Origin of the sequence: Neobacillus niacini (assembly GCF_023715785.1) — a bacterium.
Lineage (GTDB): Bacteria > Bacillota > Bacilli > Bacillales > Cytobacillaceae > Neobacillus > Neobacillus niacini_E.
Window position 1 is genome coordinate 115,344 of the sequence record NZ_JAMBOX010000005.1, and the last position, 57,671, is coordinate 173,014.

General features: G+C 41.9%; 59 protein-coding genes, 1 tRNA gene and 3 pseudogenes (1 of these 63 only partly in view). 5 read left to right on the forward strand and 58 right to left on the reverse strand.

Annotated features, from left to right (window positions below; genetic code table 11):
- From M3234_RS11625 to yneA, 7 genes are all read right to left on the reverse strand, one after another.
- Nucleotides 1-314: the 5' end (the start) of an ABC transporter transmembrane domain-containing protein gene (locus M3234_RS11625; RefSeq protein WP_262304880.1), read on the reverse strand. The gene continues 1,438 nt to the left of window position 1, outside the view; the window shows 314 of its 1,752 coding nt (coding positions 1-314); its start codon is at nucleotides 312-314; its stop codon lies beyond the left edge, outside the window.
- Nucleotides 315-456: 142 nt separating this feature from the next.
- A complete protein-coding gene (locus M3234_RS11630; protein WP_066320973.1) occupies nucleotides 457-669 on the reverse strand; it encodes a YneF family protein in 213 nt (70 codons plus the stop codon).
- A gap of 77 nt (nucleotides 670-746) precedes the next feature.
- The gene (sirA, locus tag M3234_RS11635; RefSeq protein ID WP_311315643.1) at nucleotides 747-1,190 is read right to left on the reverse strand and encodes a sporulation inhibitor of replication protein SirA; all 444 of its coding nucleotides are present in this window, start codon (nucleotides 1,188-1,190) and stop codon (nucleotides 747-749) included.
- Between the two features lie 217 nt (nucleotides 1,191-1,407).
- The gene (gene tkt / locus M3234_RS11640; protein ID WP_262304882.1) at nucleotides 1,408-3,414 is read right to left on the reverse strand and encodes a transketolase; all 2,007 of its coding nucleotides are present in this window, start codon (nucleotides 3,412-3,414) and stop codon (nucleotides 1,408-1,410) included.
- A gap of 177 nt (nucleotides 3,415-3,591) precedes the next feature.
- Nucleotides 3,592-3,822, reverse strand: a complete 231-nt coding sequence (locus M3234_RS11645) for a DUF896 domain-containing protein (protein ID WP_262304883.1) — start codon at nucleotides 3,820-3,822, stop codon at nucleotides 3,592-3,594.
- A 118-nt stretch (nucleotides 3,823-3,940) separates the two neighbouring features.
- Entirely contained in the window at nucleotides 3,941-4,594 is a 654-nt protein-coding gene (locus M3234_RS11650) for a YneB family resolvase-like protein (RefSeq protein ID WP_262304884.1), read from the reverse strand.
- A 2-nt stretch (nucleotides 4,595-4,596) separates the two neighbouring features.
- Nucleotides 4,597-4,920, reverse strand: coding sequence for a cell division suppressor protein YneA (gene yneA / locus M3234_RS11655; RefSeq protein WP_262304885.1), 324 nt, complete (start codon nucleotides 4,918-4,920; stop codon nucleotides 4,597-4,599).
- 158 nt (nucleotides 4,921-5,078) lie between these two features.
- Between yneA and lexA the strand changes: the two genes are divergently transcribed.
- Nucleotides 5,079-5,702, forward strand: coding sequence for a transcriptional repressor LexA (lexA, locus tag M3234_RS11660; RefSeq protein ID WP_066320957.1), 624 nt, complete (start codon nucleotides 5,079-5,081; stop codon nucleotides 5,700-5,702).
- Nucleotides 5,703-6,275: 573 nt separating this feature from the next.
- Here lexA and glnA read toward each other — a convergent pair.
- From glnA to miaA, 7 genes are all read right to left on the reverse strand, one after another.
- Complete coding sequence (gene glnA / locus M3234_RS11665; RefSeq protein WP_262304886.1) at nucleotides 6,276-7,610, reverse strand: type I glutamate--ammonia ligase; 1,335 nt, start codon at nucleotides 7,608-7,610, stop codon at nucleotides 6,276-6,278.
- Nucleotides 7,611-7,637: 27 nt separating this feature from the next.
- Nucleotides 7,638-8,039, reverse strand: coding sequence for a MerR family transcriptional regulator (locus tag M3234_RS11670; protein ID WP_311315644.1), 402 nt, complete (start codon nucleotides 8,037-8,039; stop codon nucleotides 7,638-7,640).
- Between the two features lie 145 nt (nucleotides 8,040-8,184).
- Complete coding sequence (locus M3234_RS11675) at nucleotides 8,185-9,453, reverse strand: methionine gamma-lyase family protein (protein WP_262304887.1); 1,269 nt, start codon at nucleotides 9,451-9,453, stop codon at nucleotides 8,185-8,187.
- 12 nt (nucleotides 9,454-9,465) lie between these two features.
- On the reverse strand, nucleotides 9,466-10,725 hold the full coding sequence (hflX, locus tag M3234_RS11680) for a GTPase HflX (RefSeq protein ID WP_262304888.1): 1,260 nt from the start codon (nucleotides 10,723-10,725) through the stop codon (nucleotides 9,466-9,468).
- 168 nt (nucleotides 10,726-10,893) lie between these two features.
- Nucleotides 10,894-11,844, reverse strand: coding sequence for a stage V sporulation protein K (gene spoVK, locus M3234_RS11685; RefSeq protein ID WP_262304889.1), 951 nt, complete (start codon nucleotides 11,842-11,844; stop codon nucleotides 10,894-10,896).
- Between the two features lie 170 nt (nucleotides 11,845-12,014).
- A complete protein-coding gene (hfq, locus tag M3234_RS11690; protein WP_066320937.1) occupies nucleotides 12,015-12,245 on the reverse strand; it encodes an RNA chaperone Hfq in 231 nt (76 codons plus the stop codon).
- Nucleotides 12,246-12,272: 27 nt separating this feature from the next.
- Nucleotides 12,273-13,229 carry a tRNA (adenosine(37)-N6)-dimethylallyltransferase MiaA gene (miaA, locus tag M3234_RS11695; RefSeq protein WP_262304890.1) on the reverse strand — a complete coding sequence of 319 codons (957 nt, stop codon included), beginning with the start codon at nucleotides 13,227-13,229 and terminating at the stop codon, nucleotides 12,273-12,275.
- Nucleotides 13,230-13,533: 304 nt separating this feature from the next.
- Between miaA and mreBH the strand changes: the two genes are divergently transcribed.
- Nucleotides 13,534-14,541: a rod-share determining protein MreBH gene (gene mreBH / locus M3234_RS11700; RefSeq protein WP_262304891.1), complete on the forward strand. Its 1,008-nt coding sequence runs from the start codon at nucleotides 13,534-13,536 to the stop codon at nucleotides 14,539-14,541.
- A 131-nt stretch (nucleotides 14,542-14,672) separates the two neighbouring features.
- On the opposite strand, the gene M3234_RS11705 is transcribed toward mreBH, so the two are convergent.
- The 5 genes from M3234_RS11705 to M3234_RS11725 form a co-directional block, all read right to left on the reverse strand.
- On the reverse strand, nucleotides 14,673-14,852 hold the full coding sequence (locus M3234_RS11705; protein WP_262304892.1) for a hypothetical protein: 180 nt from the start codon (nucleotides 14,850-14,852) through the stop codon (nucleotides 14,673-14,675).
- A gap of 196 nt (nucleotides 14,853-15,048) precedes the next feature.
- Nucleotides 15,049-16,920, reverse strand: a complete 1,872-nt coding sequence (gene mutL / locus M3234_RS11710) for a DNA mismatch repair endonuclease MutL (protein WP_262304893.1) — start codon at nucleotides 16,918-16,920, stop codon at nucleotides 15,049-15,051.
- Nucleotides 16,921-16,944: 24 nt separating this feature from the next.
- Entirely contained in the window at nucleotides 16,945-19,557 is a 2,613-nt protein-coding gene (gene mutS / locus M3234_RS11715; protein WP_262304894.1) for a DNA mismatch repair protein MutS, read from the reverse strand.
- Nucleotides 19,558-19,723: 166 nt separating this feature from the next.
- Nucleotides 19,724-20,908 (reverse strand): immune inhibitor A domain-containing protein, encoded by a 1,185-nt coding sequence (locus M3234_RS29285; protein WP_285858410.1) that lies wholly within the window; start codon nucleotides 20,906-20,908, stop codon nucleotides 19,724-19,726.
- A gap of 3 nt (nucleotides 20,909-20,911) precedes the next feature.
- Entirely contained in the window at nucleotides 20,912-21,187 is a 276-nt protein-coding gene (locus M3234_RS11725) for a hypothetical protein (RefSeq protein ID WP_262304895.1), read from the reverse strand.
- Between the two features lie 511 nt (nucleotides 21,188-21,698).
- Between M3234_RS11725 and M3234_RS11730 the strand changes: the two genes are divergently transcribed.
- Nucleotides 21,699-22,427 (forward strand): YwaF family protein, encoded by a 729-nt coding sequence (locus M3234_RS11730; RefSeq protein ID WP_262304896.1) that lies wholly within the window; start codon nucleotides 21,699-21,701, stop codon nucleotides 22,425-22,427.
- Between the two features lie 64 nt (nucleotides 22,428-22,491).
- Nucleotides 22,492-22,565: transfer RNA gene (locus tag M3234_RS11735), tRNA-Arg, on the forward strand.
- Between the two features lie 599 nt (nucleotides 22,566-23,164).
- Here M3234_RS11735 and M3234_RS11740 read toward each other — a convergent pair.
- The 13 genes and pseudogenes from M3234_RS11740 to dcd all read right to left on the reverse strand — a co-directional run bounded on the left by M3234_RS11740 (nucleotide 23,165) and on the right by dcd (nucleotide 33,571).
- Complete coding sequence (locus M3234_RS11740; protein ID WP_262305014.1) at nucleotides 23,165-23,941, reverse strand: ABC transporter ATP-binding protein; 777 nt, start codon at nucleotides 23,939-23,941, stop codon at nucleotides 23,165-23,167.
- Between the two features lie 35 nt (nucleotides 23,942-23,976).
- Nucleotides 23,977-24,789, reverse strand: coding sequence for an ABC transporter ATP-binding protein (locus M3234_RS11745; protein WP_262304897.1), 813 nt, complete (start codon nucleotides 24,787-24,789; stop codon nucleotides 23,977-23,979).
- A gap of 8 nt (nucleotides 24,790-24,797) precedes the next feature.
- A complete protein-coding gene (gene nikC, locus M3234_RS11750; protein ID WP_262304898.1) occupies nucleotides 24,798-25,643 on the reverse strand; it encodes a nickel transporter permease in 846 nt (281 codons plus the stop codon).
- On the reverse strand, nucleotides 25,640-26,581 hold the full coding sequence (gene nikB / locus M3234_RS11755) for a nickel ABC transporter permease (RefSeq protein WP_262304899.1): 942 nt from the start codon (nucleotides 26,579-26,581) through the stop codon (nucleotides 25,640-25,642). Before nikB ends, nikC begins: the two co-directional genes overlap by 4 nt.
- 2 nt (nucleotides 26,582-26,583) lie before the next feature.
- Nucleotides 26,584-28,128 carry a nickel ABC transporter substrate-binding protein gene (gene nikA / locus M3234_RS11760; RefSeq protein WP_262304900.1) on the reverse strand — a complete coding sequence of 515 codons (1,545 nt, stop codon included), beginning with the start codon at nucleotides 28,126-28,128 and terminating at the stop codon, nucleotides 26,584-26,586.
- A gap of 45 nt (nucleotides 28,129-28,173) precedes the next feature.
- On the reverse strand, nucleotides 28,174-29,046 hold the full coding sequence (locus tag M3234_RS11765; protein WP_262304901.1) for a DMT family transporter: 873 nt from the start codon (nucleotides 29,044-29,046) through the stop codon (nucleotides 28,174-28,176).
- Nucleotides 29,047-29,073: 27 nt separating this feature from the next.
- Nucleotides 29,074-29,577, reverse strand: coding sequence for a GNAT family N-acetyltransferase (locus tag M3234_RS11770; protein ID WP_262304902.1), 504 nt, complete (start codon nucleotides 29,575-29,577; stop codon nucleotides 29,074-29,076).
- A 352-nt stretch (nucleotides 29,578-29,929) separates the two neighbouring features.
- On the reverse strand, nucleotides 29,930-30,079 hold the full coding sequence (gene rpmG / locus M3234_RS11775; RefSeq protein WP_262304903.1) for a 50S ribosomal protein L33: 150 nt from the start codon (nucleotides 30,077-30,079) through the stop codon (nucleotides 29,930-29,932).
- 27 nt (nucleotides 30,080-30,106) lie between these two features.
- Nucleotides 30,107-31,294, reverse strand: coding sequence for a GTP-binding protein (locus tag M3234_RS11780; protein WP_262304904.1), 1,188 nt, complete (start codon nucleotides 31,292-31,294; stop codon nucleotides 30,107-30,109).
- Nucleotides 31,295-31,339: 45 nt separating this feature from the next.
- Complete coding sequence (locus M3234_RS29545) at nucleotides 31,340-31,696, reverse strand: hypothetical protein (protein WP_311315645.1); 357 nt, start codon at nucleotides 31,694-31,696, stop codon at nucleotides 31,340-31,342.
- Nucleotides 31,697-31,772: 76 nt separating this feature from the next.
- Nucleotides 31,773-32,507: a Rossmann-fold NAD(P)-binding domain-containing protein gene (locus M3234_RS29550; protein ID WP_311315646.1), complete on the reverse strand. Its 735-nt coding sequence runs from the start codon at nucleotides 32,505-32,507 to the stop codon at nucleotides 31,773-31,775.
- Between the two features lie 88 nt (nucleotides 32,508-32,595).
- Nucleotides 32,596-32,920, reverse strand: a pseudogene (locus tag M3234_RS29675) (MogA/MoaB family molybdenum cofactor biosynthesis protein); the annotation flags it as partial.
- Nucleotides 32,921-32,986: 66 nt separating this feature from the next.
- On the reverse strand, nucleotides 32,987-33,571 hold the full coding sequence (gene dcd, locus M3234_RS11795; protein ID WP_396953949.1) for a dCTP deaminase: 585 nt from the start codon (nucleotides 33,569-33,571) through the stop codon (nucleotides 32,987-32,989).
- On the opposite strand from dcd, the pseudogene M3234_RS11800 reads away from it, so the two are divergent.
- A pseudogene (locus tag M3234_RS11800) lies at nucleotides 33,571-34,284 on the forward strand (DNA/RNA helicase domain-containing protein); the annotation flags it as partial. The gene dcd and the pseudogene M3234_RS11800 sit on opposite strands and share 1 nt — an antisense overlap.
- Here M3234_RS11800 and M3234_RS11805 read toward each other — a convergent pair.
- The 26 genes and pseudogenes from M3234_RS11805 to M3234_RS11930 form a co-directional block, all read right to left on the reverse strand.
- Nucleotides 34,250-35,260, reverse strand: coding sequence for an IS110 family RNA-guided transposase (locus M3234_RS11805; protein ID WP_262304907.1), 1,011 nt, complete (start codon nucleotides 35,258-35,260; stop codon nucleotides 34,250-34,252). The pseudogene M3234_RS11800 and the gene M3234_RS11805 sit on opposite strands and share 35 nt — an antisense overlap.
- A 265-nt stretch (nucleotides 35,261-35,525) precedes the next feature.
- Nucleotides 35,526-36,446: an N-acetylmuramoyl-L-alanine amidase gene (locus tag M3234_RS11810; RefSeq protein ID WP_262304908.1), complete on the reverse strand. Its 921-nt coding sequence runs from the start codon at nucleotides 36,444-36,446 to the stop codon at nucleotides 35,526-35,528.
- Between the two features lie 221 nt (nucleotides 36,447-36,667).
- Nucleotides 36,668-37,660 (reverse strand): LacI family DNA-binding transcriptional regulator, encoded by a 993-nt coding sequence (locus tag M3234_RS11815; RefSeq protein WP_262304909.1) that lies wholly within the window; start codon nucleotides 37,658-37,660, stop codon nucleotides 36,668-36,670.
- A gap of 3 nt (nucleotides 37,661-37,663) precedes the next feature.
- A complete protein-coding gene (locus M3234_RS11820; protein ID WP_262304910.1) occupies nucleotides 37,664-38,719 on the reverse strand; it encodes an aldose epimerase family protein in 1,056 nt (351 codons plus the stop codon).
- A 16-nt stretch (nucleotides 38,720-38,735) separates the two neighbouring features.
- A complete protein-coding gene (galT, locus tag M3234_RS11825; protein ID WP_262304911.1) occupies nucleotides 38,736-40,223 on the reverse strand; it encodes a UDP-glucose--hexose-1-phosphate uridylyltransferase in 1,488 nt (495 codons plus the stop codon).
- Complete coding sequence (locus M3234_RS11830) at nucleotides 40,216-41,403, reverse strand: galactokinase (protein WP_262304912.1); 1,188 nt, start codon at nucleotides 41,401-41,403, stop codon at nucleotides 40,216-40,218. Before M3234_RS11830 ends, galT begins: the two co-directional genes overlap by 8 nt.
- A 186-nt stretch (nucleotides 41,404-41,589) precedes the next feature.
- On the reverse strand, nucleotides 41,590-41,895 hold the full coding sequence (gene eutM, locus M3234_RS11835) for an ethanolamine utilization microcompartment protein EutM (RefSeq protein WP_216638043.1): 306 nt from the start codon (nucleotides 41,893-41,895) through the stop codon (nucleotides 41,590-41,592).
- A 62-nt stretch (nucleotides 41,896-41,957) separates the two neighbouring features.
- Nucleotides 41,958-42,245 (reverse strand): ethanolamine utilization microcompartment protein EutM, encoded by a 288-nt coding sequence (eutM, locus tag M3234_RS11840; protein WP_262304913.1) that lies wholly within the window; start codon nucleotides 42,243-42,245, stop codon nucleotides 41,958-41,960.
- 21 nt (nucleotides 42,246-42,266) lie between these two features.
- Nucleotides 42,267-42,965, reverse strand: a complete 699-nt coding sequence (locus tag M3234_RS11845) for a phosphate propanoyltransferase (protein ID WP_262304914.1) — start codon at nucleotides 42,963-42,965, stop codon at nucleotides 42,267-42,269.
- Nucleotides 42,966-42,971: 6 nt separating this feature from the next.
- On the reverse strand, nucleotides 42,972-44,477 hold the full coding sequence (locus M3234_RS11850) for an acetaldehyde dehydrogenase (acetylating) (RefSeq protein WP_262304915.1): 1,506 nt from the start codon (nucleotides 44,475-44,477) through the stop codon (nucleotides 42,972-42,974).
- A gap of 422 nt (nucleotides 44,478-44,899) precedes the next feature.
- A pseudogene (locus M3234_RS11855) lies at nucleotides 44,900-45,154 on the reverse strand (BMC domain-containing protein); the annotation flags it as partial.
- A 17-nt stretch (nucleotides 45,155-45,171) separates the two neighbouring features.
- Nucleotides 45,172-45,831, reverse strand: a complete 660-nt coding sequence (locus M3234_RS11860) for a cupin domain-containing protein (RefSeq protein ID WP_262304916.1) — start codon at nucleotides 45,829-45,831, stop codon at nucleotides 45,172-45,174.
- Nucleotides 45,832-45,864: 33 nt separating this feature from the next.
- The gene (locus M3234_RS11865) at nucleotides 45,865-46,413 is read right to left on the reverse strand and encodes a BMC domain-containing protein (protein WP_262304917.1); all 549 of its coding nucleotides are present in this window, start codon (nucleotides 46,411-46,413) and stop codon (nucleotides 45,865-45,867) included.
- A gap of 2 nt (nucleotides 46,414-46,415) precedes the next feature.
- Nucleotides 46,416-47,741, reverse strand: a complete 1,326-nt coding sequence (locus tag M3234_RS11870) for a 4Fe-4S dicluster domain-containing protein (RefSeq protein ID WP_262304918.1) — start codon at nucleotides 47,739-47,741, stop codon at nucleotides 46,416-46,418.
- Nucleotides 47,742-47,758: 17 nt separating this feature from the next.
- Nucleotides 47,759-48,022 (reverse strand): EutN/CcmL family microcompartment protein, encoded by a 264-nt coding sequence (locus M3234_RS11875; protein WP_066320868.1) that lies wholly within the window; start codon nucleotides 48,020-48,022, stop codon nucleotides 47,759-47,761.
- Nucleotides 48,023-48,104: 82 nt separating this feature from the next.
- A complete protein-coding gene (gene eutJ, locus M3234_RS11880) occupies nucleotides 48,105-48,941 on the reverse strand; it encodes an ethanolamine utilization protein EutJ (protein ID WP_262304919.1) in 837 nt (278 codons plus the stop codon).
- Entirely contained in the window at nucleotides 48,908-49,612 is a 705-nt protein-coding gene (locus M3234_RS11885; protein WP_262304920.1) for a cobalamin adenosyltransferase, read from the reverse strand. The genes eutJ and M3234_RS11885 overlap by 34 nt, the downstream gene beginning before the upstream one ends.
- Nucleotides 49,612-50,040: a EutP/PduV family microcompartment system protein gene (locus M3234_RS11890; RefSeq protein WP_262304921.1), complete on the reverse strand. Its 429-nt coding sequence runs from the start codon at nucleotides 50,038-50,040 to the stop codon at nucleotides 49,612-49,614. Before M3234_RS11890 ends, M3234_RS11885 begins: the two co-directional genes overlap by 1 nt.
- Nucleotides 50,041-50,054: 14 nt before the next feature.
- Entirely contained in the window at nucleotides 50,055-50,408 is a 354-nt protein-coding gene (locus M3234_RS11895; RefSeq protein WP_262304922.1) for a BMC domain-containing protein, read from the reverse strand.
- Nucleotides 50,409-50,434: 26 nt separating this feature from the next.
- Nucleotides 50,435-51,370 (reverse strand): choline TMA-lyase-activating enzyme, encoded by a 936-nt coding sequence (gene cutD, locus M3234_RS11900; RefSeq protein WP_262304923.1) that lies wholly within the window; start codon nucleotides 51,368-51,370, stop codon nucleotides 50,435-50,437.
- Nucleotides 51,371-51,449: 79 nt separating this feature from the next.
- Nucleotides 51,450-53,984 carry a choline trimethylamine-lyase gene (gene cutC, locus M3234_RS11905; protein WP_262304924.1) on the reverse strand — a complete coding sequence of 845 codons (2,535 nt, stop codon included), beginning with the start codon at nucleotides 53,982-53,984 and terminating at the stop codon, nucleotides 51,450-51,452.
- Nucleotides 53,985-54,044: 60 nt separating this feature from the next.
- On the reverse strand, nucleotides 54,045-55,535 hold the full coding sequence (locus M3234_RS11910) for an aldehyde dehydrogenase family protein (RefSeq protein WP_262304925.1): 1,491 nt from the start codon (nucleotides 55,533-55,535) through the stop codon (nucleotides 54,045-54,047).
- A gap of 30 nt (nucleotides 55,536-55,565) precedes the next feature.
- On the reverse strand, nucleotides 55,566-55,868 hold the full coding sequence (locus tag M3234_RS11915) for a BMC domain-containing protein (RefSeq protein WP_262304926.1): 303 nt from the start codon (nucleotides 55,866-55,868) through the stop codon (nucleotides 55,566-55,568).
- Nucleotides 55,869-55,886: 18 nt separating this feature from the next.
- Complete coding sequence (locus tag M3234_RS11920; protein WP_262304927.1) at nucleotides 55,887-56,183, reverse strand: BMC domain-containing protein; 297 nt, start codon at nucleotides 56,181-56,183, stop codon at nucleotides 55,887-55,889.
- 21 nt (nucleotides 56,184-56,204) lie between these two features.
- Nucleotides 56,205-56,471 (reverse strand): hypothetical protein, encoded by a 267-nt coding sequence (locus M3234_RS11925; RefSeq protein ID WP_066320844.1) that lies wholly within the window; start codon nucleotides 56,469-56,471, stop codon nucleotides 56,205-56,207.
- Nucleotides 56,472-56,501: 30 nt separating this feature from the next.
- A complete protein-coding gene (locus tag M3234_RS11930; RefSeq protein WP_262304928.1) occupies nucleotides 56,502-57,617 on the reverse strand; it encodes a hypothetical protein in 1,116 nt (371 codons plus the stop codon).
- Nucleotides 57,618-57,671: the final 54 nt, after the last annotated feature.

The following is a 57,671-nucleotide window of genomic DNA, read 5'->3' on the forward strand; positions in this document are numbered from 1 at the left end:
GGTGACATATTGGTAAAATGGTGATATAAACGGTTCCTTAAAATTTTGCTAAGCTTCACCGCTGAACCGAAAATCATATTTCTCCAATAATACCTGAGTGCATACATGCCCACCCCGACACCAATAAGCACCAGGATCCACTTAACCAGCAGAGCCATTGTCATCGTTCCATCATTAATATGGTCGGCAATAATACCAATTATTTTCGGCGGCAGCACCTGCAGCAATGCGACTAATAATAGTAAAATAACCCCTGATATATATGCTTTCTTCTCCTGCTTAAAATACCAGCCCAGTTGTAAAAATACCTTCATAATATTCCCCCGAAACATAAGACGTCTCTATATATTTAGCAACCCGAGGTATCTATTTTATCAAAAATTCCTAAAATAAGAAAGATTGAGACAGGCAAAGACAGAAAAAAGCACCCATTATAACATGAGTGCTTGTATCAACTTATTTTGATTGCTTGTTCATTGCGTTCAACATTTGGTTGATTTTCTTCTGCGATGGCTTTTGGCCCATCTGCATCATCATCGTTTTTAGCATTTGCTCATTGATTGGCGGATTTTTCTTTAAATAGCTCATCATATATCTACGAGCGATGAAAAATCCTAGTGCTATACCAGCTGCAAGGGCCAGTATACCAACTAGAATGTAACCCCACATTCAAATTTCCTCCTTCATGTTGTCTACCATACATCAGTTTACTAAATAAAACGAGATAAGACAATATTTCGTTTTATTTAGACAAATTTTCTTTCTTTAATTGGTTTTAACCAGCCAAAACGCTCGTGTTCAAGATCGATGGCCAGAAAGGACGCTTCGGATTTTCGCAGCACCTCAAAAAATGCCGTCTCTGCCTCATAGCTGCCCTCTGCCTCTACTGTAATTAAGTCCTGGTACACTTCTAATTTCGCCATACTTAATTTTCCACTTAATTCAATTGTATATGCACCGTGATCGGCTTTAAATCCCTTTGTTTTTCCAAGCTGTCTTTGAATCAATTGATGGAGTTTTAACACTTCCAATTTTTTCGTAATATAGGCAATTTGCCGTTGGATTATAAATTCAAGTTCCCCATGTGCTTGTTGATAATCCTTAAATAGTTGAAAAAACACGCGCTCTCGTCCGAAGTAATGGCTAGCAAATTCATCTTCTATTAAATAAAGCTGATATTTTCTCAACACGAACCTCTCCTTCGCTGACATTCCTTTTATCTATTATAAAAAAGAAGACAGGAAACATTTGTCTTTCCACGGCAAAAACTTTCACTAATTTTGTCGAAGTGCTATATCCATTACCTATTCGAGAAATCTCATCTTATTTCCTGCCTATTTTTCCAATGTTCAATTTTTTGTAAAAAAAAAGAGAACAGACATAAAGTCCATTCTCTCTTCGTTAGATTTATTTTTGCAGCAGTGCTTTCACACGGGCAACTACGTTATTCACGTTGAAGCCGTATTCGTCCATAACTTTCTCACCAGGAGCCGATGCTCCAAATTTGTCAATCGCCAAAACGTCACCTTCATCGCCGGTATATTTATGCCAGCCAAAGGATGCGCCGACTTCAATTCCCAAGCGTTTTTTCACGTTTTTCGGCAGGACTGAATCCTTGTACTCTTGAGACTGCTGTTCAAAACGATCCCAAGACGGCATGCTGACAACAGATACGTGAATACCTTCGCCGCTAAGTGCCTGTTGTGCTTCTACTGCGAGGCTTACCTCTGAACCTGTAGCCAATAGCAAGGCATCAGCTGTTTCTTTACCAGCAGGCGAAACAACGTAAGCACCCTTTGATACTCCCTCATAGGCATTTTCTGCCGTGCCTTTTAAGGTCGGTAAGTCTTGGCGCGTTAACACAAGCGCCGTCGGTTTATCGGTCGACTCAACTGCCAACTTCCAAGCGGCAGCTGTTTCATTTCCGTCTGCTGGACGAATAATCGAAAGATTTGGCATCGCCCGAAGTGCAGCTAGCTGTTCAATCGGTTCGTGCGTAGGTCCGTCCTCACCTACAGCAATACTGTCATGGGTAAAGACATAAGTGACCGGTAAGCCCATTAACGCAGCAAGGCGGATTGACGGACGCAGGTAATCGGAGAATACAAAAAATGTTCCGCCAAATACCTTTACCCCACCGTGAAGAGCCATCCCGTTCATGGCAGCCCCCATGGCAAATTCGCGGACACCAAACCAGAAATTGCGTCCTTCATATTCTCCAGGCATATAATCCTTTGAGCCCTTAATCATCGTTTTGTTGGAACCGGCAAGGTCAGCAGACCCACCGATAAAGTACGGCAAATTCTTTGCGATTCCATTTAACACTTCACCTGAAGAAGCGCGGGTTGCAAGAGCCTTTCCTTCACTGTAAACAGGTACATCCTGGTCCCAGCCTTCAGGCAGTTCATTATTTAAAGCCAGCTCTAGCTGTTTGGCCAGTTCAGGATATTCATTTTTATATTGGGCGAATAGGTCATCCCATTCCTTTTCCTTTTTCGCACCATTTTCTACGATTAGATTCTTGAAGTTTTCAGAAACTTCCTGCGGCACATGGAAATCTTCCTCGAATGTCCATTTATAAGCTTCTTTTGTAAGCTTCAGCTCATCAGCGCCAAGAGGTGCACCGTGAACACCGGAAGTTCCAGCACGATTTGGGGAACCATAACCGATTGTTGTTCTCACTTCAATCATCGTCGGTCTTTCCAAGTCCGCTCTTGCTTCTTCCAATGCTCTGGCAATTTCCTCAAAATTATTGCCATCCTCGACACGAATGTATTGCCAGCCGTATGAGTCGAAACGCTTTTGGACACTTTCAGAGAATGACTTATCTAAATCTCCATCAAGCGAAATATCATTGGAATCATATAGTACAACCAAGCGTCCCAATTTTAAATGTCCAGCAAGTGATGCAGCCTCTGCAGAAACGCCTTCCATTAAATCTCCGTCGCCACAAATACTATATGTAAAATGATTGACTAGTTCATATTTTTCCTTGTTATAGACGCTTGCAAGATGGCGCTCAGCCATTGCCATTCCTACCGCCATTGCAATCCCCTGGCCAAGCGGTCCTGTTGTCGCCTCGACACCTTCTGTATGTCCATATTCCGGATGTCCAGGTGTCTTGCTTCCCCATTGACGGAATTGTTTTAAGTCATTCATCGATAGATTATAGCCGGATAAATGAAGCATGCTGTATAACAATGCAGATCCGTGCCCTGCTGATAAGACAAAGCGGTCACGGTTAAACCAATGTGGATTTTTCGGATTATGGTTCATGTATCTTGTCCATAATGTATAGGCCATTGGAGCTGCCCCCATCGGCATGCCTGGATGTCCTGAATTTGCTTTCTCAATCATATCGATGGAAAGCGTACGAATCGTCGTTACTGATAATTCATCAATAGAATTAAACATCAATTACATCCTTTCTTGATCTCTAGGATAATAAACACACCATTAATAATATATGTCAATGGTATTTTATTCAACAATTTGCAACAGAATTAGCTATTAAAAGGACTTTGTTACTTATTTTGACACAGTACTTCTTTAATATGTAAAAAGGAATACACTTAACTGTATTCCTGATGATTAATGAAGGTTATGCTTCTTTCTATCTTTAATTTTTTTGGGTGTAACATCATTTCCTGCTGGGTCAATGATTTTCGTGTTGGTTAAGGTATCTAGCATCTGAGAACGAAACACGGCTAGGTACTCGCTTCTTAAACTCGTTTGCTCCTTTGCCTCGGCTTCTGATAATCCTGTTGCTTTTGCTTTTCTAGCCAGTTCATTGATTCTGGCCATTTTTTCTTTGGATAGCATTATGCACATTCCTTTCAAAAAAACTGCCTGCATAAAAACTGATTTTACTAGAAAAATGGCCAACTGGCAAGGCAAAAGGTAAGGTGTAAGGCACAGAACTAGTGACGAAGCGGATGCATTACTCAACTCCCTCTAATGTCTCTATGTATTCCTGATATCTTCTATGGACTGTGGCTTTAGAAATTTTGTACCCAAAGCCTCGCAGGGTTGCTGCGATTTCAGCAAATGTTAAGCCATTTTTTCGTAGTTTATAGATCTCCTCAATTGGTACCTCAATCTTATCTCTGCCGGAATGCTCGCCAAGATTTTTCAGGTTTTTCTCCGGTTTGTAGCCTTGCTGAATAGCCCGCTTCATGCCACGTTTAATTTTTACATTATGGAGCTTGCGCTGGTATTCCTCTACCATGCTGACAATTTTCAAAACCATCGAGTCGGATTCGGAAAGCTGCAATTCTCCATTGTGTGAAATGCTATAGAGTTTGATGCCTTCTTTTAAAATGCAATGCAAAATAGCAATTTTGGCATTGCCTCTTCCTAAGCGAGTTTCGTCCTGGATTAATACTGCTTCGACCTGTTCGTCTTTAATTCGTTCAAGCACCTCAAGGATGCCGTCGCGTTCATAGTCATAGCCGCTGGCTTGTTCTTTTATTATTGAGTCAACTTCGAATTGATAGCGGGCCGCGAGCTGGGTAAGTTCCTCTTCCTGTCGCTTTAAAGAGGTTTCTTGTGTTTCTTTATTCGTACTGACACGGCAATAGATGATTGCTTTCATGCTTATTCACCCGGTGCGCTTGCAAATTGTGTTAAGGATGGCTCGTTTACGCTGACAGGAATGACAATCTCTTCACCAGGAAAAATCTTTTCATCAACATTTTTGTTATGCTTTTTTACCCAATTGACAAATTCTTTGTTCGTTAAAGAGTGCATGGAAGCGTATTCCTTGGAAAGTCCCCAAAGGGAATCCCCTTCCGAAACAGTGACTTTTATGTATTCCTCCTCAACATCAGAGTTTCCTTGGGAGGATATGATGACTGCGGCGGCACAGCTTAAAATTAATAAAATAATAGCATAAGAGTATTGGTTCCATAATTTTCTCATTACTAAACACCTCTTAGTGGAATGTATGTTCGTTTATTTATTTTTATTATAATCCGAACGTTTGTTTGTTGTCAACAATTATTCGAACTTATGTTTGTATAAAAAAAGCGAACATGTTATAATAAAGTCAACATTAACCAGGCGAGGTGCATTTTATCATGGTAAAAATATCAAAGCGGCAGCAGGATATCCTTGATTTTATCAAGGGTGAAGTCAAGACCAAAGGCTATCCGCCGTCTGTACGGGAAATTGGCGAAGCTGTTGGACTAGCATCTAGCTCTACTGTTCACGGCCATCTTGCCAGATTGGAAAGCAAAGGTTTGATTAGACGGGATCCAACCAAACCGCGCGCCATTGAAATTTTGGATGCTGATGAAGCATCAAATATTCCGCGGAATATGGTGGTCAATGTGCCAATTGTCGGAAAGGTAACTGCCGGCTTGCCGATTACGGCAATTGAAAATATCGAGGAATATTTCCCTCTACCTGAGAGGCTTGTACCTTCCGGCGAACATGTTTTTATGCTCGAGATTATGGGTGAGAGTATGATTGAAGCGGGCATTCTTGATGGTGACTATGTCATTGTCAAACAGCAGCCGTCCGCTAATAACGGCGATATCGTTGTCGCAATGACAGAGGAAGATGAGGCTACTTGTAAGAGATTCTTTAAGGAAAAGGATTATATCCGATTGCAGCCGGAGAACTCTGCGATGGAACCGATTATTTTAAAGAATGTTTCTATTTTGGGTAAAGTGATTGGGGTTTATCGGCAGATTCATTAATTACGAGAGTTTGAATAAGGTATTCGCGATGAGTTAAGTCCATTTTCCGTTGGGGGAAATGGGCTTTTTTTACGTATGGTTGGTTTTTTTAGTGGAACAGGTAAAAAGAGGATCTTATTTTTTAATTTTGGCTTGGTTTTTTGAATGCAACGGGTAAATAGACGACCTCATTTTTACCGCTGGCTTGGCTTTTCTGGTGCAACGGGTAAATAGACGACTTCATTTTTACCGCTGACTTCCCTTTTTTGATGCAACGGGAAAATAGATGCCCTCATTTTTACCGCTGGCTTGGTTTTTCGGGTGCACCGGGTAAATAGACGACTTCATTTTTACCGCCGACTTCCCTTTTTTGATGCAACGGGAAAATAGATGCCCTCATTTTTACCGCTGACTTGGTTTTTCGAGTGAAACGGGTAAATAGACGACTTCATTTTTACCGTCTGCTGGTTTACCCAGGAACATCACAAGACCCCTTCCTAAACCGCTACGCATCTACATACACAACCACCCCAAAACAAAAAGCCCCATCCAGCCCCTACTAAAGGGACGGACAAGGCTCCAATTCTCTCTTTATTAATACATGCTCATATACTGCTCGCGCTCCCATGGATGCACGACGGTACGGAACATATCCCACTCAATCTCTTTCGCATCAAGGAAGCGTTCGAAGATGTGTTCACCAAGACCATCAACAATCACTTTGTCGGCCTTTAACAGGTGTAACGCTTGAGCCAAGGTTGCCGGAAGATCGATGATCCCTTCCTCGGCGCGCTCTTCAGTCGACATGACGTAGATGTTACGGTCCACTGGTGCCGGTGGAGTCAATTTGTTCTTGATTCCATCCAAGCCTGCCTTCAATAGAACCGCCATTGCCAAATATGGGTTTGCAGACGGGTCAACACTGCGAACCTCAATCCGTGTGCTCATGCCGCGCGATGCAGGGATCCGGACAAGCGGTGAACGGTTTTGGGCGGACCAAGCTACATAGCATGGGGCCTCGTAACCAGGAACAAGACGCTTATAAGAGTTGACTGTCGGATTTGTTACAGCTGTAAATGACGTTGCGTGTTTCAGGACACCGGCAATAAATTGGCGGGCCGTATCACTTAACTGCAAGTCGCCTGTCGGATCAAAGAAAGTATTTTTTCCTTCGTTAAATAAGGAAAGGTTCATGTGCATTCCAGAACCAGCAACGCCAAACAATGGTTTAGGCATGAACGTTGCGTGCAAGCCATGCTTGCGGGCGATTGTTTTTACGACAAGCTTAAAGGTTTGAATTTGGTCGCAGGCAGTTAGCGCATCTGCATATTTGAAATCAATTTCATGCTGTCCAGGGGCTACCTCATGGTGGGAGGCTTCCACTTCAAAGCCCATTTCCTCCAACTCAAGCACGATGTCGCGGCGGCAGTTCTCGCCCATGTCAGTCGGTGCAAAATCGAAATATCCGCCTTTGTCATTCAACTCAAGGGTTGGCTCGCCTTTTTCATCCAATTTAAATAAGAAGAATTCCGGCTCTGGCCCAAGGTTGAAATCAGTAAACCCAAGCTCTTCCATTTCCCTTAATACCCGTTTTAAATTGCTGCGCGGGTCGCCGGCGAACGGGGTACCGCTGGAATTGTAAATGTCGCAAATCAAGCGGGCAACTTTCCCTTTTTCTGCGGTCCACGGGAAGATTACCCATGTATCCAAATCAGGGTATAAATACATATCGGATTCTTCAATTCGGACGAAGCCTTCAATAGAAGAACCGTCGAACATCATTTTGTTGTCAAGCGCTTTTTCCAATTGGCTGATTGGAATTTCCACGTTTTTGATCGTTCCGAGAATATCCGTAAACTGCAGCCGGATAAATTTAACATTCCCCTCTTTTGCCATCCGTTTAATATCATCTTTTGTAAATCTCGACATTGTAAACCCTCCCGTTTTTTGAAAAAATTAATGGAAAAAGCGCGACAGGTCACCTTGACGCAATGATGACCGATTCATTCTGCCCGAATGCATTAATTCGTTGCGAAGAAGTTTTCTCAACTCCTCATCGGTTAGCTCCCGCTTTACTTTTTCGGTTTGCTGTACTTGTGAAGTGGCATGCTGCTCTTTGACGAAGAAAAGCTGTTTAATGCCAGCCATATTCACCCCTTGATCGATCAAGTCCTTAATTTCCAAAAGCCTGTCGATATCGTTAAGGCTAAATAGACGTCTGTTTCCTTCTGTTCTTGCTGGAGAAATCAATTGGTGCTCTTCATAATATCGGATTTGCCTAGCCGTTAATTTGGTTAACTGCATGACCGTTCCGATCGGAAACAATGGCATGGAACGGCGAATTTCTTTTCCGCTCACCTGAATTTCTCCTCCTTCTGTTAATTCATATTGCTATTATATTTTAATGTTATAAAAGATGTCAATCTCATGTCAGAAAATCTAACATGGTTTTTTCGTATAAAAAAAGAACAGCTTTTTAGCTGCTCTTCGGTAGTCTGCCTAATTAAATTGCGATTAACCCTTTTTCTGCCAGATGGTCCACAGCGAGACAGACCGCCATTTTCACATGAGCATAGGTAAGGCCGCCTTGAACATAAGCCACATACGGCGGGCGAATCGGGCCGTCTGCCGTCAATTCGATGCTCGCCCCTTGAATAAACGTTCCTGCTGCCATTATGACATCATCCTCATAACCAGGCATATAACTTGGATGAGGTGTGACATAAGAATTAATCGGCGAAGCGAACTGGATTGCCTGGCAGAAAGCCACCATTTTATCGCGGTCGTCAAATTGGACCGATTGGATTAAATCCGTTCGTTTGGCATCCCATTTCGGCGAGGAGTTCATTCCTAATTTTTCAAGCAAAGCCGCTGTGAAAACTGCACCCTTCAGCGCCTGTCCAACTACATGCGGTGCCAGGAAGAAGCCTTGATACATTTCCTGGAGACTGTACAATGAAGCTCCTGCTTCCGCACCAATTCCAGGGGAGGTCATCCGGTAGGAACAGGCTTCGACCCATTGTTTCTTGCCGACAATATAACCACCCGTTTTGACGATGCCGCCGCCAGGATTTTTTATTAACGACCCAGCCATTAAATCGGCACCGACATGGCAAGGCTCGATTTCTTCGACAAACTCTCCGTAGCAGTTATCCACAAACACAACGACATCCTGCTTGATTTCTTTGACGAAGCGAATCATCTCGCCAATTTCTCTAACCGTAAAAGATGGCCTTACTGCATATCCTTTGGAGCGCTGAATCCCAATCATTTTGGTGTTTGGTTTGATTTTGGCCGCGACGGCCTCCCAGTCCATTCCGCCTTCGCTCGTCAATGCCACACTATCATAAGAAATGCCAAATTCCTTTAATGAGCCAACACCATTGCCGCGGATTCCGACAATTTCTTCAAGTGTATCATATGGTTTTCCGGTGATATAAAGCAGTTCATCGCCTGGGCGCAGGATGCCGAATAAAGCGATGGATATGGCGTGGGTGCCGGAAATAATTTGCGGACGGACCAGGCCGGCCTCGCCGCCAAACACATCGGCGTATACCGCTTCCAGCGTATCCCGCCCAATATCGTCATAGCCGTAGCCGGTTGACGGGATAAAATGCGAGTCGCTGACCCGATGCTTTTGGTAGCTCTGAAGAACCCGGAACTGATTCTTTTCAATTTTTTCATCGATTCCTTTATGCACTTCCGCGATTTGCTGTTCTACTTCTTTCACAATGTGTTGAAGTTTTTCCCCATTTTTTAGCTGTTGAAACATCTTGCTGTTCTCCTATCTCACATTATATTTCTGTAATTGTCCGGTGATTTGATGGTCCTCCAGTGAATAACCCTTACAACGGTACACTTGAATGTCTTCATCAAATACCAATTCTCGTAGTATTGTGCCATTTTTCAACTGTGACAGCAGTTTTCCTTCAGTCGACGGAACAAGGACTTCATATGGCTTCATCATCCCCATCAAGACTTGTTCAATTTTCAGCTTTAACGCCTGCCGGTCGTTTTCCTCAAATGCACTAATGAAGACAGTCGGGGTATCGGCAGTTGGCACGAAATCAGCATGCTGGATGTCCCGCTTATTATAAACGGTTAACTGCGGAATGTCCTTTACATCAAGGTCCTCCAGCAGTTTATTGACCGTTTTTTCATGCTGAAAGTAATCTGGATTGGACATGTCAACAACGTGCAGCAGCAAATCGGCTTCCTTCACCTCTTCTAGCGTGGAACGAAATGCGGCAATTAACGCTGTTGGCAAATCTTGAATAAACCCGACCGTATCGGTGATTAACGCCAAAAAGCCGCTTGGCAGAATCAATTTACGGGTCATCGGATCGAGTGTTGCAAACAATTGATTTTCTTCATAAGAATCTGCTTCGGACAATCGATTAAACAAGGTTGATTTTCCGGCGTTCGTATAGCCAACGATGGCAACTTGAAACGTTTTGTTTTTCTTGCGACGTTCCCGGTAGCGGTCGCGGTGCTGGACGATGACGGAAAGCTGACTTTTAATATCATCAATCCGGCGACGAATATGGCGCCGATCGGATTCCAGTTTGGTTTCACCCGGACCTCTTGTTCCAATCCCGGCACCCAACCTTGATAGGGCTGTTCCCTGGCCGGCAAGGCGTGGCAATATGTACTGCAACTGGGCCAGTTCAACCTGAAGCTTTCCTTCTTTCGAACGGGCACGTTGGGCAAATATATCCAAAATGAGCTGTGTTCGGTCGATGATTAGCGCATTGATTCCCGAAGAAAGATTCCGTTTCTGACTCGGTGACAATTCATCATTAAAGATGACCAGGTCTGCCTCCAGTTCATCGACGAGCGCCTGCAATTCTTCGACTTTTCCTTTTCCGATATAGGTTGCCGGGTGGATACGCTCACGCTTTTGAACGAGTGAAGCCAGAACTTCCCCTTGAGCTGTTTCCGTTAGCGATTCTAACTCATCCATTGAATATTGGAACCGTAAATCGTCATCATCGGTCTGACAGCCAACTAACACAACTTTTTCCTTTGTTTCTCTTTGTTCCAAAAGACATCCTTCCCTTCCGGAATACTCTATTTCTCATCTTAACAAAAAACATCCTGATACACTATTTTTCCCATAAAAAACTTATTGTAATTTCCTGGTTGCTAACTGCCTTCACGGAGACTCGGGACGCACTAAAAAATCGGCGGTCAATCGCGAACCGCCGATTTTTTAATTATCTTCTTCAAACACCAAGTCATTGCTGCGAATCGTCATTAAATCATGCCGGTCATAATTGTTAAGCATAAGCAGTCGCATCGCTTGGGCGCGAATTGATTTTTCGATGATGTTCCGCACATACCGACCGTTTGAAAAACTGTTCGGGGTTAACGCAGACTTTACCCAAATTAAATGGTCCCTGATCTTCTTCTCAGCCTCATGACTCAAGGTGTACTCTCGCTCTTTCAGCATTCTGGCCCCAATCTCCATTAGTTGATGAATGTCGTAATCTGGAAAATCAATCACCAACGGAAACCGGGAATGCAATCCGGGATTCAATGATAAAAAATAGTCCATTTCCCGAGAATAACCAGCGAGAATCAGGATAAACTCATGCTGCTTATCCTCCATGTGTTTGACAAGCGTGTCGATGGCCTCCTTGCCAAAATCCTTTTCTCCGCCACGGCCGAGTGAATAGGCCTCATCAATAAACAAGATTCCGCCCTGTGCCTTCTTGATTAAATCCCTCGTTTTCTGAGCTGTATGGCCGATATATTCACCGACGAGGTCGGCACGCTCCGCCTCAATCAGGTGGCCTTTGGAAAGGACGTTCATCTTTTGAAAAAGCTTGCCGATCAGCCTTGCAACCGTTGTCTTTCCAGTTCCCGGATTGCCTTTAAACATCATATGGAGCGCTTGCTTTTTCGCCTTAAGTCCCATTTCCTCGCGTTTTTTATTCACATAAATCCAAGCATATATTTCTTTAATGGTTCGCTTCATTTCTTCCATACCAACCAAAGCCCCGAGCTCGTCTTCGATTTCCTTTAGCGCCGAATGCTCAGGGGGAATCACCTTTGGAGCAACTTGGAAGTCGGGTAACTCTTTTGTAACGTTTTTTCTTTTCTGGGAGTTGAGAATAACCCTAATTTGACCGTTGCTTTTCATGCGATTATGTTGGTCCAAAGCTTTCACCTCTCATTTTGCAGCGTCAGGTCATTTGTGGGAATGTACAAATGTTTCAAGAAAAGCATAATGCTTCATTTTATATGTATTCACTGCCTTGGAATTTCATTAAAAAGATTTCCTGAAAATAAAAAAGAGCCCTAAAATCATGGGCTCGAGTTTGTCGCATTTTATTGATTATCAAGATCAAGCTGGACGTATTTTAACGGTGCAAAAGTGGAAATGGCATGCTTATACACTAATTGTTGTTTCCCTTCTGATTCAAATAACACGGTAAAATTATCAAAGCCTTTAATTTGGCCTCTTAATTGGAATCCGTTCAGTAGGAATACGGTTACATGAGTGTTATCTTTCCGGCACTGGTTTAAAAATTGATCCTGAATGTTAATCGACGTTTTCATGATAAATATCCTCCTCTTTTATCTCTACTAATATGTATTCGATTTTACTCCAAGCTTTCCTTCAACATATTGTGAAATTTCCTTTATTTTTTGTGAAAAATTGTTCACATCTGTTACATCAAACCATTTTACCTTCATTTTGTTACGAAACCAAGTTAATTGTCTCTTCGCATAGCGCCTGGAGTTTTGCTTCAAAGTCTCAATCGCCTGTTCAAAGGGAATATCACCATCCAAATATTGATAAATTTCCTTATAGCCAATGGCCTGAATCGATTGGCACTCACGCAACCCCCGGTTGTACAAGAATTTTACTTCATCCAAAAGCCCTTCCTTTACCATTATATCAACCCGGGCATTAATTCGCTCGTACAACAGCTCCCTATCCATGGTTAATCCGATAATGGCGGTATCGTACAACAGGTCTGGCTTCTGCGCATTTTGATACTCCTGACGGGTTTTCCCTGTAAGATAGTAGATTTCAAGGGCACGGATCACCCTGCGGCTATTGTTTGGATGGATTTGTTCGGCGCTTTTTGGATCAATTTCCTGCAGCTCTTTGTACAATGCATCATGGCCGATTTCCTTTAGCCGTTCTTCAAGCTTGTGTCGGAGAGCTTCATCTCCAGACACATCGGAAAATTGATAATCATAAATGACAGATTGAATATAAAGTCCAGTTCCGCCCACAATGATGGGAAGTTTTCCTTTTTTGGAAATCTCCGTTATTTTATCACGAACGAGTGACTGAAATTCAGCCACGGAAAAATTTTCATTAGGTTCCTTGATATCAATTAAATAATGGGGAATCCCTTCCATCTCTTCCTTTTTGATTTTCGCCGTCCCAATGTCCATTCCCCGGTAAATCTGCATCGAATCCCCGCTGATAATTTCACCGTTAAATTTTTTGGCCATTTCAATGCTCAGTTTCGTTTTTCCAACCGCAGTTGGTCCAATGATTACTAATAATTTTTGTTTTGCATCCAATCTTTTCACACTGCCTTGTCGCTTTTTCCTATGAAAATTTTGACTTTCACACCTTTATCGTAACACAAATTTAAAAAGCAGTTGAACATCAAATAAGTATAGTCAAAAAATATCTTTTATATGCGTTTTAAATTTATTTCAAAAGAAAGAAGTTTTTTCCTCATACATTACAAATGGATAACGGTTCATTTACAAAGCGCTTTCCACCCCCAAAATCATGTTAGGCTTATACGTAAAGTATTTTGTAAATACAACTCGCAATTTGTTGTAGTTTGACGAAATTCATGAAACTAGGTGATGAAAAATGTTACAAACATTTGATATGGGAATAGATTTAGGAACAGCCAATACATTGGTTTACAGTAAAAATAAAGGAATTGCTCTGAATGAGCCATCAGTTGTCGCGATTGACACAGTAACGAAAAAGATCGTGGCAGTTGGAACCGAGGCTAAGGAAATGCTCGGGAAAACACCTGAAAAAATAATTGCCATCCGCCCGCTGAAGGATGGGGTCATTGCCGATTTTGACCTTACCACTGAGATGCTGAAGGAAATCATGCGCAAAGCCTCGAAGAAAATTGGGTTTGCGATGCGCAAGCCGAATGTCGCGGTTTGTATTCCTGCCGGGTCGACAAGCGTGGAACGAAGAGCGATTCAGGATGCAGTCAGAAACGCCGGTGCTAAGAAAATAAGCTTGATTGAGGAGCCGGTGGCAGCCGCTATAGGCGCCGGCCTTCCTGTCGATGAACCGGTAGCGAATGTTGTCGTTGACATTGGCGGCGGCAACACCGAAGTGGCGATCATTTCCTTTGGAGGAGTGGTTGCCTATCATTCTATTAAAGTGGGCGGCGACCGGTTGGATGATGATATTATCCAATACGTCCGCAAGGAATACAATGTGTTGATTGGCGAACGGACTGCCGAAAATATTAAAATGGAAATCGGTTATGCCTTGATTGACCACGAGGAACTGTTTATGGATGTCCGCGGACGGGATCTCGTGTCCGGCCTGCCCAAAACGGTGAAACTCTCATCCTATGAAATTCGCAATGCTTTAAAAGAGCCATTATTGCATATCCTGGAGGCCATTCGCGCCACTCTCGAGGACTGCCCTGCCGAGTTGAGCGGTGATATCGTGGACCGCGGCGTCATTTTGACTGGCGGCGGTTCCCTGCTGAAGGGAATGGAAGAATGGTTGAGCAACGAGATTGTGGTTCCAGTCCAGTTGGCGCCAAGCCCGCTCGAATCCGTGGTGGTCGGTACCGGGATGGCCTTGCAGTATTTGAACAAGGTGCATGCTGTGGTGAAGTAATGGGTTGTGTGGATAGTAGTTTAGTTTGGAATGGATGGAACTCAAGGGCGGGATGTTTTGCCCTTGAGTTCAGGAATTCTTGGAGGCGGGGCGTACTATGACACTTTCATAGTACGCGTTCGCTGACCATTTTAGTTGTTTTTTGATTCTTTTAACTTTAATCCGTTAGCAACAATTCCAATTAATCCTGTAATGATGAATACATAAGCTACAAATAGAGGCGTTGAGGAAAGCGACTCATTAAATATTCTAAATAGGCCAACAGCAAAAACAAAAAAACTACCTACAAGTGCAATAATTCTATTTTTCATTTTAATCCTCCCCTACAAAACTGATTATTCTTTATCTTTAATGTTAACACATTTGCTTGCTTGGTTGACATTAGTTTTTAACAAAAAAAAATGAGTGCCAAATTCACATACAATTTGGCACTCATTTTAAGTTTCATTTTTAATGTTTACGATAGGTAACCGAACCCGTTATCAAATGAGAATGCACTTTTCCCCTTTACATAACCCTCTTAAACATCTTTTCCATTTCATAAATCGAGTAATGCACAATGATTGGTCTGCCATGTGGACAGGTGAACGGGTCGGACGCTTTTCGCAAATCGTCGAGCAAGGCCTGTATTTCATCATTCCGCAAATGGCGATTGGCCTTGATCGAGGCCTTGCAGCTCATCATAATCGCGGCTTCCTCGCGCAATTTTTTAATATCGACTCTCTTCATCGCCAGTAACTGCTCGATCATTTCTTCAATGATTTGCTTTTCCTCACCCTTCGGAAACCACGCTGGGTGCGACCGGACTATGAAACTGTTGAGCCCGAACTCCTCCAAAAATACCCCGACTTTTTCAAGCTCATGAATATTTTCCGAGATTTTTATATAATCATCGGTCGAATATTCAAAGGTCAACGGCATTAACATCTCCTGCAGCTCAGATGCAACCTGTCCCACTTTTTCACGAAAGTACTCATATTTCAACCGTTCCTGGGCGGCGTGCTGGTCTATAATGTATAAGCCATTTTCATTCTGAGCGAAAATATAGGTTCCGTGCATTTGCCCGATTGGATACATTCGGGGCACCCGGCTTTCGGATGGAGTATCACGAGCTTCTATAGAAGCCGTTACCTCAGGGATTTCAACTTGCTCTTCAAATTTTTCTTCCGCAACTTGAAATGGATTGGCCGCCATCCAGTTCTGAGGTTCATGAACCTCTTCCACAGCTCTAGGTTCTGGTGTCGGGATAAATTCTTCTACGAAAGGTATCTTCGGCGATGGATTTTCCACAAAAACAGGTCTAGGAACCGTCCCCTCATCAAGCGCCAAAGCGGTCTGCTCCGATTTCGGCTGGTTCTTTTTGGCAGTTTGAGTGTAAGCTGTCGGAATCAGCACCTTTGTTTTAAACGCATCTCGAATAATAGAGGTGACCAATTCATTCAGTTCCGCTTCCTTACTAAAGCGGACCTCCATTTTCGACGGGTGCACATTGACATCCACCAGCAGCGGGTCCATCTCAATGTTCACCAGTACAATGGGGAACCGACCGATTGGCAGCAATGTATGGTAGCCCTCTTGAATCGCCTTTGCCAATGGATAGTTTTTAATAAACCGCCCGTTTATCATCGTGGAAATGTAGTTTCGTGACGCTCTCGTCACCTCAGGCATCGAGGCAAATCCGCTCACCTTATAGTCAAGTGAACTTCCCGATATCGGTACCAATTGTTTCGCAATGCTCACCCCGTAAATAGAGGCTAGCACCTGTCTAACATCCCCGTTACCATTGGTTTGCAGCAGTTTCCGGTCATTATGGATCAAGCGGAAGGCAACCTCCGGATGTGACAATGCGAGCCTGTTGACGACATCGGTAATATTCCCAAGTTCGGTATGAATCGTTTTCATATACTTCAATCGAGCGGGCGTATTGAAAAATAAATCGGTAATCGTAATATCAGTCCCGCGGCGCGACGATGCTTTTTCAAAAATCTCCACCTTGCCGCCTTCGATGACAACCCGGTTGCCGGCACCCTCGCCGGTTGAAGTTTTCAGTTCCAATCTGGACACAGAGGCGATACTCGGCAGGGCCTCACCGCGGAATCCGAGGGTCCGAATCCGGAATAGGTCGTTTTCATTTTTAATCTTTGAAGTGGCGTGGCGTTGGAAGGCCAGCAGCACATCGTCTTCATCAATCCCATTCCCGTTGTCGGTGATGCGGATTTTCGCCAGACCGGCTTCCTCCACCTCGATTTCTATCACGGTACTGCCGGCATCAATCGCGTTCTCAACCAGCTCTTTGACGACAGAGGCGGGGCGTTCGACTACTTCTCCCGCCGCTATTTTATTTGATAGGGCATCGTCCAACTGGATAATCTTGCCCATGCCAATCGCCTCCTTTATAAAAAATTACTTCAACTTTTTCTGCAGCTCATAGAGCAAATTAATCGCCTGCAGCGGCGTTATATCCAATAAATCAAGGTCACGCATTTTTTCAAGAACCTTCTTTTCTTTTGATGAAAGCTCAGGCTTTTTCGTTTCCGTAGGTTCATCAAAGAAGGAAAGCTGTGCCGGCTGTTCACGGACAGGCTCCTCTTTTTTCGCAACAACGGTTTGAGGATCCGACTCTTCCCTTTTGACGGCGACGGTTTGCGTATCAGATTGTTCAAATTCCAGTAAAATCTCTTTAGCACGCGAGATTAATTCAGCCGGCAATTCCGCCAGCTGGGCCACATGGATTCCGTAACTTTTGTCGGCCGGGCCTTCCTTTATTTTATGAAGAAAAACAACTTTGCCGTTATGTTCAATCGCACTGACATGGATGTTTTTTAATTTCGACAGTTCCTCATCCAGCACTGTTAGTTCGTGATAGTGGGTTGAAAATAATGTTTTCGCCCCAATTCGCTCATGAATGTATTCAATGATCGCTTGCGCCAGGGCCATTCCGTCATAGGTGGACGTACCGCGGCCGATTTCATCAAATAGAATCAAGCTGTTTTGCGTCGCATTGGCAATGGCGTTCTTGGCTTCAAGCATTTCGACCATAAAGGTACTCTGACCTGAGATCAAATCATCCGCAGCCCCGATTCTAGTGAACACCTGGTCAAAAATTGGCAGCACCGCTTCCGATGCCGGGACATAGCAGCCGATTTGCGCCAAAATGGCAGTCAAGGCAATTTGCCGCATGTACGTACTTTTACCGGACATATTCGGTCCTGTGATGAGCAGCACCTCACGGTCGGTATCCATGATGCAGTCATTTGGAACGTACTCCTGGGCATTCAACACCTTTTCAACGACCGGATGGCGTCCGTCCTTCACGATAACACGGCGTTCCTCGGAAAATTGCGGTCTCACATAGCGGCGCTCTTCACTTACCTTGGCAAAACATTGTAGAACATCAAGCTCGCTGACAGTCTTCGCCAACGCCTGCAAGCGCGGGATATATTCTTTAATCGTCTCGCGAATTTCCGTGAATAATTCATATTCGAGCTCGCCAATTTTCTCTTCCGCTTGTAAAATTAACGCTTCTTTTTCCTTTAGTTCAGGCGTAATAAAGCGTTCGGCATTCGTTAAAGTCTGCTTGCGCTCATATTGCCCTTCTTTCAATAAATGGAGGTTTGCTCTGGTGACTTCAATATAGTAACCAAACACGCGGTTGTAACCGATTTTCAGCGATTTAATTCCGGTCTTTTCCCGCTCCGCCCGTTCAAGCTGGGCAATCCACGTCTTGCCGTTCCGGCTGGCATCGCGATATTGATCCAATTGGGCATTGTAGCCGTCGCGGATGATATTCCCTTCCTTTAACGACAGTGGCGGATTTTCAACGATTGCCTGCTCCAATAAATCAGTGACATCTTCACATGGATCCATTTTTTCAGCCATGCCAGTCATATCCATCGAAAGCAGAATTTCTTTTAAAAATGGTACCTGCATGAGTGAACGGTTTAGCTGCACCAAATCACGGGCGTTCACATTTCCAAAAGCTACCCGGCCGGCCAAACGTTCCAAGTCGTAAACTTCTTTCAGTTTTTCCCGAAGGTCCTGTCGCTCAAAATAATGGTTCATTAAGATTCCAACGAGGTGATGGCGGTTTTCGATTTCGTCACGATTAATCAGCGGCCGATCAATCCAGTGCTTTAACATTCTTCCGCCCATCGCCGTCATCGTTTCATCCAACAACCAAAGCAAAGAACCTTTCTTCCCTTTTGAGCGGATGGTTTCGGTTAATTCAAGATTGCGCTTCGAATAGTAATCAATTTTCATAAATTGATGGATTTGATAGGTAGTTACCGGCTGAAGGTGATCAAGACTTCTCTTTTGCGAACGGTATAAATAATGGAATAACCGAGCTACAGTTATCTTTAACTTGTCTTGATTCAAATCCTCGAGCAGCTGGGAAAAATTGATTTCTACTGAACTATTATCCTCAAACGAAATCGCGAGCACGTCACGTTCGCGCATTTTCTTCTGCAGGTCACCATCGAAATCGCTGGCAATAACCACTTCTTTGGCACCCAGAACAGCCAGCTCATTTAAAACCTCATCAAAATTCGTCAGCAAGGTTACTTTGCTTTCACCAGTTGAAATATCGTTATAAGCCATACCAAAGGATTTGTCATCAAAGGCTGTAACCGAGGCAATATAGTTGTTTTCTTTTTCGGTTAACCCTTTACCGTCCATCACTGTTCCGGGGGTGATCAATTGAATGACTTCCCGGCGGACAACCCCTTTTGCCTGTTTCGGATCCTCGGTTTGTTCGCAAATGGCGACCTTGTAGCCTTTTGCAATTAATTGTTCAATATAGTTCGCCGCTGAATGGTAAGGAACACCGCACATCGGAATTCGTTCCTCGGTTCCACCCTCACGGCCGGTTAAAGTAATTTCCAATTCCTGAGATGCTTTAATAGCATCTTCGAAAAACATTTCGTAAAAATCCCCTAAGCGAAAAAATAAAAAGGCATCTTGATAGTCTGCCTTGACTGCTAAATATTGCTGTATCATCGGCGTATAACCAGCCATAATTTCCTCCAACATTCTTGTTTCTTTCGAGTATCTTCGACAATTAATTATATCACAAATTCAGGTTATTTTTTTAGGAAGAAAAATCTTTCCACTAGTTTGAGGCTCCAAAAAATAAAGGTGCAACGGAGATAACTCCGCTGCACCTGTACAAACTAGCTGCTTATTATTTTGTAAATTTTACATTAAATGTGATGGATCCATCTACCTTTTCAACGATATGATCAAATTGAATGCCAGTCTCTGTACTCTTTTTCGACCACTGGTATAATGATGTCGTGTTTGGTGCCACATTCCCTTTGGCACTAATAGATGTCACATTATTTTTACCTGAGAATACGTCTCCGGCATCACCGTCATTCAGGTACCACTCCATGTCATATTGTCCGTCCGCCTGCATGACACTAACTGCGTAATGACGTTCCCCATTATCAGGATTGATTGGAACTTGCGCCAGCCCTAGATGATTAAAATCCCAGTTCTGCGCTTCATTTGGCCTCCAGAAGCTGCGGGAGAGGATATCCTCGACTACATGGTAAACAACTAATCCATGTAGCGCGGTTCCATCCGCATTAGATTCCAACCCGGCATCAAAACCCTTCTGCTGACGGTTTTCCAGCAAGAAATATTCTCGGCCGTTTGAGCCTGGCACAATCACTTTATAAATATCAGGGTACTGGTCAACCGGTCGAAGCGTTAAGGAAGTACTCTTCGTTACTTCCTTCGGTGCAGCAAATCCTAAATAGGTCTTTGACCATGCATCAGGGTGTACCGGTGAATTCCCGGAATAGTTACGGTTTTGCATATCTCGACCATAGGAACCACCGGCCATTAAGCTGTACATCCCAACACCTTCCGAATCATATCCATAGTCATATAAATCAGGAAGACCAAGGACATGGGCAAACTCATGGGCGAATACCCCGACACTTGGCGGTGATGGCGGCCTGCCGGTAAAATTTTCTGGAACTAGGTCAGGATAAGCTACCTTTAAATATCCAGTGAGATCCTGCCCCACTTCAGGGACAATATTGTAGGTATCAACTGCGACACCGTCAACCACTGTGTGCTCCCAATGTGGCTTCATCTGGTGGTGTGCCTGTTTTATAGTATTCTCCATAATAGCTTGCACTGGTAATATCCCATTTATGGGAACAGATGAGGCTTGGGTCCGTGCTGAATTCCGCACCTGTTCCGCGGTGGATAATGAGAATATTTGGCACGATTTTGTCAATCGTTTGGTCACCTTTTTTAAAAGATGTGGCATCGCCATGCAGCCAGAAATCGCCCGGCTTGGCTGGAACAGCATATTGTGAGAAATCAACATCCTTTGAGGCAAGTTCAATTGCATCTTTTACAAGTTCTCCGATATGGGCATCGGATTATAAGTGTCTCCGTTCATAAGGTCATTGAAATAGTGATATGGAATCTGCGGGTAGTTTACTCCTGGAACATCACTAATTTCTCCTGGAGTTTCAACTGGAAAATCCACAACAATGGCAATTCCTTTTTTTATTAACTCTTCTGGTTTTTTCGGTTGAAGCTTTTCGGATTGCTGCGGCTTTATGTAGGACTTACCATTCGAGGTCTTCAATTCCTTTCCTTTAATGGCACCGCCTTTTGCTTTCACCTCCCTGGTTAAATCAGGGTCTACCTTGTGATAAGATGGGGGGAAATGTGCTCTTCGGTTGTGGATTGGTTTTTGCAAATGCAGGTACAATTGATACTAAAACCAATGCCAAAATAAGCCCCACGGAAAATAATTTTTTCATCACCTTACCCCTTCCTAATTAATATTTTTTGATAGTAATATTTTACTATCTAGTCTCATTTTACGGTTAGTTGTTAGAATTTTTTGTCAATATTCCTTGTAAAAACACCACTATTTATGTAAGATGATGTAGATAAAAGACCCTTTTTGCACACCTATTTTGCCAAACAAAAATAAGTATCAAATTGGCTCAATTTTTTGATTTTCCAACCTATTATTCTGCTTTCTCCCATTCGGTTTTTTCTTGTAGCAAGTTTAATTTTGTCTTATTTTGTAAGAGTTTCCCTAACGATTAGTCCTTTTTCTATGAAAATAAAAGCATCATAATAAAAGTGAGAATATTCTTTTCAATCATAAGAGGTGATACAAGGTGGCGTGGTTTGGCGGCAGTTATAAGGAGTTTGATTTCGAAATGTTTTCGGTCAGCCATTTTGTGATTATTGCCCTTCTCTTCATTATTTCGGCAGGGGTTTTTTTCAATAGGGAAAAATTAAAACGGGGTAATTGGAGAAAGGTTGAAATCGCGGCAGCCATCTCATTAGTCTTGTTCGAAGCCATGTACCATATTTGGATGATGGTAAACGGCAATTGGAACGTAAGCCACGCCATCCCACTGGAATTATGCAGCATCAGTCTGTTCCTAACTGTTTTCTTGCTGCTTACAAAGAAAAAAATCATTTACGAAATATTGTTATTTACCGCTTTACTGGGAGCATCACAAGCAATCTTTACTCCCTTATTAAATTTCGAATTCCCGCATTTCAGGTTTTTCCATTTCTTTTATACGCATTTGATGATGATCTGGACAGTCTTGTATTTTACCTGGGTGAAAGGATATCGCCCGACGATTTGGTCAGTGGTAAAACTGTTTGTCTTCTTAAATGTGATGATGCCAATCATTATGGTCATTAATAAACTGGTGGATGGAAATTATATGTTTTTAAGCCATAAACCGAAGTCTCCGAGTTTATTGGATGTATTGGGTCCGTACCCTTATTACATTGTCTCAATGGAAGGGCTGGTCATTACGCTAAGCTTACTAGTGTGGTTAATTTTTCGGGAAAAAGATGAGATTAAACGGGGCATCACTGTTCAGTAACAAGAAGTTATTATTGACCTTTTTTGAATATCTGAGTATAATAAAATACGTTCCAAATAAACTTGTCCTAGTAGCTCAGCAGGATAGAGCAACAGTTTCCTAAACTGTAGGTCGGAGGTTCGAATCCTCTCTGGGACGTACCCAAAACCTTGTCAAATCAACCTTTCGGTTGGTTAATGCAAGGTTTTTTATTTAATGAAAATTTGTTTTGCCGCAAATGAAAATAGGTTTAAAAATTTGTAATTATTATTAACTATGGTCTTTAGTTGAGGAGTACTCAAGAAATGCTCTGTAAAGGGCATTTAAAAAAACCCTAGAAATCGCGTTATATTAACGTTTCTAGGGTTTTTTTGTTTTTTCGCTTTGTAGAATTATGTAATCTGCCCCAGCGAATTGGGGGGCATTTTGGGGAACTTTTTTACCAAAAATATTCAAATGGACAGACGCATGCTTGGCGGTAAAGTAGACATCCAGGCATATTATAAGCAAGAAATTTAGCATTTTCCTTATCCTCCCATTCGTTTTCCTTCAGCCATTCACTGAAGAGCACACGGTAAAAAACGCAAGTCGATGGGTCTAAGGAATTTTTTTAAATTACACTGAGTTAAATTTCCATTAGTGACTTCTTCATTTGATTTTTAGAAATTTTACCGAGGAAGAAATTGTGATAGGTATTACTAATTTTAGATAATCTTTATGGGTAACCAATTGTTTTATGGCCATTTTTTCACCCTTCTTTACGACTCAAAAACACTTATAAGTTCTTTTGTATAAGAGTGTCGTTTATTAGAAAACAGATCTCTCTGATTACATTCATCAACGATTCTCCCATGCTGCATTATCATAATCCGATGACTCATAAAATTAACAGCAGCTAAATCATGTGAAATAAATAAATATGATAATCCTAGAGATTCTTGTAAATCTTTAAGTAAATTGAGAATCATTGCCTGGATCGAAACATCAAGACTAGCTGTAGGTTCATCCAGAATAATCAATGAAGGTTCAATACTGATAGCTCTTGCAATATTTACTCTTTGCTTTTGACCACCACTTAGTTCATGTGGATACATCATTAAATATTTTGAAGGTACTCCTACCATTTCCATTAAGTACTGCGCTATATGTTCACGACTATGATGTACTTCTTTTAAGAATGATGGGGTAACATCTTTTTGAACATCTAATGGTTCCATCAGCTGGTCTATAATTTTGATCCTTGGATTTAAAGAAGCGGTTGGATTTTGTAGAACGGCTTGGATGTTCCTTCTTAATTTTCTTAACATACGCTTATTCATTCCATGTAATGGTTGGTTAGCAAGATACATTTCACCTTGATCCATTTTTTCTAATTGTAATAAGCATCGAGCAAGTGTACTTTTTCCACTACCACTTTCCCCTACTAAACCTAAACACTCACCTTTTTTTATATGGAATGATACCGAATCAACAGCTTTATGACCACAAGAGAACTTCTTTGTAACATCCTTACAGGTAAATGCTTTATCAGTTATTTCAATCACTTACATTCATCCTTTAATCTATAGTCTTAAGCAGGATTTTCACTTATCATAAACAACCTTGATGGTGTTTCCCTAAGTGGAGGGATCGCTGCAAATAGTTGTTTTGTATAGTCATGCTGAGGGTTTTCAAAAATGCTTTCTTTACTACCTTGTTCCACTACTTTTCCTTGCTTCATAATGGCTACTTGATTTGCATATTTTTTTACATGCCTTAAATCATGTGTAATAAATAGTACTGCACAGCCCATTTGCTGTTTCAGCTTTGCAATCAATCCTAGTACTCTTGAAGCTGACATACTATCAAGTGCTGTAGTTGGTTCATCTGCAATCAGTAGCTTAGGCTTTAAAACAACAGCCATTGCAATCGCAGCTCTTTGTAGTTGACCACCACTTAATTGAAATGGATAACTATTATATATACGTTCATCAAAAAGGTTAACATCTTTTAAAATGGACAAAGCCGCTTTCTTCCTCTCTTTCTTAGATAATGTGGTATGTGTCTTTAACAATTCATCAATTTGGTTACCTAGTTTAATAAATGGTGTAAAAGCACCTTGATAATCCTGAAATACATATGATATTTCCTTACCTCGAATTCTGCGATACTCTTTTTCTGTCATATTTGAAAGATCTGCTCCATTAAAAGAGATTCTACCTGAAACAATCTTTAATTCCTTCGGTAAAATCCCTCCAATTGATGACGCTGTTATGCTCTTACCGCTTCCACTCTCTCCCACTAATGCCAGCCATTCTCCTTCAGCAATTGAGAAATTTACCTGATTGACAAGAATAGTATCTTCGTGATTAATAGTTAAATGATCAATTGTTAAAATTGCCATTTTCCCTCCTATTTATTTTTGACGTCAAGTCGATCTCTTAGTAAGTCGCCTAGCAGATTTAAGATAAGAACAACTAGCATGATCGCTATGCCAGGGATATACATGAGTTGTGGCGCATTATGGAAAAAGTTTCTTCCTTCGTTTAGCATTGCACCCCATTCTGGTGTTGGAGGCTGGGCGCCTAAACCAATGTAAGATAGAGAGGCAATAACTAAAATCACTTTTCCTAAATCTAATGAAGCATAAACGACTAAATTCCCAACAACATGTGGAATCATATGCTTGCTTAATATTTTAATAGATGATAGTCCATTAATCTTCGCAACTGCAATGTACTCTTTTTGATTCTCTGATATGACTGTACTTCGTACTAGTCGGGCATAGCTAACCCATTTAACTACAACTAAAGCTAAAACTAGATTAAACATACCTGGTCCTAGCAAGCCACTAAGGACAATTGCAATGATGAAATCGGGAAATGCCAATAAAGCATCAACAATTCTCATGAAAAATCGATCAAGAGCACCACCGATATAGCCAGATATTAGTCCTACTGGTAACCCAATAGATAAAGCAAGAACGATCACAAGTATACTTGTACCCACTGTTGTTTGAGCACCAACTAGAATACGTGATAAGATATCTCTTCCCATATGATCCGTCCCTAATAGATTCTCCGAGCTCATTGGTTTTAACCTTTCAGTTAATTGAACCTCTGTTGGATCATAGGGTGCTATTAAAGGTGCTACGAGCGTTAAAATTATAATTAATCCAAGTAAAACAATCATTCCAAATAATTTGAATTGCGGCCTTTTAATATTCTTCGTTACATTATTTGGTCGTACTACTATCATTGACGATCTGCCTCCTTTAGTCGAATCTCCGGATTGAGATATCGATAAGAAAGATCAACTAGAAGATTAATTATGATAACAAAGCCACCCATAAAAAGAATATATCCTTGAATAATTGGGTAGTCTCGTTTTCCAATTGCATCTACTACAAACTTTCCTATTCCTGGATAGGCAAAAAGTACTTCAATGACAACAGTACCACCAAGTAAACTACCTAAGCTTACTCCAAAAATTGTGATAACAGGAATCAAGCTATAGCGAAAGGCATGAAAGATAAAGATTCTACTGTTACTTAACCCTCTTGCCCTAGCTGAACGAATAAAATCCTGTCCAAGTGTCTCTAATAAACTCGAACGGAGCAGACGAATATACACAGCTGACATTGCAAGCCCAAGTGTTATGGATGGTAACATCATATGTGAGAATGTTCCCTTACCCATTGAAGGTAGCCAATCTAATTTGATTGAAAAAAATTCAATAAAGAGCAGTCCTAGCCAAAAGCTAGGAACTGCTGCACCAATTAAGGATAGTACTCTACCAATATGGTCAATCCATCTGTCTTTATATATGGCTGATATCGTTCCAATCGGAACAGCAACCAACGTCATAACAACAAGTGATGCAAACGTAATCGCTAAAGTTGATGGAAACCTACTCCATAATTCATCAAATACGGGTTTTTTGGTCATGTAGGATTCACCTAAATCTAATTGCACAAAGCGTAATAGCCAATTCCAATATTGAACATATATTGAATCGTTAAAACCAAGCTCTTCCCTTAATTCTTCTATTTGCTCCTCAGTTGTTTGAACGTCTATCACATCTAACATATATCTGGTTGGATCTCCAGGTGCTAGTTTCATTAGTGCAAAACTAACGAAAGAAAGAAAGAACAAAAATATAATTAACTCTATTATTCTTTTAAAGAGCTGTTTCACGTTTACTTCACGCCTAAATCTTTTGTAATCATGTAGAATTCACTTTTATTTGTTACCCAATCTTCAACGCTATCTTTGTGAGCAACAAAAATATTTGGATAAACAATTGAAGAGTGTAAATATTCTTCATCAATAATGGACACAGCTTCCTTTGCTAATTGAATTCGCATATCTTCTTCAATCGTTCCATTAAGTTCATTTATGATCGGTTTAAGGCTCTCATGCTCAAGCTTTGAAAAGTTCATTGCTCCACCAGGCATATAAACTGAATTTAAGAAATAACTTGCATCTCCTCTAGGAGCAGTATTTAGACTATAGGTTGCTAAATCCCAATCAGTAGTCATTAAATATTCATCAATATTTTCAACAACTTGAATGTTTATCTTAATTCCTAATTGTTTTGCATTAGATTGTAGAAGTTGAGAAATTAATGGTAACTCTGGTCTATATGAATAAGTTACAACTGTTAATGTGAGAGGTTTTCCATCTTTTTTTGCTTCTCCATTTACAATCTCATAGCCAGCCTCTTCTAAGTATTTCTTTGCTAAGTCCATGCTAAATTGCTTTTTTTCATAATCTGGAGCAAATGGAAATTGTGGTAGGAATGGTCCATACGCTGCAGTAGCCTGATTCGCCATAATACTTGCCACAATCGCATCTCGATCAAGCATTGCATCAAGTGCTTTTCTTAGCTTCACATCACTTAAGGCTTCTTTATTTGTGTTATACATTAATAAATGTGTGCGACTACTTGGTGCTACATCCGATTTAATAGAGCTATCGCCTTGAAGCATTTCAATACTCTCAATTGCTGGTCTAAATGAAATATCTGCATCCCCTGATTGTAATGCTAATGTACGAGCATTTGCGTCATCGTTAAATGTAAGTATTACAGAGTTAAGTTTTGGTTTACCATCCCAGTATTGTTCATAGGATTTTAAAGTCACCTTCGTACCCGCTTCAAAAGCGTCAACCATAAATGGCCCTGTCCCCACTGGTTTTTGCTCAAAGTTCTCTTCAGTTGCATCTATAATGGCAGCATTTGGGTGAACGAGCTCTGAGGGGAATTGTGGTAATGGTTCCTCTGTTATTATCGTTAATGTTTGACCTTCCGCATTCATGGATTGAATCTTTAAAGCATTTTTCATTGAATCACTTACTACTATTAATCTTTCAAACGATGCTTTTACAGCTGCTGCATCTAGTTTATTTCCATTTTGAAACGTTATATTTTCTCTAATATTAAATGTCCATGTTTGCCCATCTTCACTACTCCACTCTGTTGCAAGCCATGGTTCAATTTGTAAATCCTCGTTAATTTTAACAAGTGTCTCAACTATCCCTGCTCGAAGTGGAGTCCAGTTCAAATGTGGATCCATTGTTTCACTTGGGAAGTTTGAAAGGAAGGTTAATTCTTTGTTTTGATTAGTTTCTTGATTTTTGTTTTCTGCCCCACTCGGTGAATTTGCTCCTTCTGATGAAGAGCAAGCCGAAAGTAACATTAAGATTAGGCTAAATAGTAAACTAAATTTATTCAGCTTTAACATATATTCTCCTCCCATTATCGTAATGATTACGATTTAAAATGTATACTAAGTCCTTACAACTTTTGGATTAAGAGTCTTTGTTGAGGTTTCCTTCATTCTTGATAACGCAACACATGAAGCAATAATTAGCATGCCACCAATAAATGTGAGTGTATCGGGTACTTCCTTCCAAAATAGCAGGCCCCACATTGCATTAAACACAATGCCTATATATCTAGTCATTTCAACTACGACTACATTTGCATGAGTAAACGATTTCGTTAAGTAAATTTGACCTATCAATGACACAACACCTATACAAATGAGCAAGAAAAGATCTCTTAACGAAGGTAGAACAAAGTTATTCCACATTAAAGGAATCGATACTACTGTTGCAGTAGCTAAAAAATAAAATACAATTTCATAAGAATGATGTTTTTTGCTTAAATAACGAATACTTGTTGCCGCTGCACCAGCAAATACAGCACTTGTGATACCGATGAAGGCGTATAGTGAGTATGATGAAAATTGAAATGGCTTCACCAATAAGATTGCACCTATAATTGTAAGTGGTAATATGTATATAACGCTTTTCGGTACCCTTTCTTTTAAAAGAAAAAAAGAAAATCCTACTGCAAAAAATGGAGATAAATGCGCCAATATACTCGCATCTGCTAGCGGTATTTTCGAAATTGTATAAAAATAAGCGATTAGATAAAAGGCTCCTAGGGCTCCTCGCAGCGCTAACATTGGAATGCCAGTCGTTGAAAATGAAACTTTACTATTTCTCATAAGAATAAAAATGATAATTGTACCAATCAAACTTCTAAAAAACACAACCTCAGCGGTAGGAATCGAAGAACTCACTTCTTTTACTAATGCATTCATTATGCTAAAGATCAATGAAGCTAAAATTGCTAAAATAACACCATTTTTCATAAAACCTCCGTTATTGACTTGCTACTTCTACCCAATATTTAACTCCATATGTACCGTTTCATATTCGTCCTGTTCATCTAGTACACGATTGAATCCTTTTGCTAGCCAAAAATCTATTCCACCTGGAAGACATTTGTGTGAATGTAAGTACAATGTTGTGTAATTACAATTTTTAGCAGCATCTTTTACTTTATCAAACAGTAAGGTACCAATCCCTTCCCTTCTTTTGTCCTCTCTTACATAGCACCTTACGATCTCGCATGTTACATTAAGATCATATTTATTTTTCAGGGACGTAATACGATTATCATACTGTACGAATGCTATCGTCCCTACTATCTCATTGTTATAATCAAAGGCTGCAAAAAATCCGTTTCTATTATTACTTATATAACGTTCCTTGAAATTCTCTAAGTCACGGAAATTTTTCTCTGTTAGTGGGAATGAAAATGATTTTGATATTGCTTCTCTTACAAATTGATTGACCTTAAGAACCTCACTCTCTTTAACATGTTGAATAGCACAAGTCATCAAACACACCTCCTTGCTCTTATTTCTAAAAACACTAATTCAGTATAAATCGAAATGATTACTATTTGCAAGAAGTATCCTTCGACATTATTAAACAAAGAAAACACGTTTATTAGCCATTATTTTTACTACATCGGAAAGATATCTAGTCAGTAGAGATCATATGTAATTAATCTAGCCAATGGAAAAAATTTAAAAAGGCATTACAAATTGCAATGCCTATAATCCTAAAAATTCTACCTTTTTTTCATGATTATTTAAATTCGAAACCTCTTGACCTATTCCTTTTTGAAGACTAGTTTGAAAAAAACTCTCCAGAATAGTTTTAGAATACATAAAAAAATAAATTACTCTATTTAGTTTCACGATGTAATGTATGCTTCTTCAATCTTGGGCAATACTTCATTAACTCTAATCTTTCTGTATTATTTCGCTTGTTTTTTGTCGTAATGTAATTGCGATCTCCTGTTTCTGTACATGCTAAAGTAATTTTTACTCTCATATTTTTTTCCTCCTAGTATAGTTTTCTTTATGCTATGACTGTAAACGCTGGAAGTGGATCGTTAAATACACTCCAGTCCCTTTTCATTTCATCTTCTGTTAATAAACAATTATCTAATGAAGCCTCAATGTTCTCGTGATTCATATCAATCCCGATTAGAACGAACTCAGTCATCCGATCACCGAATTCTGGGTCCCATCGTTCAAGAAGTTCTGGTTCTTCCTTTAAGATTTGCTCTCTTTCCCCTTCAGGATAAGCAGCAATCCATTCTCCCGCACCTTGGAAGATAATGGAAGGTCCTGCTTGAGACAGTAATCCTGTCATATTGTTTCGAGTTGCCAGCCAAAAGAAACCTTTGGCCCTGACCACATCCACAGGCCAATTCTCCAACCATTTTCTCCAACGTTCAGGATGAAAAGGTCTCTTTCTTCGGTACACAAAAGAAGAAATTCCATATTCCTCTGTCTCAGGGGTGTGTTCCTCATTCAATTCCTTAATCCAACCGGCACCTTGGCTTGCTTCTTCAAAGTCAAATAGTCCAGTATCCAAAATGTCTGTTAATGCAACTTCTGAATGTGCACTTTCTATGATCCTTGCTCCTGGATTTAGCTTTTGCAAGACTGCCTTAAGCTCTAATACACTTTCTTTATCCACTAAATCGATCTTATTTAAAATTAGAACATTGGCAAACTCAATTTGGTCGATGAGCAAGTCAACTACTTCACGAGTATCCGATTCATCGGTTTCCTGCTTTCGATCCATTAGGCTCTCTCCCGAAGCAAAGTCATGCCAGAATCGGTTCGCATCAACCACGGTCACCATTGTATCAAGCCTGCAATATTCGGATAGGTCGATCCCCATACTTTCGTCTACATATGTGAATGTTTGGGCTACCGGGATTGGCTCTGAAATTCCTGATGATTCAATCAATATGTAGTCAATGTCCCCTGCTTGGACCAGCCTTTCTACTTCGATCATTAAGTCTTCTCTCAATGTACAGCAGATACAGCCGTTTTGAAGCTCGACCAATTTCTCATTCGTCCGTGAAAAACCGCCCTTTTTTACCATTGATGCATCTATATTCACTTCACTCATATCATTGACAATGACAGCAATTTTTTTATTTTCCCGATTTGACAGAATATAATTTAACAAAGTTGTTTTCCCTGCACCTAAGTAACCGCTTAACACCGTTACAGGAATTTTCTTAACCATTTGTTTCACCTCATTATGATAATAGAAATCATTACGATTTATCTTTTATAGACTGTTAACGATTCTTTCTGCAGCATGCCTCGCTCCAGAAATGTTCCTAGCAATTGGTCCAATTTCTAATTCGGCTAGCGGTCCGGATACATATAAATTGGGATACCATTGCAAAGAGTGGTTAATAATAGGATAACCGCATTTTGCACATGATAAATTTAAATCGTTAATTATCTCATTAAGCCAACTCTTTCCTGGAAGTGATGGGATAAATCCAGTTGCTAATAGAATGTTATGTACATTTGCTTCTCCATCTCCAATTTTTAAAGTGATTTCAGTTCTATTAGCAAATGCTGATTCCACCTCGCCATCTAAAATGTTTATCTTTTTTTCCCTTTCAAGTCGTTTCAATGTATAAAAGAGTTCTTTCGTTAAAGAGCCTTTATTCCTTGACTGTTGAATAATGATTCGGCGTTCATCATAGTTTTTAATTTTTATGATAAAACTTTAAATTTTTTGGACCTAACCATCCAGGATCACTATCAAAATCGCAAATTCGAAAAGGATGTCGTTTTATTAAAAACACCTTCCCAGGAAACAAACTGGATAATTTAACCGTCAGATGTGCTGCAGTAATCCCACCGCCAATAACTCCAACAGGAGGTATTAAAGAAGATAGATGAACCAGATTTTCTTCAAAAATATGAGACACTCGATTTGGCAAGTCAGCTCTTAGTTGATGAGCCCAATCTGGGATATTTAATTGGTTATTAATGCTAATCGATAATACGATATTTTTCGCTATTAATATCTCACCTTTCTCCGTACTGACTTTCCAATATTCTTGTTCTTTTTCAATGGATATAACAAATCCTTTGTGCCACGAACGCTGTAAGTCAACTTCTTTTATAATCGATTCACTATGTTCATTAAACAACTGTAGTGAAGGCCGCTTGTATATTCCATAAAAATGCCGTTTCCCTAAGTTTTCCTTATACGCATATTTTTGAAGACTAAATGGATCGACATCTATATGATGGACAGATGGCGAACGTAAAAATTCCATCCCAATGATTTCGGTCTTTTTCTTCCAGCTATACATGGGTTCATCGTAAGGGTCAATGATACGAAGTTTCTCTGCCCTTACTTTTCCAGACTTGAGCAAGAAAGATGCTATCGTGCACCCATGGATTCCGCCACCGATTACAATCCAATCATACAAAAACATACCTCCTTCTTAAATCGTAATTATTACGATTTAAATGTTATTATATATATTACTCTAAATCAAGTTCTTTTATAAAAAATTAGCTTAGCATTCGGAAAATTTCACCAAATCCTGTAAATTCCTTCTCAATTAAACTTCGAACCTCAATGGTAATGTCACGTTTCGCTATGCATGTTCCCCATTTAACAATATGACTTCTATTTCTTTGTCTAGACAACCGGTCTTTATAGCTTCATAAATAACATCATAATCATCAGTTACAACTTGATAATCTTGTATAATATGTATGGCATCTTCCAATATCTTCTTCCACTTTTATCCGTCTCTATCGTACGTGTGTCACTGACTGTTATGACTTTACACTTCACCTTTTTAGGTGCTTCTTTCTTATGTTGACTAACATTCATTTTCCCTCTTTTCATATATAGATTAGCTAATATTACCAAAATCCGTTAACAAAATAGAGTTAAAGGTTAATCAAACTCCTTAAACTTCTCTCTCATTGTATTGGTATTTTCACATTCCTCATCAAGATAGATTCGACTTTCTTTTACTTCTTCTTGTTCGTAATATTTCCCTATATACCCAGTCCCTTTTTGATCTAAAAGAGCTAATACCAACTGGCAAACACGTCTCCCTGCTTTTAGCTTAATAGGTGCGCGATTAGCATTGTAAAGTACTAAAGTAATTTGTCCCTTAAATCCTGGATCCACCCATCCCGCATTTTGAATAAATAAACCTAGCTTCCCAATAGAACTTCTTCCCTCAACAAAGGCTGTCATATCATTAGGCAAATTAATATATTCAATCGTGGTGCCTAATACAAATCCTTGAGGCGGAATAATGATCGTTTCTTGATATACTTCGTTATATATAGCTGGTCTTTCTAGGGAGATAAAAGGAGTAGAAGACTCATCAATAATCATGAAATGGTTCCCAATCCGTAAATCAATGGATGCTAGTTGAACATGAGATTTTGTGAATGGTACAATCGTGAGCTCTTCCTCTTCTATTTTCTTTAGAATTGTTTTACTGGAAAGAATCATTAGTAGAACCATACTTGGGCTTACATATTGCCCACAATAGGAAAAATGCCGTTTATTTATCAGGTAATGGACCATTAGTCGATGTGCTGCAAGATACATTAAATAATAGAACCTTCGTACAAGGGCTGTACGGTTATAAGATGGATTACCTAGAAAAAGAAATAGTTCCACATGAGCAGATTATTATTTTTGATGAAGCACAAAGGGCGTGGGATGCTGGTAAAGTGGATCAATCTTTAAGAAGAAAAAACAAGCATCCGAAGAATTTAAGTGAACCAGATATTATTAAGCAAATTGCAACATCAAACAAACCATGGAGTGTAACCATTGGTTTAATTGGTGAAGGACAAGAGATTTACTCAGGTGAAGAAGGTGGACTAAAACTTTGGAATACGGCTATCGCTAGTAAAAATATTATTGTTCATGCAAAACACCATAGCTCATTATTTACGAACGCTTCCAAGTATGAAACACACACTCATTTACACTTGGATTGCTCATTCCGTGCCCATGCAGTTCTAAATTATTACGCAATCGTTAATTCATTATTAGATGAAAAATTCGACTTAACAAAAAAACTCGCTCAAAACCTCGCAAAAGATCGTTATTCACTTTTTGTTACAAGGGATTTAGATCGAGCAAAATCCGTTGCTAAGGGACTTTATAAAGATGATGTGAAAACAACCGGGGCTATTTGTGCGAGCGGCGCAGATTATCAAAAAGAATACGATCACGGTATTGTGTATTGCCAGATTGATAGCGCATAATATCGATGCCAACGTAAGCGTTCAGTTGTTTCGCGTTTTTAAATCGGCGAATATCACCTAGTTCGCCAATAAGTCTGCACGCTGTTGTATCACCAATCCCTGGAAAAGAGCGTAATACGGTATATTCCTTTCTTCCTTCAGACATCATAACCATTTGTTTCACAAGCTGGTCTTTCTTTTCCTTTAAATCCGCAATACGTTGGGCATAATCGCGTACTTGATTACAACGAATATCCGTTGGTTCAATGGCAGGATATGAATTTTTCGCAGCCTCTAATAACACGATGGCTATTTTCTCTGCACGTTCTAGTGAAAGCTTTTTACGTGTATTGCTTTTTAAACGATTTTTAATAATTGTCTTTGAATGAGCTAATAATAATGCTGGATGTGGATACAATTGCACAAAATTTAAAAATAGTGCTGAACTCGGTGTAATAAGTCGTTCCAACTCTGGAAATGAAATATGTAAAATGGCATGCATACGATTGCGTAAAAGAATAAGTTCTTCTTCAATCTCGTCATAATAACGAGTAATCGCCCGCATCTGTTCATAATAATCATTCTGCACATACGTGGTTTCTCGTTCCAATTTAAAGTGGGTTTTCGCTAACTCATGGGCATCGCTAATATCAGTTTTGTGTCGACGCATTGAAGCCATTTGTAGGTTCGCTTCAAGCGGGTTCATGCGACAGTATGTATGTCCGTAATCCCGTAGAAACTTTTCAACTGATTTTGAATAGACACCCGTCGCCTCAAATACGATTTCGGGGGCTTGTCCATCAAGAGCTGTTATTTCCTTAATACGAAGGTGTAGCTGCTCAAAATCAATGCGTGTATGATACAATTCCCCTTCAAATTCACATTGTCTATAACCATCATAAATGGCAATGGTACTTTTCCCTTTACTTACATCAAGAGCGATGACATGTTTCATATAAATATTCTCCCTTTATAACCAATCATAGAAGTCTTCACAGTGCCTTATCGATTCCATTTTCTTATACACGGTCTCTAGGACCCAACATACTAAACTGATTCAAACAAGGGTGTGAAGTTGGTCTGTTTAAGATACGGACTCTTACATGGTCCCATAGACGGATCGACCTTCCTTCACTTCTACTATAAAAAAATAGTAGCACAAACCATGGCCTTGGTTTGTGCTACTAATGTTAGTATGTTTAAGCTTTTTTTAATACTAATTACTTTGGTTCGCCCCATACGCTATTTCCACCAAACCGCTTTTGCAATTCCGGAACTAAATCTCTTGCCTGCCCGTAGGATAGGTTATCGACAATGACACGAAATCCAATTAGAGTTAATTGTTGAACTCCGTTTTGATTGCCTTTAATCCAATGGGCACCTCCGACGTTATGCCAGTCATTCTGATTTGTATATACGTCAAATTCCTCACCTATTAAAGCCTGTCTTACTACAGCTGAATTAAAATCTGGCGCAGAATAAATGTTTACGTTGTCGGCAATAACCCTCACTTTTGCAATGGGGCCTGATGTGAAAGAATAAAAATTAGGTTCTACTGTAACTGCAGCTAATGGCTTTGGAGCACCCGCTTTCTCTGGCAATCCTAAAAACTTAGCAACTCCACGAGCATGAGCCTCTCCAATGCCTTTTATAAATGCCTCATCCTTTAATCGATTGGCGTCCCCGCTATCAATAAACAGATTTTCTGTAAGAATGCTTGGCATATTGGTTGTTCTAAGGACCGCAAAATTTGCACGCTTCTTCCCACGGTCGGTAATGGAACCATATTGCCTCATTGCCGCTAAAACTTCGGCATGAATCATATTCTGCAATGTAATGGAAGAAGGACTGGCGCCATTATAAACATAGCTTTCAAACCCAGTTCCACCTCCAGCGTTAATATGCACTGATACAAAGACATCGGCTGGCCAGGCATTTGCAGAGTCATCTCGCCTGAACAATTCCACGGTTACATCGGTTATCCGGGTGGCCCGCTGTTCAAAGCCATAGTAATAAGATTCCAGAAATGTCATCGCATACTGTACAATCTTTAATGTTAATTTTGATTCTTGGAGTCCATTGGCAACGGCGCCGGGGTCTATGCCACCATGGCCAGGATCCCACATGATTTTTTTAGCCATTACTTATCCTCTCCTTAATATTGTTTATGCAGGATCTCACATATGCGGGTGTATTCTATCTCAATTTGAGACTTTCTTACTATTTAGCGGCCAACAAACCCGAAGTTTTTTGAATTTGTCGACAGTCTGACCCTTGCCACTGCAAGGGTTTCTTCATTATCCTAACGCATATAAAAAAGGCAACAATATCCGCCAAAGGTGGAGTATGTCGCCTTTTATGATTAAAAGGAGCTGTCTCGAATAATGAGTTCGGTTGCGATTAATGTTTTTTTGGCCGTTTTTCTACCTTCTATCCTTTCCAAAAGGGTATCAACACCCATTTCCCCCATCAATTCTGTGTAAACCTTTACCGTGCTTAAGGGCGGGAAAACATATTTTGCCACGCTTATATCGTTTACTCCAATAATATTGATCCGTTCAGGAACAGAGATCCCTTCTTCATGCAACGCCCTCAGAGCCCCGATAGCCAGCGAATCGTTCCCGGCCAAAATCGCCGTAGGCAGGCAGTCTCCATGATCCTGGACCACTTTTTTCATAAGGGCATAGCCACTTTCCACCGAGAATGTACCTGTATACATGAAAGCATCATTTAACAAGCCCTGCTCTTCCAAATAACGTTTGAAGGCCCGTTCCCTTGGGTCTTCAATAGCAGAAGTTTGGTCTTTAAATACCTCTCTTCCCCCAATATAGCCAATTTGCGTGTGTCCTTTTTTTAAAAAATAATTGAGAACCTTCACGGCTGCTCTTTCAAAATCTACCACAATACAATCAAATATATCTTCATCAGGAGAGAAATCAACAAAAACAATATTCTCCGAAACAGAAGTTAGATCGCTGACCTGATTGGCACTGAATTTTCCTATGGCAATCAATCCTTGAATTTCATCCTGCTTCATTTCTTCGATGCTATTTTGATAGTACTTGACCACCTGTATTCCATGGTGCCGGCAGCGGTTTTCGACTCCAAGCCGAATCGACATGTAATATAAGTCTTCAAGCTCCTCTTTCTCGGTATGCCATTGAAAAAGGGCAATCTTCCCGATTTCCGGCTTGCGGACACCTGCTTTTTTCTTATAGTCCAGCTCCTCAGCCACTTCAAAAATTCGCTTTTTCGTTTCATCGCTCACCGATAGAGTTGTATCATAATTCAGCACTCTTGAGACAGTCGCAATCGATACGCCCGCTTTTTTTGCTATATCCTTAATTGTCGCCATAAATCAAACCCCTATTTTGTTAGAAAACCGATACTTCGTCGTTGAATAGTATACCTCCTCCGGATTTAAAATGACAGTCGGAAAATCCGGATGGTGGATCGCATCTGGAAACCCTTGCGTTTCCAGACACACACCCAAATAATTCTTAGCCGGAACACCTGATATCGAAAACGGGCCTTCGAGCTTGTTTCCTGTATAAAGAACGACACACGGCTGGTCTGTTGTCACCAAAAGCGATCTGCCGCTTTCCTTTTCACTTAACATGATCGAATTTTCTCCCTCCTGTGTAAAAAGAAGTGGGTGGTCATAACCATTTCCAACAAGAACGTTTTGTGGATGGTCAGATTTCATTCCTGACTGCAATAAACGGCCTTGATTAAAATCAAATGGAGTATATTCGGCCGGAATGATTCTTCCGGTCGGCAACAGATCTTGGCCGAGTTCTAAAAACCGATCGCTTTTTAATTGAAGAATATGTTCCGAGCAAACTCGCTTACCTTCGCCACTTAAATTAAAATACGAATGATTGGTTAAGTTTACTACCGTTTTTTGGTCTGTCATAGCTTCATAGGTAATACTGAGTTCATTCGTATTGGATAAAAGATAAGTAACAGTCGTATCCAGGTTTCCAGGGTAACCCTCTTCTCCGTCGTGACTTCGGTAAAAAAATCTTAAACCAACTAGATCTTTCCGCTCAATCATCTCGGTTTCCCAAATGACGGAGTTAAACCCCTGGTTTCCGCCATGCAAATGGTTCGGAGACTCATTGGCTGCGAGCCGATATTGTTCGCCATCAAGTTCGAAACTTGCGCCTTTTATTCTCCCTGCCACACGGCCAACCACAGCACCAAAGTATGGGGAAAATTCCAAGTAATCTTCAAATTTATCAAACCCAAGCACTACATTTTCCAAAATGCCATTTCGGTCAGGCACGATTATTTTTGTAATCACACAGCCGTAATTCAAACAGGATACGGACATGCCTGATTCATTGGTTAATGTATATTCGATTACTTTCTTTCCATCGTAACTGCCAAATACTCGTTCTAAGATTTTCATTGGTCCTTCACCCAGTTCATGATATTGATTCAATAAATCGATGAAACCCGTCGGCACCCGCAGGATTCCGTTTAAACACGCCAGCGTCTTCTAATACTCTCAAAAACTTACTGCCAACTTCCCCTCTGACTAAAGCAGTTACATTTGATTCATTTGCAGTACTGCTTAAACGCGCCTTTAACTGCTCTGCCCACTCCGAATGGTATTCTGCAACCAAATTCGGTTTTCCAAGGATATATTTTTCAACCTCTGCCAGCTCCTCCTTTAACCGTGGCGGCAATACCGCAAGCCCCATGACTTCAATCAGTCCGATGTTTTCTTTTTTAATATGATGCACATCCGCATGAGGGTGGAATATTCCCAACGGATGCTCTGCACTCGTTCGGTTGTTACGGAGAACTAAATCCAGTTCAAACAGGTTTCCATTTTTGCGGGCAATCGGTGTGATGGTATTGTGAGGGGTCTCCCCCGTCCAGGCGATGATATCAAGCGATTCATCGCTGTATTTTTTCCAGCTGGTTAAAATATACGCGCCTGCCTCGACAAGCGAAGCAATTTGTTCCGAGCGAAGACGAATAACCGACATTGGCCACTTGATCACAGAGCATTTCACATCGGTAAAACCCGTCATTTCAAAGGTCCAATCATCCTCGGCTTTAGCCATGGCAAATTCATAGCTGCCTCCCTGGTAGTGTTCATGTGATAAAATCGACCCGCCGACAATCGGAATATCTGCGTTTGAGCCAAGAAAATAATGTGGAAACTGCTCGATAAAGGTTAACAAGCGCAAGAAGGTTGTCGGACTGATTTTCATCCTGGTATGTTTTTCTGACAGTACAATACAGTGTTCGTTGTAATACACATATGGTGAATACTGTAAATACCAAGGCTCATTTTCCAAATTTAATCGAATCATCCGGTGGTTTGAACGGGCAGGATGGCCTGTCCTCCCTGCATACCCTTCATTTTCGATACAAAGCAGGCACTTGGGATAGGCAGTTTGCTGGATTTTCCGCTCCCGGGAGATACTTTTTGGGTCTTTTTCAGGCTTCGATAAATTAATCGTAATGTCCAACTCGCCGTACTCTGTTGCAGCTTTATACTCAATATTTTTCCGAATCCGGTTCATTTGGATATAATTGCTATTTTTGCTTAACTGATAAAAATACTGGGTCGCGGCTTCCGGATTCTGTTTATAGTTTTCATAAAATTGCCGATTCACTTCGGAAGGCTTGGATATAAAACAATTCATGATATGACTCGACAATATTTCCTTTTCATCAAAAATATCCTCAATAATACCTTGATCGCACGCGTAGTCGTTAATGTGCTCAAGTAAATCGGGAATCGTTAAATGAGCGTTACCTGGATAATCAGATTCCGTAAAATTAGTTAACTGCAATAGTGCCAGCACTTGATTCCTCGCATAGATCACATCTTCCTGCTGTATCAATTTCAGCAACAACGCCCGATTTACCAATTGCTGTACCAGCCAATTAATCATTAGAGCCGCCCCACATTTCGATTTCTTTCGCGCCGTCTCCTATGTTTGCCACATAGAAATCAGCTTGGTAGCCGATTTTTTTAAGATAGGTTGTTCCTACATTGGCAATAAACTGATCAACTGCTTCATTTGCGACGATTCCGATGGCACAGCCGCCGAAACCAGCACCGGTCATCCTCGCTCCCACAACCCCGGGCTGCTGCCAAGCCGCTTCCACCAAGCTGTCCAGTTCTACTCCGGTTACTTCATAATCGTCCCTCAGCGAGATATGCGATTGGTTCATCAGTTGGCCAAATGCCTCGAGGTTTCCGTCTTTCAGCTCCTTGAGAGCCTTTAATGTCCTGATATTTTCATAGACTGCATGCTTTGCCCGCTTGCGGACAATTTCATTTGTAATAAGGGTTTTGTTTTCTTCAAACTCATCTTCGGACAGCTGCCCTAATGCCTCGATGGGCAATTTCTGCTGAAGCTGTGCCAATGCCTCTTCGCACTCACTTCTGCGCTCATTGTACTTGGAATCCGCCAACTCCCGGCGTTTGTTACTATTCATTATGATAATTTTGTGACTTTCCAGTTGAATCGGTGCGTATTCGTACTCAAGAGTCTGGCAATCTAACTGAATCCCGGCATTCGCTTTGCCCATTCCAATCGCAAACTGATCCATAATCCCGCTGTTGACACCGATGAATTCATTTTCGACCCGCTTGCCGATTTTGATTAAATCGATTCTCGGGATGTCCAATCCAAACAAACCGTTTACAAGTACACCTGTTAACAATTCAATCGATGCTGAAGATGACAGACCCGCGCCATTTGGAATGTCACCTTGAATGACACACTCAAAACCGGTTGGAACAGCAAATCCGGCCTCGATGATATAGCGAACCATGCCCTTTGGGTAATTAGCCCAGTTGTGCGCTTTATCATATTCGAGATTATCCAAGTTAAATTCCACGATGCCTGTTTCAGGGAAATTAACGGAGTACAGCCGCACCACCCGGTCCTCACGGCTTTTCGCGACGGCATACGTACCATAGGTAATGGCACACGGAAAAACATGCCCGCCATTATAGTCCGTATGTTCACCAATTAAGTTAATTCTTCCAGGGGCGAAGAACGCTTGTACTGGCACCGAATGAAATATTTCTTTGAAAGTTGTGTTCAGGGCTGTGATGTTCATTTTTTAGTCCCTCCGAAAACGTGAAATTTACTTTCTTATCGCTATTTTACTCCCAGCAGTAAAAACTAACAATTGTTTTTACTAAAAATTTTACTAAAATATAAAACTATAACAAAAAAACATCCATTCTTGTCATTAGAATGGATGTGTTCTAGATTATTAATTCCCCCCCTGCCGCCCGAAAAATTAAACTGTTACGCCGTCTTTTTTCTTTGCAGCTGCAGGAAGGACGATTTCCACCTCTGAATGTGGGCGTGGAATCACATGAACGGAAACCAATTCGCCAACACGCTCTGCTGCTGCTGCTCCTGCATCAGTAGCTGCCTTAACAGCTCCTACATCACCACGTACCATTACCGTTACTAAACCGCCGCCTACATGTTCTTTACCGATCAAGTACACGTTTGCTGCTTTTACCATAGCATCTGCTGCTTCAATTGCTCCTACTAAACCTTTTGTTTCGATCATACCTAGTGCATCGTATTTCATCATTTTTTCCTCCAAATAGTATTATTTTTATAAAATTCGTTTTTTAGAATCCAACAAAATTTCGATTACTTTTCAGTAGCTGCTGTAGGAAGAACTGTTTCTACCTCGGCATGCGGACGTGGAATAACATGAACGGACACTAATTCGCCAACGCGCTCTGCTGCTGCTGCTCCTGCATCAGTTGCGGCTTTTACGGCACCTACGTCACCACGTACCATAACTGTCACTAATCCGCCGCCTACAAGTTCTTTTCCGATTAGGTTGACGTTCGCTGCTTTCACCATCGCATCTGCTGCTTCGATTGCCCCTACTAAACCTTTTGTTTCGATCATTCCAAGTGCATCGTATCTCATTTTTTCATTCCTCCAAGAATATTATTTTATAATTCTTACTTTAGTAGCTGAATTAACACCCATGGCGTTTGCTTCTTCTGTATCAATGTGACATTCAAGAGCAGATGCCGCGTTTGCCCTGATGGCAACATTGTTGAAGATACCCCCGCGTGGGCCAATAAACTCGATTGAAACAACCTGTCCATTTTGTACACCTAAACGCTTTGCATCGTCTGGGGTCATGTGTATATGTCTTTGTGCCACGATTAAGCCTTCCGTAAGCTGCAAGGAACCGTTTGGACCGATTAAGGTGATACCAGGAGTTCCTGCTAAATCTCCGGACATTCTCGGTTTAGAGCCTCTACCAAGCTTATAGGAATCCCCTTCAAGAATTTCCACCTGGGTCTTGCTGCGGCACGGACCGAGAATTCTTACTTTTTCAATCGCGCCTTTAGGTCCGCAGATGATGAGGGTTTCCTTGCAAGCATATTGACCCGGCTGTGACAAGTCTTTCACCTTATGAAGCTGATACCCTTCACCAAACAAAATGTATAAATCCTCTTGCGATAAATGGATGTGCCGATTAGAAATACCAACTGGAATATTATATGAACTCTCTAATACCGGCTCTTCACTCAAATTCGCTGAAACAGCTACCAGTGCCTCTTTTACTTCTGCCGGAGAGATATTAGACTTTACTGCCTCTATTAAAAGCTTCAGAACATCCCCGTATTTGTCCATTTAGACTTACCCCCTTGCCATTGCTGCGACTAACTCGTTAATCAACTTGACAAGCTGTTCATTATTCGCGATATCTATATTTTCTGCCAATGATGCATGTACTTCACTGCTATTTGAAAGCTCAGGGTAGTCAAATGTTGGATCAGCAGAAGCCAATGTACTGCAATCTTTTAATCCGTAAGCCACCCGCTTGATATTGATCAGGTGCATTGGGCTGACGTTTTCGGAAACTGAGCTGCCTCCCCATGTGCCGCATCCAAGTGTAAATGAAGGCGTAAGACCGGTGCTGGCTCCAACACCTCCCTGGGTGCTTCCGGTATTCACTAAAATCCGGGATGCCGGTTTTTTCGCGAACTTCATCACGATATCTTTATTCTGAGTATGAAGGCTCATGCTGTGACCGATACCATTCTGTAGCAGCTGGATACTAAGGTGACAGGCTTCTTCCCAATCTAATACAGTATAAAAAGCTAGAACGGAAGTCAGTTTTTCATAGGAGAGCGGATAACTCGGGCCAACGCCATGCTGCTCACCTATGAGAACCTTGGTTCCTTCTGGAATGGCGATTCCGGCAGCATCAGCAATTACCTGAGGTGATCTGCCGACAAACTTCGCATTCATCGCATGGCCATTTTTAAATAGTAATTGGCATACTTTTGCTGTTTCTTCTGGGCTCATGAAATAACCGCCCTGTTTTTTAAATTCTGCGATAACCTCACCGCGGTTACATGCTTCCACTATAACCGACTGCTCAGAAGCGCAAATCGTTCCGTAGTCAAATGTTTTGCTGGCTAAGATATCCGAAACAGCCTTTTGAATATTGGCAGTTCTTTCAATATAGGCCGGACAGTTGCCAGCTCCAACGCCGAGTGCCGGCTTCCCTTTACTGTAAGAGGCTTTAACAAGACCAGGACCGCCAGTGGCGATGATCATCTTCACCTCATTACATTCCATTAATTCATTGGTTGCATTCATGCTAGGGAGAGAAATACAGCCGATAATGTTGGCTGGAGCACCTGCTTCCACAGCAGCCTGGTTCATAATCTCCGCAGCCTTCATAGTACATTTAGCTGCCGATGGGTGTGGCGAGAAAACAATCGCATTTCGTGATTTAATTGCAATCATTGCTTTAAAAATCGCGGTCGATGTTGGATTTGTCGAAGGTATAATTCCCATTAACAAACCTACTGGCTCCGCAACATCCATCATTTGTTTTACCTCATCATGGGCAATCACGCCAACGGTTTTCATATCTTTAATTGATTCATATAAAATCGTGGAGGCCAAATGATTTTTATAGGTTTTGTCGGCCACCTTACCAAATCCGGTTTCTTCAACCGCCATTTTAGCCAGCATGACAGCATTTTCTTTCGCTGCTTTCACCATGTTGCGTAAAATTTTATCAATTTGCTCTTCTGTATATTCGGCAATTTGCTGTGATGCAGTTTTTCCTAACCGGGCAAGATCTCTAACTGCTTGGATCGACCTTAAATCATAGTCGAAATTTTCCATTAGAGGTTTCCCCCTTTCACAAATCTAGTAGTCTATTTTTTTATGTCTTTTTCGTAATAATTTTTGAGCTCAGCTAACAGCGTTTTCTTATCTGCCTTTGAAATCTCTCTTCCCGCAATACTTAATGTCCTATATTCACGAGCAAGAGTTCGAAGTTTTGTCACTTTGAAACTTGTAATCATCTCAAAGGCCATGTTTAATCCGTACTCTAGAACGATATAATCCATCCGTTCTTTATGGATATCCCCAAGGTCCACGAGCGGGAGAATCGGTCTGTCTTCTTCTACCAAAGTAATCTCAGCTGCTAATTCCCCTTCTACCGCAGGTTCCGTCTCCAAAGGTTGATCAACTTTTACCACTTTTGGTTCTTTAGCTCCCAATGATTGCATTTCCTCGTTCTTTACAGGTCCGATGATTGTGCCCTTCAAATCCCCATTTGGCCTTGGAATGACATGCTTCGAAACCAGCATTTCTTTTTTTAGCTGTTCCACTGCCGCTGCACCGGCTTCCACTGCTGCTTGTACCGCACCGACATCACCGGTGACAGCCATGGTTACAAGGCCGCCGCCTACGAGAGTTTTTTCAATCAGGTTTACATTTGCAGCCTTTAGCATCGCATCTGCACACTCTACCGCTGCCAGGAGGCCTTTTGTTTCAATTAACCCAAGTGCCTGCATGTTCGACCCTCCTTACCTTATACAAGGTCAGCCCAGTTTGCCGGATATGTAGTGTAGAATATTTTTGCCTTATCAGGGGAGCCCCAAACGACCTTCGACCCCTTTGGCACATAAAGTACATCTCCCGGAAGAGCCGTATAGGTCTTTCCGTTAATAGTGACCGTTAACGTACCTTCAATGACATAATCAATTTCCTCGTAAGTTAATTCCCATTCAAATTTTGATTGTTCAATCGTTAAAAAACCGGCACTCATTTGAGATTCATCTTTGCTGACTAATTCCTGGTAGAACACTTTATTGTTTGAATTTCCTGTATCAAAAACGTCATATTTTACGGTATTACCCCTAACAATCTTTAAGCCGCTGTCATCGCGCTCAGCATGATAAGGCGCGGCTTGTAGGTTAAGAGCATCCATCAGACCTTTAAGGAGTCCTTTATTTGCTAGAGCCTTCAGCGCCGTATAAATCATGTCACTGTTTATTTCATCGCCATAGGGATTTGCAGCTACGAAAGGTGCTACATCACAAGCTATTTTTTCAAAAGAAAACTCTATCCCGTAAACTTTTGCTGCATCCTTCGCTGCTGGAGTAATAATTGTGTTTTTATCAATACAAACTACTTTCTGCCCTTGCTTCTCATAAGCTTCCACATCTTTTACGGATATCAATTTCTTCATCCCCTTCACCTCCTCTCAACGGATGGGGAAAAGTTAAAATAAACTTGGAATCAATCTGTCGGATACTGCCGCGATGATCTCGCAATTGACGAGAAGGCCTTTTTCTGCTGCAATGGCCTTTCCTGCTTCCATGCTCTCCTTCACTGCAGCTACATCACCGGTAAACGTGAAGAATGCCTTCCCACCAAGTCCATTGCCCAATCGAAGTTCTAGTGCTTCCACATCAGCCGTTTTTAGAATCGCATCTGCTGCAAGGATCATGGAGGCCAACGAGAAAGACTCGATAATGCCGAGAGCATTGATGCGCTCCGGCATGGTTGTCCCAGCAATCGCTGGAAAAACAGCCGGGCTGACATTCGGGATAATCAATGAATCAACGAAACATTCCTCTGCCAGACGCTCACCTACTGCCACGGAATCCTGAACCGCGGCAACATCGCCGTGAACAATGGCTATATACTTACCCGGGCAAGTGGATGAAGCCGTGACGATTTCAACATCAGCAGTCTTCACCATCTGGTCGGCCGCGTAGATTCCGCGGGCAATACTTGTAAATTCTACAACTCCGATTGCATTCGCCATATTTAGACCCTCCTTATTGCAATATACGCATGTTCAATCTCAACAACCGTTCCGGAAATACTTGCATGGATCGCTGCTCCTAAGCTGTTATCGGGAATTTTCCCAATTAACTGTCCCGCACTCACATTGTCACCAATGGCGACAATCGGAATCGCAGGTGCCCCGACATGCTGGCTTTTAGCGATCCTTACAACCTCCGGATTTACAGTTACGTCAGTCATGGGTGCTGGTTTATCCAAATGATACAAACCCAGCCTTGCAACGAGACGCTTGCTCGGAACCAAGCGAAACTCGCGATTTTTGCGCGCTGTATAGGAAATAGGTACCTTCGTAAAGCGAATATTGTTTTCCATTAATTGCTGCTTCAAATACTGGTTGTTAGACTTTGGAAACAGGCCGATTGGACATGAGAATAATTCACACAAATTGCACTGTGAGCAGAGATAGACCATTTTTTGATCCTCTTGATCCTGCAGGCCATAGTTGGTGACTCTCATCATCTTGTGCGGCTGCAGATCATGTCCAAGCAAGTAGCGCGGGCACATTTCAGTGCACATCCGACATTGCTCGCAGGACTTATTGACTCTCTTCGCTGCTTCCATTGTCGTTGTTTTTCGTTTAATCAGGTTATGCTGTTTTTTTAATATGACCAAGCCCTTGGTTTTCTTTGTTACGTAACCGTCCAAACTGATCATGACTGGCCCCATCATTGGACCGCCATCTATGACGCTGTATTCAGCAAAGTTTTCAATACCGCTCAAACGCAGAACATCGATGATTGGTGTGCCTACCGGAACCTTTACGGTCATCCTCTGTGGAATATCACCGGCAACCGTTATATATTTTTCCGTTACGGGCTTATTCCTCGAGGCATGAAAAATATTTAACGCAGTTTCGGAATTAATCACAACACAACCAACCTCAATCGGGATGCCTGCCTCTGGAACGACCCTTCCTGTCAGTTCGTAAACCAACACCTGTTCATCACCTGCAGGATAGGCATCCTTCAGGCCTCTGACCTCAACGTAGCTGTCCATACCGAGTGCTTTGATTCGCTGGTTTAAAATCTCCACAACTTCTTTATGCTTTTCTTTTATTCCAATCAGGGCTTTCTCCGCGCCAACCAGTCTTCCTGCAGCCTCGAACCCTTTAATGATTTCATCTGGGTATACTGCCATTAATTGCTGATCGACCCGTAGCAGCGGTTCGCACTCCGCTCCATTCAAAAGGATATATTCTGCCTTTGCAGCTAACTTCACATGAGTCGGGAATCCCGCTCCTCCTGCTCCGACGATGCCTGCTTCTTTTACTAAAACTAGAAGACTCAATTTTCCAGCCCCCCTTATCACTTAAACTGACAATCTTCATCTATGATTCCGACAACACATGCATCAACAGGTACGGTGTCATCACCGAGCATTTTCCTGGCCGATGAGCCAGTCGTAACAATCACCCTGTCGCCAATCCCGGCACCAATGATATCGACAACGACTAAGCGTTGCCCTTCATTGCTGCCGCCAATCACTTCAGCAAGCATAAACTTTAACCCGTTAAGTGATTCTGCTTTTCTAGTTGCCCAGACATTATCAATAAGTTTTGCCGTTATCATATTGACACCTTCTTCCACATTATGTTGAAGTCCTTCACAGAATTATTTCTTAAAATAATCCCAGTTTTAGTCCTGCCAGCACCTAATCCATGATTTCCTGTGTGCACTTTAGGGCAATTCCCAATGGAGTCACGAACATTGGATTCCTTGGCTTATGCGTATAAATTCCTGTCTTTTTCTCAATGATCTCCTCGATACCTGCCAGGCAGGCGGTACCCCCAACTAAGGCTATTTCCTTTACGTCATGACCGTTGATATGACGAGTAATAATGGAAGAAATTTTTTCAATAACCGGCTTTAATACCGGCAGTAATTCCTTGTGATTCTTGGGATCACGTTTGTATTGGTCTGCATTGGCAAATGGAAGTTTGTAGGCTCCGGAAATCACCAATGAAAAATGAGTTCCCCCTGTCGGCTCATCCTCGACGTAAACGACCTTGCCATCCTTTAGAATCGAAATTCCTGTTGTGCCTCCGCCAATATCAACAACCGCACCGTTTTGCATTTTGAGTACTTCATTCGCAGCGGACGGTTCATCGAGAAGGTTGGTCAGTTCAAATCCAGCCGCCTGGACAACATTCTTAACCGCCCCACCGTCTAATTCATCTGTGCCCGGAGGAATCGCCGCAGCGGCATACATCAATTGTGAACCTACTTTTACTTCAAGCTCGCGCTTCATTTCACGTACGAGATTCACGGCCCCAATATAATCGACAACCATCCCGTCTCGAACGACATCGGCGTAGCGGTAGGCACCTGCTACAGGACGGTAACTTTCATCCAATACAGCTAACACGACACAAGCTGTTCCTAAATCCACTCCGGTATAGTAAACAGATGACTTACTGACTCTAGGGTTTGCAATCACTTTTTCAAAGTCCTGCACTAACTTGTCGCAGTATTCAAACGTCTCAGACATTCGTTCCCTCCTACCGTCATATGGATGTATTGCGAGAGCGTGTTAATAACCTGGTTCACCTTGCCAATCATATCTTCGTACCATGCCTTTTCCTCGTTATTGCTGTCACTGAGTTCCAGCATCACAGGCTCTAGCTCCTGAAGCGCACTACGAAGTCGATGCAACAGTAACAGTTCCCTGCCTTTTTCAAGCTGCATGTGAAAATCCGTCATTTCAAAACAGTCACCCAGATTGCTTGAAAAATTGCATTTCTTGATCCCAGTGCATTCAATGCAAGGAAGATTTTCAACAGTACCATGCGAATTCACGGCACTTTTTATCGAAGTAAATTGCTTGTAAAGCTTCACGACATGATGAGCAAGAATAACATCATTACCAAGAAGCTCTTCACAGGTTAACAGGAACAAGGCTTCTGTGGATTTCATCTTGCTTTGAAACTGAAGCTTCTTCCAATTCACCTTGTTTTCCACCGGCGACAGTTCCTCAGATAGCCGGTTTGCCCCGTCAGTTTTTTTCTTGGTACTGGCATCGGTCAGCTTAATCCCCTTATCTGTGAGATACTGCCTGCCGCCTGGAGTCAGTCTCGTTCCCGTTCCTACCATATAAGCGGTAAACGGTTCTTTTTTATATAAATCCCTTAAATAACTTTCGGTAATAAATTTCATTTTCATTACCTAGCTTTCTGGTTAAATAAATATTCTTTTAAAGCACTTATTCCAACGCCTTGCTGCACACTTATTTTAAAATATGGGTCTGCTGCGCCAATTTCCTTAAGCTGCTGGATACATTTAGCCTCATTTCCCGGCATTATATCCGCTTTCGTAATGACACCAATAACAGGACATCGAAACACTTTGGCAAAACCGGGCGAATAAACCTCCGCCGGCTTAGATTGGTCAACTAAGATTAAGACTTGGGATGCGTCCTGCATGGCAGATATTAAATATTTGTACATCCATGTATTCTCAATGTAAGCCCCTGGAACATCGATGGTATTCTTGCCATAGATCAGATTCTGCGTTTTGCGAATCGGTTTGTCCTCCTCATTAAGGGCATTGACCAATGTGGTCTTACCGCAGGCGGTTCGTCCGATTACCATGATTCGCTTCTTTCTCATGTCCGTGTTATAGGGGCTGTCATAAAACCCAGCATTGTTTTCAATGTTTCGTTTACCGCTTCAAGTGCTGTTACTACACTTTGGACATCACCACTAATGACGACTGAGCCGGTAAAGCGGTCAAGAAAGCCAATTTTCACATCAGCAGTCTTTGTGGCGATATCTGCTGCGATGATGGCCGTTTCATAGGGTGTCAGCGTCAGAATGCCGATTGCCCCTTTTTCGTCAATCCCCAACCGTTCATAGATATCCGGCATGGGGGAAGCAATCACATGAGCAATCGTCACTTGTTTTCCCGGTACCGATTCCTGGATGATGCGGTCAATTGCCTTTTCACCAAATGCTCCCATTGTCACCACCTCAATCTATTTGTCCATTAGTGATTGACTACCTTAACCGGAAAGTCATATTGTTTGAACCAGCCCTCAATCCGACTCATGTCAATCTCGGTCATAATTGGATTTCCGGCAATCTGGTACTCCTTGCCTAGTTGGCTGTACTTGTTTACCCCGAACTTGTGGTAGGGTAAAAGATCAATGCCTTTAAAGTTTTTAAAATCCTTATAAGGCAGTAAAAATTGAATGACCTGATCGATTTCTTCTTTTCCGTCGTTGTAGCCTTTCAGCAAAGGCATTCGGATTTGTACATTATACCTGCGCTTCAGCAGTTCACTTAAGTTGTTTAAGATCCGCTCGTTGCGCACGCCAGTTAATTCGAAATGCCGCTCAGAACCCATGTGCTTGATATCATAAAGGAATAAGTCGGTAAACTCCGCCACTTGAAGGACGGAATCCAGCTTTGCATAACCGCTTGTTTCAATTGCGGTATTTATTCCTACTTTCTTGCAAGCTATCAGAAGATTTACGGCAGCCTCAGGTTGCATCAACACTTCACCGCCGCCGAGGGTAATTCCGCCGCCGGACATTTCGTAAAACAATCTGTCTTCTTCAACGATTTCCAGCAGCTCGGAGATCGTCTTTGCCTCTCCGGCTATCGAAAGTGCTGATTCCGGACAAACATCGATACACTTGCGGCAGCCAGTACAATCTATATCGCTGGATACCTCCAGCTTTCCTTTTGAAAGATCGAGCATTCCAACCGGGCAGACAGGAACACAGGCGCCGCAATCTGTACATACGCTTTGTTTTAGCATCACTTGATATTTCCGATCTAAACCTTCAGGATTGGCACACCACTTACAGCGCAATGGACAGCCTTTAAAAAACACAATGGTTCTTACTCCAGGTCCATCGAACATGTTATATTTCTGCACGTTGAAAATGAATGCTTTTCTTTCAATCAAACCTGTCATATCCCCTTATTCTCCTTAAGTGATTTTTCTGTTACCGGACCATGGCTATGGAAGGCAACAGAAAAATCTTTATTAAAAATTACAAATGGTTCAGCATGGTTCTACTGATGATTTCATCCTGTACATCCTTGCAAAGTTCAACGAAGAAGGCACTGTAACCTGCTACGCGTACAATGAGGTCGCGGTAGCGTTCCGGATGTTTCTGTGCATCAATTAAGGTCTTGTTATCGAGATAGTTGAACTGCATCTCGCCATTGCCAAGTACCGATGCTGTACGTAACAGGGTAATAATTCCTTCTTCACCTTCAGGCGTATCGAGCAATCCGGACATTAGCTTGAAGTTATGAACCATACCGATGTTCATGTTGTCATTAGCCATTTTGGAAATAGACTTGATAATCGCCGTCGGTCCCTTGACATCAGATCCCTGCGACGGGCTGATACCATCAGATAACGGCAGCCAAGCATGACGTCCGTTGGCCGATGCACCTGTCATTTGTCCAAATGGCGTGTTGTTGGAAATAGATAATGTACCATGGCTCAAAACAGAATATAGAGTTTTGTACTTCCGGTGTTCAATTTCCGTAAAGTTGACTAAATCGGAAGCGATTAAATCGGCATAGTCATCGTCATTGCCATACTTCGGAGCGTTCAAGCAGTCTGTACGAATCTGTTCGTAGCCGGCAAAGTCTGCTTTTAATGCTTCATTTAACTGCTCCAGCGTGTATTTCTTCTCATCAAACACTAATTTTTTAATTGCAGCCATGGAGTCTGTGTAAGTTGCCAAGCCTGACCAGACAACGCCTGGACCGAAGTTGTACATTGCACCGCCGGCAGAAACATCGCGGCCATTTTCCATACAGCCTTCATACATGATTGACATAAGTGGTTTAGGTGCCAATTCTTTGTGAATGCGTTGGGAAATGACGGTAGCAACGGCAGACCATTTCGTAATGTACTTGATTTGCTCTTTCACCGCATTTTCAAAGTCCTCGTATGTTTTAAATTGGCTCAAATTCCCTAAGTCAGGAGTCACCTGCTTGCCATACCAAAGCGGAACACCATGGTTCAGCACCAATTCAATACAGATTGGCCATTGTGTATAAGCAGTGGAAGTCCACTGATACAGGCGGCCTGACTTCTGTGGTTCCACACAACCCATCAAGCAGTAGTCCCTTGCATCTTCTATGGAAACTCCTTTGGCCAGCATCATCTTGATATGGGCATCATCGAAATGGCAGGCAGGAAATCCCATACCAGAACGAATCACTTCAACAATTTTCTTCAGATACTTCTGTGGTGATTTGTTATGAATCCGTGCCGCCAATGATGGCTGATAAATCTTCACGTGACGAACGGCATCCATCAACAGGTAGGTCAGGTCATTAGTTGCATCACGGCCATCACGGGTTACACCGCCAACACACATATTGACAAACGGCTGGTATCCCGCAAAGAACTTAGAACCGCCTTCACTTGTTACCCACATCATTTCTGACATTTTAATTAACATACAGCCTGCTAGTTCGAAAGCTTCATAATCGGTCATGCGACCAGATTCTTTGTCTGCTTTATAGAATGGGTACATGTACTGATCCACGCGGCCAATTGACATTCCTGTCTGGTTCTCTTCGACAACAAGCAAGGATTCAACCGTCCACACTGCCTGAATGGCTTCCCAGAAGGTTTGCGGCTTATGTGCAGGTACTCTGGCATTCACTTCGGAAATCTTCAGTAATTCCGCCTTGCGCTTCGGGTTTGTTTCCTTGGCGGCAAGTTCTGCAGCGTACTGAGATAATCGCTTGGCATAAATCATTACGCCCTCTGTCGTATCAATGACAGATTTATAGAAATAGATTTTTTCAATATCCTCCGGATTTTGATAATCTAGTTTTGCCAGGTGATCCTTTGCCTCCTGCTGGATATCGAGCATTCCCTTCTTCATCAGGATGACATCGTATCCTGGGTTGGAGTCACCGCCGCCATTTAGCGCATGGTAGGAACAATCGGAAACGAAGGATTCGCCTGAAAGCTCCCAAAGGCCAGCTTCACGGTATTGATCTTCACAATACTCATCAACGGATTTGCCTTTCCAGAATGGGAACAGTTCTTCGCGCATAATCCGTTTATCTTCATCAGAAATATAAAATGGATCCTGCGGCCGTGTCCCGATGGTGTCGATTTCCTGCTCCATCCATCTCCAGGCGATATCTGGAGAAAACGCACCTGCACGTGGTGCCCCGTTCGGTGCTCCAACAATTAACTCGTGATCCTGAATGATGAGTGGTGCTGTTTCACAGCAATAACGGAAACATTTAGCACGCAGCATAATCTTCGGCATGCCTGGGTTTTCCTCCGCAATCTTCGTGATGGCTCTAGCACGATGTGTAGTAATGGAAGGAACATGCGTCAAGTAATTTTCTTTCAGCCTTGTTAATCGTTCAGTCATCCCACTTGGAATTCCGCCGTCCTGGCTGCTGTTGCCAGAAGGTTCTTCCTGGCCCATATTCTTTGAAACACCTTCAAATAATTTAATGAGTGATGCCCGCTCTGCTTCAGACATGTTTTTAGTCGCTTGGGCTAATTTAACTGAAAAGTCACGTATATCTAACATTCCTACCTCTCCTTCTTTGAAACATATCCATCAATATGATGCTTAGGGCAATCTAGTTTCCTATTCATTTCCTTGAAGCACATTTTTTAAAATTTGCTGGAGCATCTGAAGATCTTCTAGCTTATAGCCAAGAGGCTGTGCCGCATTTCCGGATAAAGGTTTTTCCGCCACCCTAGTACCAAAGCTCATCTCTTCCGGCTTTCTCACTCCATAACCAACCTTCCGGATATAAATCAGGTTCAATGGCGAGACATTATCGGTCGTAATCCCAACACCCGCCGATCCACTGCCAAGGGTCATGGCCGGGAACAAATTCGTTGTGACCCCCATGCTCCCAAAGGATGCCGCAGTATTTACAAGCACCCTGCCTACTGGCTTTTTCATTGCAAACTGGCGAATGACTTCCTCATCTGATGAATGGATGACAAGGGTGTGACCATCCTTTTCACTGATTAATAATTCAATACACTTTTCACAAGCGTTCATCCAGTCATCTTCAATGTAATAGGCGAATACCGGACAAAGCATTTCTTTCGTATATGGATTTTCATCCGAAACATATTTTTGCTCTGAAACAAGTACCTTCACACGATCTGGTACAGTAAGCCCGGCGCGCTTTGCTAATTGCGATGCGGTTTTTCCCACCATTTCAGAGTCAACACAGCCATTTGCTTGAAAAAGATGGGTGCTAAGCTTTTCCGATTCTTCAGGTGTCATAAAATAGGCTCCTTGCGCCTGAAACTCACGTTTTACTTCGGCTGCTATACAGCTGTCGACCACAACAGAATGCTCCGCTGCAGATACAACACCATTATCAAAGGTTTTGCTGGCAATGATGTCCCTAACTGCCTGCTTGACGTCAGCCGTACGTTCAATAAATGCTGGTCCATTGCCGTTTCCGCCGTATATTATGGGCTTCCCAGCATTATTGGCTGCTCTAAGCAGACCTGGTACACCAGTATTGATAATCAAGGAAGCGTCCGGATGATTCATCAACTCCAATGTGCCGCTTGGCGTTACCGTATGTAGATAGGAAAGTGCCCCTTCTGGCAAACCAGCTGCCTCAGCAGTGCGAATCAGAATATCCAACGCTTTTCCAACCGTTTTCCTTGCTCTTGGGTGCGGCGAAAAGATGATAGCATTACCGGATTTTATAGCAATTAACGTCTTATATATAGTAGTAGAAACCGGACTCGTTGCAGGACAAAGAGCAATGACAACGCCGATTGGAACCCCGATATCCATTGTCTTATTGTGCGGATCCTGACTAATGATGCCTACGCAGGTCATTCCTTTAAGTTTTTTTGGCAAATATTCGCAAACGAATAAATTTTTCAAGTACTTATCCTGCCAAATCCCGTAATCCGTTTCATCACTGGACATGATTGCGAGTTCTTTTGCATGTTGCTGAATTTCTTCTGCCATTACTTCCACAATCTCGTCCAATTTCTTCTGCGGAAAAGCAGCGAGTTTTTTTTGTGCTTCTCGCGCATTTTCCACGAGGATTCGCGCTTCTTGGATGGAGAGCAAATCGTTATCAATAATATTCATTTCTGACTCTCCTTATCATTTCATCCACTTCTATCCAAGCAAGTTATCGATAGAATAACGTGCAATGATTTTTTCTAAATCCTGATGCGGCCTTGCTATTACGACAGAGCTGTATACCTGAGTGCCCAACTTTTCAACTGCTTGGACACCGGTTTCTACCGCCGTTTTACATGCTCCTACATCGCCGCTGACAAGAACAGAGATGTAACCCGATGCCACGTTTTCGAAGCCAATCAACTCCACATCTGCTGCCTTACACATCGCATCTGCAGCCTCTAATACATAGACAATCCCAAATGTTTCAATTAACCCTAATGCTTCGTATCTATTCATTTAGGTAGTCTCCTTACCTTATTTATCGACGTCATATAATGAAACGATGTCACCAACACTCCTGATTGGGCGCGGCATTACATTGTGAGCCGTTAATTTACCAATTGCAGCAGCAGCGGCAGCCCCCGCTTCTACAGCTTCCCTGACTGCAGCCACATCCCCCTTTACCATGATGGTAACGAGCGTGGAGCCGACATTTTCATACGATACCAATTCAACATTAGCTGCCTTCAGCATTTTATCTGCCGCCTCAATTGCCGGCACCATACCAATTGTCTCGACAAGTCCTAATGCTTCTTCACCTTGATACCTCATCGTATCTCCCCCAAAGGTTGATCAATCTTTAATGTATTTATTAATGGTGTTTGCACCGTCTTCATGAGCATGGTAATAAATTCTTAAAAGGCCAGCCGCATCCATTTCAAATCTTGATTCTTCAATAAGTCCATTTGCTTCGGCCGTCATTAATGACGAAATTACATCTTTTCGATTTAGGGCCCTGAACTTTCCGTATTCCCCTTTTAACGCTTCGATCACGTCTTCTGCACAAGCTTCATCGACTCGTGTAAAGTGTTTTAAAATAGCATAGTTAAGTGGGTTCAAGATTTATCTCCTCCTTGGCCAACCAAACAATTAGCTGGCAATTTTTTGGTCATCCATTTGTTTCCCTTTTTTGAATAGGTCGAGAGGGTTCATGGCGATTAATAAGATACCAAATACCATTACTACCGCAGCAATCCAGGCAATAGGGGGAATGGACCATCCATCCATACCGAAAATAACACCAAGGACGATCCAGCAGCAGAATGGTCCCCAGAAGGAATATGTCCCATTACAAGCCATGCCAAGAGCGGCACCACACATACTGTTCCCTCGATACCAGCTCATATAAGAAAGCCATGCACAAAAACCACCGATTGCAATCCAAATCATCGCTGGACCACTAGAAAATGCCTGAACAGCAAGATCAGCTGAAAGACCGATATCGCCAGCCAGTAACCCAAAAATTGGGATTAGAATTATTAAGTTTGATAGACCTGAAATGACTTGGCGAATTGTGATGCTGATTTCATAATCAATCATCGATGTGCCATAGCCGGCAACGCAGCCTTCAAAGCCCCAGCCCAGAGCCGCAATAAACGCGATACAGATTCCAAGGAACATCCCTTCTGGCGCATCGCCGCCAATGCTTGTGCTGCCAATCATGAAGCTGGCAATAACACAAATGGCAATCCCTAGCATCATTCTTTTGTTTAATTGCTGTTTGAACAGCAGTCTGCCTAGAATTGCGCCAATTGCCGGGCAAAGTGCCGTTATTGGAATAACGATGGAACCCGCCATTTGAAGTCCGACAACATAAGCAGTACTAGAGATCGGTCCGCCGACGAGTGCTGCTAAAATCATCACTTGACCAGGCTTGGTTTTAAGCGTTCTAAAGAAATCTCCCATTTTTCCTTTTACGCCGACATTAAGCAGTGCCCAGCCAGCGCTCGTGGTATCATTGACTGCACTGCCCAGAGCACCAAGCAAATAGGTGATCACAAAAGCAGATAAGACCGTTTTAGCCCCATACCAGTCAGCCCATACGCCCTTCGACATCCCCAATGTCAGGAATGCGGAATAGAAACCGTACATCAAGCCCGAGAATAAAGCGATTACAATTCCCTTTTTAAAAAATTGTGAGGCTACCTTCTTCTTAGCAGCAACTGCTAGTGAATCAGAATAAGTTGATCCCGTCACAGCGTTCATTCGCAAAACTCCTTTGTAAAATTTATTTTTACGATTTATGAATTGCATCTTTAT

Bases quoted from the DNA above. Each gene is read 5' to 3' on its own strand.
- M3234_RS11630 (WP_066320973.1), bottom strand. From the start codon at position 669: ATGTGGGGTTACATTCTAGTTGGTATACTGGCCCTTGCAGCTGGTATA.
- tkt (WP_262304882.1), bottom strand. From the start codon at position 3,414: ATGTTTAATTCTATTGATGAATTATCAGTAACGACGATTCGTACGCTT.
- M3234_RS11645 (WP_262304883.1), bottom strand. From the start codon at position 3,822: ATGCTATCCAAAGAAAAAATGGCCAGAATCAATGAACTGGCTAGAAAA.
- M3234_RS11650 (WP_262304884.1), bottom strand. From the start codon at position 4,594: ATGAAAGCAATCATCTATTGCCGTGTCAGTACGAATAAAGAAACACAA.
- yneA (WP_262304885.1), bottom strand. From the start codon at position 4,920: ATGAGAAAATTATGGAACCAATACTCTTATGCTATTATTTTATTAATT.
- lexA (WP_066320957.1), top strand. From the start codon at position 5,079: ATGGTAAAAATATCAAAGCGGCAGCAGGATATCCTTGATTTTATCAAG.
- glnA (WP_262304886.1), bottom strand. From the start codon at position 7,610: ATGTCGAGATTTACAAAAGATGATATTAAACGGATGGCAAAAGAGGGG.
- M3234_RS11675 (WP_262304887.1), bottom strand. From the start codon at position 9,453: ATGTTTCAACAGCTAAAAAATGGGGAAAAACTTCAACACATTGTGAAA.
- hfq (WP_066320937.1), bottom strand. From the start codon at position 12,245: ATGAAAACGTCGATTAACATTCAGGATCAATTTTTAAACCAGTGCCGG.
- mreBH (WP_262304891.1), top strand. From the start codon at position 13,534: ATGTTACAAACATTTGATATGGGAATAGATTTAGGAACAGCCAATACA.
- M3234_RS11705 (WP_262304892.1), bottom strand. From the start codon at position 14,852: ATGAAAAATAGAATTATTGCACTTGTAGGTAGTTTTTTTGTTTTTGCT.
- mutL (WP_262304893.1), bottom strand. From the start codon at position 16,920: ATGGGCAAGATTATCCAGTTGGACGATGCCCTATCAAATAAAATAGCG.
- mutS (WP_262304894.1), bottom strand. From the start codon at position 19,557: ATGGCTGGTTATACGCCGATGATACAGCAATATTTAGCAGTCAAGGCA.
- M3234_RS29285 (WP_285858410.1), bottom strand. From the start codon at position 20,908: ATGCAATTGAACTTGCCTCAAAGGATGTTGATTTCTCACAATATGCTG.
- M3234_RS11745 (WP_262304897.1), bottom strand. From the start codon at position 24,789: ATGGCAATTTTAACAATTGATCATTTAACTATTAATCACGAAGATACT.
- nikC (WP_262304898.1), bottom strand. From the start codon at position 25,643: ATGATAGTAGTACGACCAAATAATGTAACGAAGAATATTAAAAGGCCG.
- nikA (WP_262304900.1), bottom strand. From the start codon at position 28,128: ATGTTAAAGCTGAATAAATTTAGTTTACTATTTAGCCTAATCTTAATG.
- M3234_RS11765 (WP_262304901.1), bottom strand. From the start codon at position 29,046: ATGAAAAATGGTGTTATTTTAGCAATTTTAGCTTCATTGATCTTTAGC.
- M3234_RS11770 (WP_262304902.1), bottom strand. From the start codon at position 29,577: ATGACTTGTGCTATTCAACATGTTAAAGAGAGTGAGGTTCTTAAGGTC.
- rpmG (WP_262304903.1), bottom strand. From the start codon at position 30,079: ATGAGAGTAAAAATTACTTTAGCATGTACAGAAACAGGAGATCGCAAT.
- M3234_RS11780 (WP_262304904.1), bottom strand. From the start codon at position 31,294: ATGGTTAAGAAAATTCCTGTAACGGTGTTAAGCGGTTACTTAGGTGCA.
- dcd (WP_396953949.1), bottom strand. From the start codon at position 33,571: ATGGTTCTACTAATGATTCTTTCCAGTAAAACAATTCTAAAGAAAATA.
- M3234_RS11805 (WP_262304907.1), bottom strand. From the start codon at position 35,260: ATGAAACATGTCATCGCTCTTGATGTAAGTAAAGGGAAAAGTACCATT.
- M3234_RS11810 (WP_262304908.1), bottom strand. From the start codon at position 36,446: ATGGCTAAAAAAATCATGTGGGATCCTGGCCATGGTGGCATAGACCCC.
- M3234_RS11815 (WP_262304909.1), bottom strand. From the start codon at position 37,660: ATGGCGACAATTAAGGATATAGCAAAAAAAGCGGGCGTATCGATTGCG.
- M3234_RS11820 (WP_262304910.1), bottom strand. From the start codon at position 38,719: ATGAAAATCTTAGAACGAGTATTTGGCAGTTACGATGGAAAGAAAGTA.
- galT (WP_262304911.1), bottom strand. From the start codon at position 40,223: ATGATTAATTGGCTGGTACAGCAATTGGTAAATCGGGCGTTGTTGCTG.
- M3234_RS11830 (WP_262304912.1), bottom strand. From the start codon at position 41,403: ATGAACATCACAGCCCTGAACACAACTTTCAAAGAAATATTTCATTCG.
- eutM (WP_216638043.1), bottom strand. From the start codon at position 41,895: ATGATGAAATACGATGCACTAGGTATGATCGAAACAAAAGGTTTAGTA.
- eutM (WP_262304913.1), bottom strand. From the start codon at position 42,245: ATGAGATACGATGCACTTGGAATGATCGAAACAAAAGGTTTAGTAGGG.
- M3234_RS11845 (WP_262304914.1), bottom strand. From the start codon at position 42,965: ATGGACAAATACGGGGATGTTCTGAAGCTTTTAATAGAGGCAGTAAAG.
- M3234_RS11850 (WP_262304915.1), bottom strand. From the start codon at position 44,477: ATGGAAAATTTCGACTATGATTTAAGGTCGATCCAAGCAGTTAGAGAT.
- M3234_RS11860 (WP_262304916.1), bottom strand. From the start codon at position 45,831: ATGAAGAAATTGATATCCGTAAAAGATGTGGAAGCTTATGAGAAGCAA.
- M3234_RS11865 (WP_262304917.1), bottom strand. From the start codon at position 46,413: ATGGCGAATGCAATCGGAGTTGTAGAATTTACAAGTATTGCCCGCGGA.
- M3234_RS11875 (WP_066320868.1), bottom strand. From the start codon at position 48,022: ATGATAACGGCAAAACTTATTGATAATGTCTGGGCAACTAGAAAAGCA.
- eutJ (WP_262304919.1), bottom strand. From the start codon at position 48,941: ATGTCTGAGACGTTTGAATACTGCGACAAGTTAGTGCAGGACTTTGAA.
- M3234_RS11885 (WP_262304920.1), bottom strand. From the start codon at position 49,612: ATGAAAATGAAATTTATTACCGAAAGTTATTTAAGGGATTTATATAAA.
- M3234_RS11890 (WP_262304921.1), bottom strand. From the start codon at position 50,040: ATGGTAATCGGACGAACCGCCTGCGGTAAGACCACATTGGTCAATGCC.
- M3234_RS11895 (WP_262304922.1), bottom strand. From the start codon at position 50,408: ATGGGAGCATTTGGTGAAAAGGCAATTGACCGCATCATCCAGGAATCG.
- cutD (WP_262304923.1), bottom strand. From the start codon at position 51,370: ATGACAGGTTTGATTGAAAGAAAAGCATTCATTTTCAACGTGCAGAAA.
- cutC (WP_262304924.1), bottom strand. From the start codon at position 53,984: ATGTTAGATATACGTGACTTTTCAGTTAAATTAGCCCAAGCGACTAAA.
- M3234_RS11910 (WP_262304925.1), bottom strand. From the start codon at position 55,535: ATGAATATTATTGATAACGATTTGCTCTCCATCCAAGAAGCGCGAATC.
- M3234_RS11915 (WP_262304926.1), bottom strand. From the start codon at position 55,868: ATGAATAGATACGAAGCATTAGGGTTAATTGAAACATTTGGGATTGTC.
- M3234_RS11920 (WP_262304927.1), bottom strand. From the start codon at position 56,183: ATGAGGTATCAAGGTGAAGAAGCATTAGGACTTGTCGAGACAATTGGT.
- M3234_RS11930 (WP_262304928.1), bottom strand. From the start codon at position 57,617: ATGAACGCTGTGACGGGATCAACTTATTCTGATTCACTAGCAGTTGCT.